Here is a 45,968-nt window from a genome sequence, read left to right as displayed (position 1 = left end):
TCCTCGGTGAGCGGATAGCCGTGGATCGAGATGGAGACGCCGAGCTGCAGCCCCTCGGTCGGCGGCGGCGCCGACCCGGCCGGGCAGGCCGACATCTGGATCGCGAAGCTCACCGTGACCGTCGACTCGGCGCCCACCGTTCCGCCGACGGGCGTCGTCGGGTGTTCGGATTCGGCGGTACAGGGCGCGGAGGCGTCGCTGCCCGGGGCCGAGATCGACAGGTCGGCCGTGTACTGCATCGCCGTATCAGCATGCGAGGTGACCGACACGTCGAGCGTCAGGACGTGCGTGGCCGAGTCGTAGTGCTTCGCCTGCTTCAGATTGCTGACGGCGTTGTCGCCCTGCTGCAGGCAGATCCGCTGCTGCATCTCGGCCTGAAACCCCTGGCCCGCCTCCGGATCCAGCGTGGCCTCGGCGATCCGCCCGCCGGAGGTCCTCGCCCGCACCTTCAGGGTCGCGATGGGCTGCACCGGTATGACGAATGACGGGTCGCTGTTCGCCGAGGGGTAGCCCAGGGCCGGATTCTGGGTGCAGTCCACCGTCACCACGCCGGCGACGATGCCGGTCTGGCCGGTCTTGAGCGTCGTCGCGCCGGTCGGCGCGAGGCTCGCGGTGCCGACCATTCCCGGTTCCGTCAGCATGGCGCCGAGCAGCACGATCGGCTGCGGACTCTGGTTGACCACCGGCACGTCGACCCGCTCCCGGACCTCGGCGTGCCAGCTCGCCGCCAAGGCCAGGTCCGCGAGGTCGGGGATCTGCGGCGGGTAGCCGGCTGAGGCGAGGCTGAACAGGTTCGCGATCCGGACGTCCGTCAGATGCCGGTGGTAGGCGGTCGTGAACGCCACGCCCGTACCGCCGAGGAACAGCGCCAGCGCGACGAGCGTGACCAGCAGCCGGTTCCGGGAGACGTGCGGCGGCAGCGTTCCAGGGTGCAGCCCGCCCTCGACGCGCTCGTCATCGAGCCACGCCGCGTCGCCGAGATCCTCGTCCTCGTCGAGGAATACGACCTCGTCCTCGTCATCCCCCATCAGGTCCACCTTTTCAAGAAAGCAAACCGCAGGCGGCGCGGACAAGCATGCCGAGATCGAAACTCTCCATCTGGAAGACCGCCGGAGTCCCTCGGTAGTACAGCAGCATCTCCAGTTCCACGTCGCCCCGCGCAGTCGTCACCAGCGTCGGGCAGGCCGAGACGTGAACGGTGAAACCGGCGACCATGTTCGCGCCGGGCTGGAGCGTCCCGGTGACCGGGCCGACGGGCGTCGGCGTCGACAGCGGAACGCTCGGCATCAGCGTCGGCGGGGTGGAGACGATCTCGACGACTTCGTAGCGCAGCGGCTGCGCGGCCAGCGACTGCGTGGAGACGGTCACGGTGAACGAGTGCGTCGCGGAGTTCACGGACTGCGGAAAGAAGCTCGTGGCCAGTCCATGGCCCTGCTCCACGCAGATCTCCTGGCGCACCGACTCGCCGCCGCCGTCCAGGCCCACCGAGGCCACGCCGACGGCCCCGCCCGTGGTGCGCGCCTGGACCAGCACGGCGTTGCCGCGGTCCGCGCCGGTGTTCGCCGCCCGGACCCCGCAGTCCACGGTGGCGACGCCGGTCAGCCGGCCGGTCTGCCCGGGCCGCAGCACCCCCGAGCCGCTCGGCCGCAGCGCGGCCGGCGCGGTCAGCCCCGGGCCGTACAGCGTGCTGCCGGACAGCAGGGTTATCGGGTCAGGGCTCTCATTCGTGACGTCCACGGCGACCGGCGCGCTCGGGTCGATCCGCCAGGCACCCGCGCCGCCGAGCGCTCCCGGGTCGAGCAGCGTGACCGGGTCGCCGACGTCCACCGCGTGCAGCATCAGCGTGTCCGCGGCAAGCTCGACCGCCTTGTCGTGCCGGTAGGTCGCCGCGCCGGCGTATCCGGTCGCGGCCAGCACGAGCGCGAAGACCAGCAGTGAGCCGAGGATCCGGCGCGCGGTGGTACGCGACGGCAGCCGCGCGCTCTCGTGCGACCGGACGTGCTCCTCGTCGTGCTCGCCCTGCTCGTCCAGCCAGGCGACGGAGTCCGGATCGTCGTGTGGGTCGATGAATTCGATCTGCGGCGGTTGATCCATTCGGCCTCATCCAATCGACCTGCCGCCAGGGAATCCGCGCCGGCGATGATCGTCGAGGCAGACTCTAGGCCGGGGCCGCTCCGCCGTCCAGAGTCGGCTTTACCGGATCGTGTCCGGGGGATCACCGGAAAATGCCGTGCAGGGGGTGACACGGCCCGGCGCCCATGACAGGATAATTCTCGCACCGGAAGCTTCGGGTTCCGGGCGGACGTGGGGAGCATCCGGTGGCGGATGCAGAAAGCAATCGGGGACTTTCCACGAAACCGCAGGTCAAAAATAGATTGCGGGCTTGGGGGAAAAGGTTCTAACCTCTGAGTCGCGCCGACGAACCAGGCCGGTGCCCCGCAGTTTGAACGAAGGCCGACAGGCCACCGCGCACGTCGATTCCGGCTCGCCCCCGGAACCGGCCGAGTACGAGAGGGAGGCGAGAGAAATCCAATGCTGACTCAGATCCAGATTGCCGAGCCGCAGGCTGCCGTTCTCGCCGCCTGCCCGCGCCCGCGCGCCGTGACCCCGGCTGTGCTTTCGAACCGCGTTCTTTCCCCGCTGATGCCGTCGTCCTCTCCCGCTTGGGTGGGCGTCGTGCGCCTCGGTGCGGTGTCCGAAGTGCGGCGCGGTCGGCTGATGGCCGAGCGTACGCGTGCCTTCGGCTTCGCCGCGGCCACCCGGCCGGCCGGCTATGCGGCCGCCGCGCGCGTCATCGGCGCCGGAGTCGTCGGCAGCGGCAGCGGAAGCAATGGCACGACCGGCAGCAAGAAGGACCAGCAGGACAAGCAGCACCTGACCGACCGTCGGGGACCCGTAACCTGGAGACCACCGCACTGACCGCCCGTCAGCGCGAGCAGCCTCCAGGCCGCGGAACCCGAGAACCGGGATCCGCGGCCTTATTCGTTCCCCGAAGCACCAGGGGGACGCGGCGGGCAGCGGGACCATCGATACGACAAGGACCGGAAAGACCGTGCAGATCGAAAGCCTCGATCAGGCCTCGACTTCTTCCACGACCAGCCCCGCCGTAGTCCCGAGCCCCCAGAAGGAGCCAGCGATGCAGCTGACCGTCTTCGAGCCCAACACCGTTCTTGACGACCTGCCCTGCCGCAGCGTCGAGCCCGAGCTCTTCTTCGCCGAGTCCCCGGCCGACGTCGAGCTCGCCAAGGCGGTGTGTACCGACTGCCCCATCCGCGAGGCCTGCCTGCAGGGCGCCCTGGAGCGCAAGGAGCCCTGGGGCGTCTGGGGTGGTGAGCTCTTCGTCCAGGGTGTCGTCGTCGCCCGCAAGCGGCCCCGGGGCCGTCCGCGCAAGACCGACGCCGCGCTCGTCGCCTGAATCAGTCCGTCCCCCGTCCCCACACACCGAGAAACCAGGAAAACCGATGTCCAAGACCCTGCTCAAGCCCGCCGGCGTCCGCGCCGAGTCCGGTAATCCGCACGCCTTCTTCGAGCTCGAACCCACCACCCAGAGGAGCAACACCACCATGTTCACCGCGAACTACGGCTACGCCCAGGAACTGCACAGGGAACGGTTACGACAAGCGGAGGCGCAACGCCTCCGACGCACCGCCTACCGCGCGCGGCGCGGTCTGGCGGCCCGGCTGCTCGGCAAGTAGCGGCCGGCCCGCCTAGCGGGCCGACGCGTCGGCAACCGAACACAGAGCAGTAGAGCACCAACACCCCCTGCCCGGTCAGGGCCCGGAAGCGTGAATCAGATCCCCGCGAGAGGGGTCACGCTTCCGGGCTCAGGCCGGGCAGGCAGGGTTCCAGCACCTCGCGCACGGCGATCGTCGAGCCGAGCTGGCAGAGGATGCCGAGGGTGCCCATGCTGACCCGGTGGATCAGCATGTACGCCGGCGGCAGGTTGAAGCGGCGGCCCACGGAGGCGGCCGGGTTGCCGCGACCGGAGAGATGCGAGCCCTGTTCGCGCAGCCAGGCGCGGCTGTAGGTGAAGATCTCGGCGCGCAGCGGGTCGAGCAGCGGGGCCAGGTAGTCCAGCGCCTCCTGCGGCTCCATCTTGATCCCCGGGCGCACGAAGCCCTCACCGCTCAGGATGCGCACGACCTCGTCGGCCTCGTCCTGCAGCGCGAATCTGATGGCGGTTCCGATCGCGGGCGGCATGCCCTCCGGCAGCCGGTTGACCGCGCCGAAGTCGAGCACGCCGAGCTGCCACGGTCCGTCCTCGTCCGCGCCGTCGACGGGCAGCAGCCGGAAGTTGCCAGGGTGCGGATCGGCGTGCAGCAGGCCGACCCTGCTCGGCCCGGAGAACAGGAAGCCGAGCAGCAGCCGGCCGGCCTCGTTGCGCTGCTCCGGCGTGCCCGAGGCGATGATCTTGGACAGCGGGATGCCGTCGATCCACTCGGTGACCAGCACCGTGCCCTGCTGCGCGACCACGGCCGGGACGTGGATGCCCGGGTCGTCCGCGTAGCCCTCTGCGTACGTGCTCTGGTTCTCCGCCTCGGCCGCGTAGTCCAGCTCCTCGGCGATCCGCTCCTTGAGCTCCGTCACCAGCGACTTGACGTCCATGCCGGGCACCAGGACGCCGAACAGCCGGGAGATCCGGCTGAGCTGGTTGAGGTCGGTGATCAGGGCCTTGCCCGCGCCCGGATACTGCACCTTGACCGCGACCCGGCGTCCGTCCGACCAGACGGCCCGGTGCACCTGGCCGATCGACGCGGCGGCCGCGGGGGAGTCGTCGAAGGATTCGAAGTGATCGCGCCACTCCGGGCCGAAGGACTGCGTCATCACCTTGTGCACGGACGAGGCGGGCAGCGCCGGCGCGTTCTCCTGAAGCTTGGTGAGCGCACCGCGATAGGGACCGGCGAGCTCCTCGGGCAGCGCGGCCTCGAAGACCGAGAGCGCCTGCCCGAACTTCATGGCCCCGCCCTTGAGCTCGCCGAGCACCTTGAACAGCTGCTCGGCGGTGCGGGTCTGCAGCTCGCTCGCGACGGCCGCGGCCGGCGCGCCGACCACCCGTTTGCCCAGGCCGATGGTGACCCGGCCGGCCAGTCCGAGCGGGAGCGTGGCCAGCTTGGCGGTTCGGGTCACCGCGTTACGCGGCAGATCACTCATACGGCCTATTCAAGCAGTTCGACTTGATGGAGGAAGCTGCGGGCACCGCAACCGCACGAGGGATGGGCGTCGATCTCGATCCGGAGCGGTGTGGCGTCCGGCGGGCGCAGGCTCGTCAGCGCGCCGAGCACCGTCGGTTCGCGGCCGTCCAGATGCGTCAGCGCGTACTGCACCGCGTACGCCGCGCCGAGCAGCATGAGCGAGGTGTCCGCGGGCGGCAGCTCGCCGGGACGAGCCGCGCCGAACTGCGCGAGGAACTGCGGCCAACTCGGGTCCAGCTCGCTCAGCCGCAGGTCGGCGCAGTGCACGCAGGCCGTGCGGCCGGGCAGCACGAGAGGGCCGACCAGTACCTCGTCCTCCGCCGGACGCACGAGCAGGTGCGGCACGCCATCCGCCATCAGGTTGCCGAGGAACTCCACCGGATATCGCTCGACCGGCGCAACGACGACGAGGTCGGGCCGGCGGGTCGAGTAGGCCGGGGCGATCCGGGTGGACGGCGTGTCGCGCTGGATCGCGCGGCAGGCGGCCTCCTGCCGCCGCTTGCCGACGTGCGCCGGATCGAGCGCGCCGGGTCCGGTGTCCCGATGGTCCGCGGGATTCGGGTCGACCGGCCGCACCACGCCCACCCCGGCCGCGGCCAGCTGCCGCGCGACCTGCGCGCCGATCGGGCCGAGCCCGTACACGGCCGTGTGCTGCTGCGCCCGCCGCTCCAGCGCCCGCGCCCCGGCGCCCGGCAGCCCGTTGCGCAGGCCGAGCGCGCTGACCACCGGCCCGAGCCGAGCCCGTTCCCCGACGCTGAGCCGGGCCAGTCCTGGAGTCGGCAGCGCCGCGTCGTCCAGCGAGCCCTCGAGGGCCAGCCGGTTCAGCAGGCCCAGCGAACGTTCACTCGTCAGGCCTAGTCGCGCGCCATAAGAAAGCAGCCCGTCGATATCCCGCGTGCCGTCCAGCGCCTCGAGAAGCACCCGTTCGGCGGAATCCAGCTGATGGATCCGGCGATGCGGCCCCCGGCCGAGTTGCAGGGTGTTCGGGTCCAGCCAGACGCGGCCCAATCCGGGCTTCAGGATCGGGCGCACCGGCGCGCGGCTCCTTCGGGTGAGGGGACGGAGAGGTCAGGCGGGGAAACACGGGGCGGGCCGGTATCCGGGAATTCGGATACCGGCCCGCCCGCGCCGGCGATTCCAGACCGCTGCCCGGCTCAGGCCTTGCCCAGAATCCGGTTGACCTTGGTGCCGCAGGTCGGGCACGTGCCCTGGGCCATGCGCCGGCCCGACTCGCTGACTTTGACCTCGCCGGTGAAGTGCCGCTTCTCCTTGCACTTCACGCAGTAGGCCTCACCCGTGTATGTCTCGGCCATGGTGGCCCTCCTGTGCTTCTCGCGGTTGGTTCGTCCGTTTGGCCGCGTTCGACCCCTGGACGAGAGTCACCATACGCGAGAGCGGAGCGTGTTCCCGCATCACGCACGCTCGGCGGGGCGCGCTCACACGCGTGTTGACGCGTTCGGGTGAGTTGTAGGACCGCCGGTCGGACGACCAGCGGATAGCCGCGGCGAAGGAGCGGGGATTCGCCCCGGAGATCACCGGGGCAATAGCAGTGCGGGGCCCCCAGGCGCACGTCCCGGTTCGCGCGGTGATCGCCCACCGCGGCCGCCGAGCTGTTTTCCGAAGGCCCCGCATTCAGGTGACGACGGTACGGCGGTGGGGCCCGGGTCGTCAATTGCGCCACGCGAACGGCTGTGGACAACCCTGGGGATAACCTGGTGACAATCCCGTCAAGTATGTGGATCGTTCCGGCATTTCATGTGGATAACCGGTGGACGAAACCGAGTTCCGGCCTTTCACCAGGCAGGATAAGAAATCTTTCGACGAAGTCCGTACGTCGGAGTGCGTGCCCGGGGAAGATTTCGCAACACTTGGGCCCGCGGGTGGCGCCAAAAGGGCTCCGAACCGCTACGTTGGGTTGCGTGTCAGCCGACCTGACCCCGCCGGACGCAGAGGACGCCGCGGGGTCGAAACGTGGTACGGCCGCCGGGGACGCCGTGGAGGTACGTCGTTCGGCGCGTCGACGGCGGACCGTGTCCGCGTACCGGCAGGGCGACCGGACCGTCGTGCTGATCCCGGCGCAGATGTCGGCGCGCGAGGAGGAGCGCTGGGTCAAGGCGATGGTAGCCCGCCTGGACTCGCGCGAGCGCCGCAGCCGGCCGGGCGAGGCCGAGCTGGCCGCCCGGGCCAAGGACCTCTCGGTCAGGTATCTCGGCGGCCGGGCCGTCCCGCTCTCGGTGCGCTGGGTGACGAACCAGGGCGCCCGCTGGGGCTCGTGCACCCCGATCGACGCGTCGATCCGGCTCTCCGACCGGCTGCGCGGCATGCCGGACTTCGTCATCGACTACGTGCTGCTGCACGAACTCGCCCACCTGATCGAGCCCAACCACGGCGCGGGCTTCTGGAGGCTGCTCGAGGGCTTTCCGAAGCTGGAGCGGGCCCGCGGCTTCCTCGACGGCTTCGCGGCCGCGAGCGCCGCCGCGGCGGGAGCGGACTCGGGCGCCGCCGAGGGCACCGACGTGGACGACGGCGACGTGGAGGACTGCGGCGAGCAGGACGGCGGCGAGCAGGACGGCGGCGAGCAGGAGATCTCAGCCTGAGCCGAGGCAGATGAAGGCGGGGGCCTCGGGGTGCTCCGCCTGCGCCTTCGCCAGGGCCTGCGCCGGGCGGACGTTCGCGCCGAGCTCGGTGTGCAGCGCCGTCATCAGGACCCTGGTGTACTCGTCGTCGACCGGGGCCACCGAGGCGATCAGGGTCTTGCTTCCCAATGCCAGCAGGGCGCTGGCCACGCCCATCAGCTCGTCGCCCGGGTGGATGCCGGACAGGGCCGAGTCGCAGGCCGAGAGGATCAGCAGCCGCGGCGCGCGGCCGAGGGATTCGAGGTCGTAGACGGTCAGCGGCCCGTCGGCCAGCTCCAGGTTCGAGAACAGCGGGTTGTCCTTGCGGAACTTGCCGTGCGCGGCCAGATGCGCGAGCCGGGCTCCGTCCCAGGACGCGGCGACCGCCTCGGCGGCGGCCCGCCCGCCCTGCAGGGGCTCGGCGTCCGGATAGAGCTTCGCGATCGCCGCGATCTCGTCCTCGGCGTGCGGCAGGCCGGGGCCGTGCGCCAGCGCCACCGGACCGGGACGCCGCGGGACCTGCTCGGCGGCCAGCCAGCTGCGCGCCGACGGGGCGACCGTCAGGATCCTGTTCTCCATCGACGGCAGCGCGGCCCACGCGAGCGCGTGCAGCGAACCCGTAGGCACCAGCACGAGTTCCTCGTCGTCGCCGAGCCGCTTGCGCAGCGGGCCGAGCAGCATCCCGTCCAGGTTCTTGCGCGCGTGCTGGTAGATCTGTCGCGCACCCTCGAGCATCCGCGACGAGCCGTGCTGCCTCGCGATGCGGCCCATCGCGAAGCGCAGCGACTCCAATTCCTTGAGCACCGCCTGGTACGAGCCGATCCGGTGCCGCGTGCACCGGCCGTCCGCCACGACGATCGCGTGCAGCTCGTCCTCAAGCCGCACGTACTCCACGAGCGTCCGGCCGTTCAGCGCGCCGTTCAGGGCCCTGAGATCGAGCGGGGACTCCGCGGACGACTGGGTCCCCGGCGTGTGCCGGGCCAGTTCCCTGATCTCCTCCTCGAGCTTGACGCGCTCGCGCTGCAGTGCGCGGATGTCCTTGCCCACCAGCGCGTCGTCGGACACCTGCGAGGTCACGTAGCGCAGCCTGGCCAACAGTTCCGCCAATTGCCCCGACTGCGCCGGGCGCACGGGTGCGCGCCGCAGCGAGGCCGCACGCCACTGCTCCGCGCGGACCAGCAGACTGCGCGCCGAACCGCCCTCCAGACTCAGCCGCAGCCCCGCCTTCGCCAGATCCGCGCCCAGCGCGGCGCTGCCGGCCCGCAGGTCCGTCGCGCCGAGCGTGCCGGCGAATTCGGCCAGCACCCTCAGGCCCTGGGTCACGGCACGTCCGGCGCCGCCGCGGTCCCCGGCGAGCAGCCTGCGCTCGCTCTCCGCCTCCCAGGCCAGGATCCGCAGCGAGGCCAGGCCGCCGCTGAACCGCGCCTCGCCGATCAGCCCGTAGAGCCGGGCGGCCTGCGCCCGGCGACCGAGCGCGGCGGCGGTACGCGCCGCGAGCAATCGCGCCTCCTGCGGCGAGAGCAGCCAGCCGGAGCGTTCGAGGGCGGTCGCGCAGCGGATCAGCTCCCGGAGAAGCTCGGTCGTGCGTTCGCCCTCGGCGTACCGCGCGGCGAGTTCGACCTGCCAGGCCCACGCCGACCAGGTGCGCCGCCGCTGCTCGGTGAAGTCCGCTCGCGCGTCAGCGGCCAGCGCCGACGCCCGTCCCACCTGGTTCGCCGCCAAGGCCGCCCGCGCGGCCATCAGCCGCGATTCGGCGGCGTCGAAGGCCCGCCCCCGTTCGAGCTGTCCGGCGACGGCGCGTTCGGCGTTCTCCAGCGCCTCCACCGCCAGACCCGCGGTGAGCAGCGCGTCGGCCCGGTCGGCATACGCGGCCTCCACCCGGTGTGAGCTCTGCTCTCCGGCCCGCAGCGAACGCGTGATCTCCTGCAGCGCCTCGGGAATGCGGCCGGCGCGCAGCAGCACGAAGCCGTAGTTGAGATGCAGGTTGAAACCGACGTCGGTCATGTCGGCGGACTCGGCGAGGGCGATCGAGCGACGCAGGTCGTCGGCGGCGATCTCATGCTTGCCCTGGTAGGCCAGCATCGTGCCACGCAGGCTGAGCATGATCACCTGCCAGCGGCGGTCGTCGTGCCGCAGCAGCACGGGTTCGGCGGCGGCGTAGGACTCCAGCGCCTCGGCATTGCGGCCCAGCCGTTGCAGGACCAGGCCCAGATTCACCCGCAGCCTGGCCAGGTCGAGCTGGGCATCAGGCCCCTGCAACGCCGCTTCGGCGAGTGCCGCCTCGCGCAGCGCTTCCCGGGTGCGGCCCAGGTGCGACAGCATGACGAGCAGCGAGGTGCGCGCCTGGGCCGCGCGCAGCGGCAGGCCGAGGCGCTCCGCGGTACCGACGGCCCGGCGCGTCTCGGCCACGGCGGCGGCGTCGTCGCGGTCCCTGAGTGCGAGGCCGAGCACCCGCAGCGCGACGGTCGCGGCCTCGTCCGCGTCGTGCTCCGCGAGCAGTTCCCGGGCACCCGCGCCCGCCGCGACGGCATCGCCTTCGGCTGCGGCGAGCAGCTCCAGTGCGCGGGCAAGGCGAAGCGAGCCGTCCGCGATAGGCACGCTGACGGCGTCGTGGGAACGGGTCATTCAGTTAGCTTCTCAGATGGCACCCCATTCAGTCACCACGCGTGTGCCGTCCGGTAGCTCGCAGCGCAGCCGCGTCGGACCGGCCGGCAGCTGCGGCAGCGAGAATCGTCCCAATTCGTCCACGTCTGTGGCGGCGCGCGCGCCGCCCGCGCTCTCCAACCACACCTCGCGCGGGCCCGCCGGCACCACCTGGCCGATCAGCTTCCGGCCGTCCGCCAGCTCCGTGGACTCCACCACGAAGGTCAGGTGTTCGGCCTCGAAGGTCAGCAGGCGCTGGTCGCCGGTGGCCCGCACGGCCCGCCCGGTCAGCGACTCCTCGTCCAGCAGCTTCGCCAGCTCGCTGTCGAAGTCCAGCCAGCCGAAGGCGCCGCGCGCGGCGGCCAGCACCGACTCGGGCACCGGATCGTCGTTCTGGTAGAGCGCGTTCAGTTCGGCCAGCAGGCGTACGTCGTCGTACCCGTTCCCGCCGTACTCTTCACGGGTCATGAGCTCGTCCCCCTAGGACTGACCGTCTCTCAACGGGTTCACGATGACTGCGTGTACTGAACACGCAGCCGCTCCAGGCAACGCGACCTGGTCGGGCCGATGGAGCCCACCGGCATGTCCAGGGCGGCGGCCACCTCGCTGTAGTTCGCCTCGTCGCTTGCCGCGATGACACGCAGCAGCTTGCGGCAGCGCTCCGGCAGCTTGGCCAGGGCGACGCGCAGCTGCGCGTACTCGTCGGCGACCAGGGCGTGCTCCTCCGGACCGTCCTTGCCCTGGTCCGACTGCTCGTCCTGGAGTTCGTCCGGGATCTCGAGGCTGCGCCGACGCAGCAGTTTGATCCCCTCGCGCCGGGTGGTGGTCGCGAGCCAGGAGCCGAGGCGTTCCGGCTCCTTGATCTGATCCATGTGCTCGACCAGCCGCAGCCAGACGGTCTGGCTGAGGTCGGCCACGTCCGAGGCGGGCAGTTCGAAGCTCTGGGCCACCGCCCAGACCAGCCGGCCGAACCTGTCCACCAGGCCGTTCCAGGCCTCGCCCTCCCCGCGCAGAGCGGCGGCCAGCAGCTCGGCGTTCCTCGGCCCCGCGGGCTCCGCGCTGTTCGACGGCATGACTCACGCTCCCACGCGCCCGACCCCGTGCCGGGCGCGTGAGAAACACTAGCGAGATCACGCGGTGGCGTCATACTGTCGGCTACCCGATCTCCACCCCGAAGTCGGGGTCGGTCTTCGGGCGGGCCGTGTCGAGCAGGATCTCGGCGGCCTCGCGAGCCGTGATGTCCTTGTCGCCGGACAGTCGCGCGATCGCTCCCGCGACGTAGGGGGCGGCGAACGAGGTGCCGCTCCACCGCGCGTAGCCGAGCTCGATCTCGCCGTCGGGGCGGCGCTGCGGGAACGGTCCCGCTACGTCGACACCCGGGGCGCTCGCGTCCACCCACCAGCCGCGATCCGAGAACGGCGTCTTGGATCCGACCGCGACGCAGTCCTTGAGCGCGGCCGGCCAGAACGGCCGCTCCGAGCCGTTGTTGCCCGCGGCGGTGACGATCACCGTGTGGCTGCCGAACTTGCGCAGCGAGTCGGCGACCAGCGGCGAGGGGTGGTCGGCGTTCGCGTAGCCGCCGAGCGAGATGTTGACCACGTCCACCCTGGTGCCGCTCGCCTGCTCCCGGCGCCGGATCCGGTCGAGGCTGTGCAGCAGCTCCAGCTCGTCGCAGATGCCGATGTCGTCGAGCAGGCGGTCGATCCACAGCCGCGCGTTCGGCGCCTTCTGCAGTACGACGCCCGCGACGAACGTGCCGTGCCCGGCCTGGGCGTCGAGCTCGTAGTCGCATTCCGTCGCCACCGGGTCGAGCTGTTCCGTGGTGACCTGCGGCCACCAGTCGGTGTTGGTGAACCAGGGGTGCGGGGTGATTCCGGTGTCCAGCACCGCCACGGTGACCTCGCGGCCCACGCCGTTGGCCACCGGAGCCGGCACCGGGGCGCACAGGGTCGGCACGCCGAACGGGCCGCCGCGGTAGTCGGGCTCGCCGCGCAGCAGGTGGTTCGGTGTCGCGCTGATGCCCTGCCCGCGCAGGTCGGCGGCGAATTCCGGCACGTCCACCCGGGCGGAGGCTCGCAGCCGCAGCCGATGCACGCCGATCTCGGGATACTCGTCCACCCGGTCGACGAAGTCGGCGCCGGCCTCGCGGGCGTGCTCCGACTGGTGCTCGGTGACAAGTACTTGATCCCGGCGGTGCAGCGCGCCGTCGGTGAATACCGCGTCCGGATGGCGGCTGAGCAGCCGCTCGAGACGCGCCTTGTGATTCGTGCGCACAAATCCTCCCTTGACTACGTCAGGCACTTTATCGGTGCGTTCCGACACTGCTCGCTGCTCGGCGTCTGTCGCCGGGGAAGCAGGCCGTACCCCCGTGCCGTCCTGGTCCCCAGGGAGGTGTGGAGGCGAAGCCGAAACCGTGGCAACCGCCCGGCGGCCGCCGAGATCCCCCTCGGATCCCCCCTCACGGCCGTCGGGCGGGCACGGTGCTCCCCCCACCTTGATCCCCCACCAGTACTCCATCGCCCGCCGGATCCCTCCCCGAGATCCGAAGGACGATGAAGCGGAGACCGGACCGGGCTCTCCCCTTCCCGATCCGGTCAATTACAAGAGCGCCGGGCCGAGGCCCCAGATACATCGAGACGAAAAAAGTTCTGAGAAATTTCTGCGGCAAATGTCCGTTTTCACCGTGCCGCACAGCGGAATTTCACCTCGGCGCCGCATCCCCGCCATGTCGATGGCGCACCCCTATAGGTTAGGCTCGCCTAAGTTTGGCGTCAGTCGGTCGCGGAGGAGCTCGCCCGCCCTATGTGGAACACAGCGTTTCCCAGTTTCCTGATCGGTCTCCGCGAGGGCTTGGAGGCCGGGCTCGTCGTCTCGATCCTCGTCGCCACGCTGGTGCGGGCCGAGGCCAAGGACCGGCTCGGCGCCGTGTGGACCGGCGTGGCCGCCGCGCTCGCGGTCAGCCTCTCCTTCGCCGCCGTGCTCACCTTCACCTCGGCCGCGCTGCCGGCGGGCGGCCAGGACGCCTTCGGCGGCCTGCTCTCGCTGCTCGCGGTCTGCTTCGTCACCACGATGGTGTTCTGGATGCGCCGCAATGCGAAGAGCCTGTCCGGCGACCTGAAGGCGCGGGTGAGCGAGGCGCTAGGCCGCGGGAACAAGGTGCTGGTGCTCACGGCGTTCCTCGCCGTCGCCCGGGAGGGCCTGGAGACCTCGCTTTTCCTGTGGACGACCGCGAAATCGGCCGGACAGGCGCGCGGCCCGATGCTCGGCGCGCTGGTCGGCATCCTGCTCGCGGTCGCGCTCTGCTGGGGCCTGTATCGCAGGGTGCTGAAGATCAACCTGACCCGGTTCTTCGGGTACACCGGCGGCGTGCTCATCGTGATCGCCGCGGGCGTGCTGGCGTACGGCCTCGGCGACCTGCAGGAGGCGAACGTGCTGCCGGGCTACGCGGCGCACGCCTTCAACCTGAGTATCGACGCCGGCTCGTGGTACGCGATGCTGATCGCGGGCACTCTCAACCTCACGCCGGTGATGACCTGGCTCCAGGTCGCGGGCTACGTGCTCTACCTGGCGACGACGATGACGCTGTTCGTGCACGGGGTGCGCGCGGCGGGCCGGGCACAGGCCGCGGCGGGCACACCCGGGGTGTCCCGGGCCGAGCGCGCCGCCGCCCGTAGGGCCGCCGAGGAGACCGCGCTCGCCGAGCAGCTGGCCGAGAAGGCGCGCGCCGCGCGGGAGCCCGAGCCGGGGGAGAGGCGCCGCAGGGCCCCGCGCTGGGCCGTGTACAGCTCGATCATCGCCGTCCCCGCGGTGGCCGCCGTGGCCACGATCTCGGTGATGGGCACCGCGTCCGCGAGCAGCACGATCCAGATCGGGATCACCGAGTCCTCCTGCGGCACCGGCTGGACCTCGCCGACCGCCGGGACGCTCAGCTTCAACATCACCGACAACGGCGCCAACACCGCCGAGGTCTACCTGATCAACCCGACGACCAACGCCGTCTACGGCGAGGACCCGGACGTCACGCCGGGCGCCAGCGAGGTCATGAACGTCTCGATCGGCGCCGGGGACTACGTCTTCCGCTGCTCGTTCGTCGACGGCACGGTGAAGAACTCGGCGACCTACCACGTGACCGGATCGAGCAGCGGGCTCGCCGCGGTGGTCCCGGTGACCGAGCAGGACATGCAGCAGCCGGTCTACGACTACCGCGCGTACGTGCAGACCTCGCTGCCCGGGCTGCTCACCGCGGCCGAGAAGCTGGACGCCGACCTGCGGGCCGGGAACCTCGCCCAGGCCGAGACCGACTGGCTGCCCGCGCACCTGGCCTACGAGCGGCTCGGCGCGGCGTACGGCACCTTCGACACCTTCGACAGCGAGATCAACGGCTCGGCCAGCGGACAGCCGCAGGGCACCGCGACCACCGGCTGGACCGGCTTCTTCCGCATCGAGTACGGGCTCTGGCACGGCCAGACCGCCGCCGAGCTCGCCCCGTACGGCGACAAGCTGGTTTCCGACATCAATGGTCTGATCAAGGCCTTCCCCCGGCAGGCCACCCCGGCGAGCGACCTGCCGCTGCGCACCCACGAGATCCTGGAGAACGCGCTGCAGTTCCAGCTCACCGGGATCCAGGACTACGGCAGCGGCACCACGCTGGACACGCTCTACGCGAACACCCAGGGCACCCAGGAGGTGCTCTCCACCATCAGTTCCCTGATCCAGCGCGGCGACCCCGGCCTGCTGACCCGGATCAACCAGGGCCTGGCCACCCTGCAGGCCGATCTGAAGTCCGTCGGCGCCGGACCGTGCACCGCCACCTGCGCCGGCCCGCCCACGGCCGTCGGCGCGCTGAGTACCGCGCAGCGGCAGCAGATCAACGGCGATCTCGGCCAGCTGCTGGAGACCCTTTCCCTCGTGCCCGACCTGCTGGAAGAACGGACCGCCGCCTGATGTCCGAGTCAGAGAACATCGACGCCGCGACCGCGCCGCCGGAGACTCCGGAGCCCACCCAGACCGCCGTGCCCGAAACGGGAAGCTGCCCCTTCTCCGGCGCCACCGCCGACGGCGCGGGCCTGGTCGACTCCGCCACGCTGCACGCCGCCCTGCGCCGCCGCTCCTTCCTGCGCGGCGCCGCGGTGGGTGCCGCCGGAGCGGTGGCCGTCGGCGCCGGAGTGGCCGGCGCGACGGTCGCCACGGCCGACGACGGTTCGAGCACCGGCTCGGGCCGCCTCATCCCGTTCCACGGCGCGAACCAGTCCGGCATCCTGACAAAGCCGCAGGCCTTCGCGACCTTCGTGTCCTTCAACGCCACCGCGAAGAGCCGCGCCGACCTGATCGACCTGTTCAAGACGATCACCACCCGCGCGCGCTTCCTGACGGCCGGCGGCACGCCCGCGGACCTCGGTCTCGCCTCGCCGCCCTCCGACAGCGAGACCCTCGGCCCGGTCGTGCCCGCGGACGGCCTGACCATAACGCTCGGCGTCGGCGCCTCGCTCTTCGACGACCGCTACGGCCTGTCCTCGCGCAAGCCGGCGCGGCTGTCGAAGATGCCGGTGTTCCCCAACGACGACATGGTCGACTCGACCGAGCTGCACGGCGACATCTCGCTGCAGATCTGCGCCGACCATCAGGACACGGTGATGCACGCGCTGCGCGACATCGCCAAGCACACGCGCGGCGCGATGCAGGGCAACTGGAAGATCGACGGGTTCCAGGCGGTGCCGCGGCCCAGCGGCACGCAGCGCAACCAACTCGGTTTCAAGGACGGCATCGCCAACCCGGACGTCAACGACGACAGCTCCACCAGCGCCCTGATCTGGGCGCACGGCGGCCTGCGCGGCGAGCAGCAGTGGGCCGGCGGCGGCTCGTACCAGGTGATCCGGATCATCCGGATGCTGGTGGAGTTCTGGGACCGGGTCTCGCTCAACGAGCAGGAGCTGATGATCGGCCGCCGCCGCGAGACCGGCGCCCCGCTCAGCGGTACCGGCGAGTTCGACACGCCCGAGTACACCAGCGACCCGATGGGCAACGTCATCCCGCTGGACGCGCACATCCGGCTGGCCAACCCGCGCACCAAGGCGTCGTACGACCAGCAGATCCTGCGCCGCGGCTACAACTACGACCGCGGCTTCGACGTGGACGGGAACCTCAACGTGGGCCTCGCCTTCTGCTGCTACCAGCAGGACGTGGTGCGCCAGTTCGAGGCCGTGCAGACCCGGCTGATCGACGAGCCGCTGGTCGACTACATCTCGCCCACCGGCGGCGGCTACTTCTTCGCGCTGCCGGGCGTGCGGAACTCCGCGGACTACTTCGGCTCCGGGATGTTCGCTTAAGCAGTCTGTCGAGCACGTCGCCCCCGTCACGGAATCCGTGACGGGGGCGACGCGCCTGGTCGGTCGGACGGTGACTAGTCCCGCAGGACCGCGCCGCTGGTCGGGCTCAGCAGCACCCGGCGCGAGGACGTCTTGTTGAAGTCGAACATCGAGCTGAGCGAGCCGGCGTACTGCGACAGCGAGCCGTCGATCGAACCGGTGCTCCAGTTCTGCTCGATGAAGGACAGCACCGAGGTCTGGTCGGTCACCGAGTGGTCGACGTAGTTGCTCTTGGCGTACGGGGAGATCACCAGCAGCGGCAGGCGCGCGCCGTAGCCGCAGCGGTCCTGCTCGCCGGCCAGCGGGGCGCGGGCCGTGCTGCCGCACTGGCCGGTGCCGTCGAGCGCGTCCACCGCCGGGTCGGAGGAGGAGTTCACGTTCGGCGGGGCCTGGTGGTCGTACCAGCCGTCGGAGTCGTCGTACGCGATGACGATCGCGGTGCTGCTCCAGTACTTGGAGGATTCGATCGCGTTGATGGTGTTGACGATTCCGGTCTGCTCGTCCGTCGGGTCGGAGTAGCCGCCATGGCCGTCCTGGTACGCGGCCTGCTTCACGTAGGAGACCGAGGGCAGGTTGCCGGCCTTGATGGACTGATAGAAGTACGACAGGTCGTACTGGTGGTTCGCCTGGCCGTTGTTGCCGACCTCGGACTCGGAGGCCGGGGCGAGGTGCTGCGGGTTGGCCGTCGACTTGTAGTACTCGAACGGCTCGTGGTGCGCGCTGTAGTCGTTGATCGTCGCGCCGCCCACGTTGGTGTGCGTGGAACCACAGACGGCCTTGCTGGTCGAGGTCGCCGGCGTCGTCGCGCCGAAGCCGCCCTGGAACCAGCCCCAGGTCACGTGCTTCTGGTTCAGCAGGTCGCCGACGTTGGTGCCGGTCATCTCGAGCCGGTTGGTGCCGGCGCCGCAGTCGTCGAAGTACGGGTCCATGTCGGCGATGTCGGTGCCGACGTTGCTCGAGTTCGGCGAGCCCACCACGGCGGTGTCGGACACGGGGGCGCCGGTGGTCGCGTTGACCACTTCGCCGCCGTAGGTCTGACCCGAGACCAGGTTGATCGCGCCCGGGGTGGACGGACCGTACGTGGTGTCGTACGAGTTGTCACTCATCGCGTAGTTCTGAGCGTAGTTCCACAGACCCGTGACGGTGTTGCCGTCGTAGTAGTCCATCACCAGGCCGGGCATGCCCTGGTCCGGCGAGGAGCAGGTGTCGACGCCCGTGTTCTGCGGGAATTTGTCCGCGAGGCCCATGTCGTAGGCCTTCTGCTCCGGGGTGTCGGAGTGACCCTGGTCGCAGGTCAGCGCCTGGGCAGGGGTCAGCCGCGTCGGGTTGGCCCCGTTCGGGTTGTTCTCCAGCAGGCTGGTCGTCAGGCCGTTGACGGTCGGCGTGTTCGACTTGGCCTTGAATGTCGTGCCGTCGGTGTTCGCCGCGTTCGGGTACGTGCCGAAGTAGTGGTCGAAGGAGACGTTCTCGTCGAAGAGCACGACCACGTGCTGGATCGGCGTCGTGGTGCCGGCGTGCGCGCCGGTGAGCACGATCGAGCCGCCCGAGGACTGCGGTGCGATCGCGCCTGGGTTCTCCGAGCCGAAGCTCGGCTGGGCGACCGCGAAGGACAGGCCGACGGCGACGGCGCCGGCCACGGCGGTGACCGCCGCGCGACGCTTGGTCTTGGCTTGCATCAGGGATTCCCCTCCGGATGGGGCAGGGCAGCGGATGGTACTGAGCCTACGAGTCCGTAGCCTCGACTCCGTGGGAATCCCCTCGGCGATCCCGAGCCAAAGCAGCGGTGAACTTCGGCTGTACTACTCATAAAGCACTCGGCCGTGAGTGTTCACACCGGGTGATCGGGTGACATCGTTTCCTTATTCACCCGATCAGCCCTCCCGCCTCGACCTCGTTCGGCCCAACCGGTCTGCGTGCCGGTCGCTGAGTGCCTGTCTCAGTCGGCCTTGCGCCGGCGCGTGCCGAACACGATCTCGTCCCAACTGGGCACGGTGGCCCGGCGGCCGGGTTTCACCCCGTCGTTGACCGCCTGCTGGTCGGTGTCCCCGCGCAGCCGCTCCTTGTGCGGGCCGACCGGGCCGAACAGCGCGTCCGAGTACGCCGTGCCCGCACCGGTGCCGCCCGCTGCCGCTGCCGTTGCCGCGGCCGGACGGCTGCCGTTGCCGTTGCCGCCCGCCGCCGGGGTGCCCGACGCGGCCGGGGTCTCGGCCACCTCGAGCTCGCCCTCGGTGTCCGAGGCCGCGGTCGTGGCGCTGGCGCCCGCCGCCGCGGTCCGGGAACCGTTGGGCCGCACCGGAAGCGCGGTCACAGAACCCTGGCCCGCGGCCGGACGGCCGTGCCAGGACTGCAGCGAGGTCACCTGCGCGGAACGCGAGCCGCCGGCCGGCGTGCCGCCGCCCACCGCGGAGCGCGCGGCGAAGGGGAACGCGGTGTCCGGTGCGGCGTCGCTGGACAGCAGCCGCGCCTCGTCGTCCACCGGGTGCACCAGGCGCCGCGGCGGGTCGAAGCTCCAGGTCGCCTCGTAGGGCAGACCGCCGATCCGGAAGGACATCCGGACCGTCCACACGCTCTCGTCCTTGCGCCAGGAATCCCATTGCACGGAATCGAGATCCGGGTCGCGCGCCGCCAGCCGCTCGCGTACCACGTCGCCCAGCTTCGGGCCGTGCGTCTCACCGGAACGGCGCACCTGGGTGTTCTGCGCCCGCTCGGCCATGAAGGCGCGCTCGGCGAGCACCGGGCCCTCGAAGCGGCGCACCCGCTCGAGCGGGATGCCGGCCGCGTCCGCCACCTGCTCGGCGGTCTGCCCGGCGCGGATCCTGGCCTGGATGTCGCGCGGACGCAGCTGCGCGTCCAGCTCTATCTCGATCTGGCCGAGCCTGGCCCGGTCCCCGCGCACAGCGGCGCGCAGCCGGTCGTCGATCGCGAGGAAGAATTCCTGGCCGTCGGGGGCACGCAGCACCAGACGGTCACCATCGCCGGTGACCGCCATAACTCGCAGTTCGGTCATGGGACCTCCTGTGTGCTGCCCCTGGCGGGTTGGGCCGAGCGCGCTCCTGTACCGAGTGTGGCGGCATTCCGCGGCCTCTGGGAAGAGACCACGCCCGTTCGGCGCAACGCCGTGACACTCGCGCTACCCGTTCGGGGGACGAGGCGGTCGCGAGGTCGGCCGAAGCCGGTAACGCGAGTCGCCATCTGTACCTATCCCCCAGGCGGATCCGGAAACCTCCGTCGGCACCCGGTCGGGCGCTGCCGTCCACGGTATCAGTGTGCGTCCCTTTCGCGGAGGCCCAACACCGTACATCCCGAAGCAAAGCCAGCGCGAGTGAGCCGGTCAACACACCTCGGACATTTGGTGTGCGGTGGTGTATCCGGCGATTCGCTTGCGATCATTGCGGTATGCACTCAGCCCCGGCACCGCACCTGCCGATCGTATTCGACCTGCTCGGCATCCTCACCGCGTCCTCCGCCGGTGCGCTGACCGGTTTGCGTAAGGGCCTTGATCTGGTGGGCGTTCTGGTGCTGGCGGCGGCGGCCGGACTCGGCGGCGGCGTCGTCCGGGACCTGATGATCGGCGCGGTTCCGGTGGCCATGCTGACGGACTGGCGATATCTGGCGACGGCCAGTTTCGCGGCCGCCTTCGTGCTGCTGGCCGAACACCCGCGGATTCTCGGCAGACCGCTGCCGGTGATCGACCGGGCGCGCGGCCGGATTCCTTTGTCCACCGCCTTTCTGGTGGCCGATTCAGCGACGTTGGGTTGTTTCGCGGTCTCCGGCACGGCGAAGTCTTTGGACTACGGACTCGCGGTGATTCCGGCTTCCTTGATGGGCGTGGTGACTGCGGTCGGCGGCGGCGTGATCCGCGACGTGCTGGTGAATGAGGTACCCCTCGTGCTCCGTCGCGAGCTCTATGCCGTGCCCGCCCTAGTCGGCGCGCTGATCGTCGCCGCCACCGGCCGCTACGACCCCGCCGCGACCCCGCTCGCCTTCCTCGCCGCCGCGGTCACCATGGGCCTGCGGATTCTGGCCGTACGCAAGGATTGGCACGCGCGGCTGCCCGGGGCGTAGGGGATCACACTGGTTCCCAGCGCAGGCCGTCTTTGTTCTCGCACATGATCGGGTCGCCGTTGGCGTCGATGCCGCTCTTGCCGGAGTCAGACTCGCGGCAGAACTCGCCGGGCTTGTAGCAGTTGCCGCCGTTGGTAAGCGGGTAGCAGCTTTGCTTCTGCGCCGTGGTCTGCACGGGCGGCGGCGCCTGCGTTGTGCGTACCGGGGCGGGCGGCGTGTAGGCCGGAGCAGCCGAAGTATGCACCGGGGCGGCCGCGGCGGTCGTCTTCGGCGGGGCGCTCGAAACGGAAGCACGAGACGTCGTCACCACAGGCGGCGGTACCGCGGGCTGGCTGGAGGCCGGCGCCTGCGACGACGAGGCTGTCGTCCCACCGACCGCCGTCGGGCTGAGAGCGGTCGTCGTGGCCGGCGGCTGGTTCGAGACCGCCGCGATGATCACGATGATGCCGACGACGGCCGTGATGATGCCGCGCCGCCGCACCGACCAGTCGGGCCGCATCCAGAGCAGGACTACGCCGACCGGGAAGAAGAAAATCAGTAAGAGCACTACGTAGACGGTGCGCCGGTACCAAGGCTGCGTTGAAAGCCGCGTTGACCGCGCCCGCGACGCCGCGGCGCGGTGCGGCGAGATGACGAACTCGTCGTCCGCGACCCACAACGGCCAGCCGGACGGCGGCCGCGGCCAGGACGGATCGGGCTCCCAGCCGGGCGGGGGAGACCAGCCCTCGGGCGGTTGAGGCCAGTTCGGCGGTGAATTGAATCTCATGAACGCCCCCTCGGCGACGACGGCAAGCCGTCGACGCCCTGTATACGGTTATTGGCATTGCGCAGGGGCACGAACGCTAGACCCCGGCGAGGGGCGGGAAATGGCAAACGCCATGCTTGTGATCCGAGCGCGACGCGCGCGAAGCCAGACCGTGACCGCGGGGTCGCCTAGCGTCCCACCGGCCTCATCCGCATCCAGGCCGCACCGTCAACCGAACGTGAGCTCCGTCGTCTCGCCGTCTTGGCGGTCGAAGACGGCGAGGCTCGGCTGGACGTAGTCGGCGCCGCGGGGGCCGTGGATGTGGATGCCGGTGAACAGGGCGATGTCGGCCGGGTACTTGTCGTCGCGCAGCACGTTCACGACGTCGGCGGTGCCCTCGTCGATCAGTTCGCGGGCGATGCCGGTGATCTCGAGCAGGTCCGCCTTCTCCTGATCCGAGACCCGCGGCGCGATCCGGTCGCGCAGCCGGGACTGCTCCGGGTCCTCAGGGTCCAGATACGGGTAGTCGGAGATGTGCACGTTGTCGCTGCGCAGCGCGTCGGCGACGGCCAGCAGGGCACCGCAGGCGTACGTCACGCCGGGCACCCCGGGCCGTTCGCACTCACCGATCGCGCCTGACGCGCCGACGCCGATGTGGGTGAGGCCGATGAGCACGAAGGTGCGGCGTCCCTCGATCAGCGGAGCGTGCCCACGCGCCGCGATGACACCCGTACGGCCCAATGTGAAAAGTCCGGCCAGGCCGGCCATGTTGAACGCCCCGCCCCAGGCCCGCTGCAGCTCGGCGGTCAGGCCGAAGGCGAGCTCGTCCCGGCAGGTCGCGATGAGCGGCAGCGCGCTGCCGCGGATCACGCCGAAGTCGACGAGTGTGTTCTGCGTGCCGATGACGAACTGGTTCGCCGGCACGGCGCCCGGAAAATCACGGGCCAGGGTCTCGGTGAAGGTCACGGCCGCGGCCTCCTGCTCGATTCGCTGCTCTTCGGTGATGCCCGGACGGACACCGTCTTCCATGATGATCGAGCGGCCTTGTTTCGGCCACGTGAGTTTCGCCTCGCGCCCGGGTTCGGAATCGCCCGGCGGATGGGGTATCTTGATGTCGAGATAAGTCGTAACGCCACACCACGTAACGCCACACCAGAGGAGACCCGCGGTGTCCACCAACAGCCTCGGAGCGCGCGCCGACCTGCGCGTCGGCGAAGAGACCTACGAGATCTTCCGGCTCGACGCCGTGCCCGGTGCCGAGCACCTGCCCTACTCGCTGAAGGTGCTGCTGGAGAACCTGCTGCGCACCGAGGACGGGGCGAACATCACCGAGGGGCACATCCGGGCGCTGGCCGGCTGGGACCCGCAGGCCGAGCCGGACACCGAGATCCAGTTCACCCCGGCCCGGGTGATCATGCAGGACTTCACCGGCGTGCCCTGTGTGGTGGACCTGGCCACCATGCGCGAGGCGGTGGTCGCCCTCGGCGGCGACGCGGCGAAGGTCAACCCGCTCGCCCCGGCCGAGCTGGTCATCGACCACTCCGTCATCGCGGACGTCTTCGGCACCCCGGACGCCTTCACCAAGAACGTGGACATCGAGTACCAGCGCAACCGGGAGCGCTACCGCTTTCTGCGCTGGGGCCAGACCGCCTTCGACGAGTTCAAGGTCGTCCCGCCCGGCACCGGCATCGTGCACCAGGTGAACATCGAGCACCTGGCCCGCGTCGTGATGTCCCGCGGCGGCCAGGCCTACCCGGACACCGTGGTCGGCACCGACTCGCACACCACCATGGTCAACGGCCTCGGCGTGCTCGGCTGGGGCGTCGGCGGCATCGAGGCCGAGGCGGCGCTGCTCGGCCAGCCCGTCAGCATGCTGATCCCGCGGGTGGTCGGCTTCAAGCTGACCGGCGAGCTGCCCGCCGGGGCCACCGCCACCGACCTGGTGCTCACCATCACCGAGATGCTGCGCAAGCACGGCGTGGTCGGCAAGTTCGTCGAGTTCTACGGCGAGGGCGTCACCTCCGTTCCGCTGGCCAACCGCGCCACCATCGGCAACATGTCGCCGGAGTTCGGCTCCACCTGCGCGATCTTCCCGATCGACCAGGAGACGGTGAACTACCTCAAGCTGACCGGCCGTACCGAGCAGCAGCTCGCGCTGGTCGAGGCCTACGCGAGGCAGCAGGGCCTGTGGCACGACCCGTCGCACGAGCCGAAGTACTCCGAGTACGTCGAGCTCGACCTCGGCACGGTCGTCCCCTCGATCGCCGGTCCGAAGCGCCCGCAGGACCGGGTCGTGCTGTCGGAGAGCAAGTCGCGTTTCCGCAGCGCCCTGCGCGACTACGTGTCCGCCTCGGACGAGTCCGGCATCGAGTCCTTCCCGGCCTCCGACGCCCCGGCCGTCTCGAACGGCTTCGCCAAGCCCACCAGGGTGACCGCGCCCGACGGCACCGAGTTCGAGATCGACCACGGCGCGGTGGTCATCGCGTCGATCACCTCGTGCACCAACACCTCGAACCCGTCCGTCATGCTCGGCGCCGCGCTGCTGGCCAAGAACGCGGTGGAGAAGGGCCTGACGGCCAAGCCGTGGGTCAAGACCACGCTGGCGCCCGGTTCGCAGGTCGTCACCGACTACTACGACCGCTCGGGCCTGACCCCGTACCTCAACAAGCTCGGCTTCAACCTGGTCGGCTACGGCTGCACCACCTGCATCGGCAACTCCGGCCCGCTGCCCGAGCACGTCTCTGCCGCGGTCAACGCCGCCGACCTGGCCGCCGTCGCGGTGCTGTCCGGCAACCGCAACTTCGAGGGCCGGATCAACCCGGACGTGAAGATGAACTACCTCGCCTCGCCGCCGCTGGTCATCGCGTACGCCATCGCGGGCACGATGAACTTCGACTTCGAGAACGACGCGCTGGGCCAGGACGCCGACGGCGACGACGTGTACCTCAAGGACATCTGGCCCGCCCCGGCCGAGATCCAGGAGGTCATCAACTCCTCGATCTCCGCGGAGATGTTCGCGAAGGGCTACGCGGACGTGTTCGGCGGCGACGAGCGTTGGCAGTCGCTGCCCACGCCGACCGGCAACGTCTTCGAGTGGGACGCCGACTCGACGTACGTGCGTAAGCCCCCGTACTTCGAGAACATGCCGGCCACCCCGACCCCGGTCGTCGACGTCGCCGGCGCCCGCGTGCTCGCCAAGCTCGGCGACTCCGTGACCACGGACCACATCTCGCCGGCCGGGTCCATCAAGGCCGACTCGCCCGCGGGCAGGTACCTGGCCGAGCACGGCGTGGAGCGCCGCGACTTCAACTCCTACGGTTCCCGTCGTGGCAACCACGAGGTGATGATCCGCGGCACCTTCGCCAACATCCGGCTGCGCAACCAGCTGCTGGACGGCGTCGAGGGCGGGTTCACCAAGAACCTGCTGACCGGCGAGCAGTCCACGATCTACGACGCCTCCGCGGCCTACGCCGAGGCGGGCGTGCCGCTGGTCGTGCTGGCCGGCAAGGAGTACGGCTCCGGCTCGTCCCGCGACTGGGCGGCCAAGGGCACCGCGCTGCTCGGCGTCAAGGCCGTCATCGCCGAGTCCTACGAGCGGATCCACCGCAGCAACCTGATCGGCATGGGCGTGCTGCCGCTGCAGTTCCCGGCGGGCAAGAGCGCCGCCTCGCTCGGCCTGACCGGCGAGGAGGAGTTCACCATCACCGGCGTCACGGCGCTCAACGAGGGCTCCACGCCGAAGACCGTGAAGGTCAAGGCGGGCGACATCGAGTTCGACGCGGTCGTGCGCATCGACACGCCCGGAGAGGCCGACTACTACCGCAACGGCGGGATCATGCAGTACGTGCTGCGCAACCTGCTGCGGGACGCGTAGTTCGTAGACAGTCGACGGGCCGCGGTGCGATCGCACCGCGGCCCATTCGCTTAGCGCCTCCTTATCCCCCCGCGCGTATCACTGAGTACGTGACGAGCAACGCTGACCGCTCACTGATAGCGCACCTGTTGCGGCGCACCGGATTCGGCGCCAGCGGGCCGGAGATCGACGCGGCGTACGCGGCGGGGTACGCGAGCACCGTGGACGGCCTGTTCGCGTCGAGTGACGACCCCGGCGTGGCCGCTACCCCCGCGCCGAGCCTGCCTGCCGCCATCGACAAGTCCGCCGACGCCGACCTCGTCGCCTGGTGGCTCGCGCGGATGACCGCCGCGCACAACCCGTGGCCGGAGAAGCGCACGTACTTCTGGCACGGCCACTTCGCCACCTCGCTCCAGAAGGTGCGCTATGCGCCGCTGATGCTCAAGCAGAACCAGACGATGCGCACGCTCGGCGGCGGCGACTTCCGCACCCTTTTCCGCACGATGCTGACCGACCCGGCGATGATGCTCTGGCTCGACGCCGAGGGCAGCACGGCCAAGGCGCCGAACGAGAACCTGGCGCGCGAGTCGATGGAGCTCTTCAGCCTCGGCGTAGGCCACTACGCCGAGACGGACGTGCGTCAGGCCGCGCTCGCGCTGACCGGCTGGCGCCTCGACCGGACCACCGGCGCCGCGACGTTCTCCACGAAGAACCACGCCCCGGGGCCGGAGACGATCCTCGGCAAGACCGGGTCCTTCGATGTCGACTCCTTCACCGATCTGCTGCTCGCGCAGCCCGCCAGTCCCGAATTCGTTGTGGCACGGCACTGGTTCCGGCTCGGCTCGGCCGCGGCGATTCCCGCGTCGACCCAGCGGAATCTGCTCGCCGCCTACGGGGCGAACGGTGCGAGCGGATCGAACGGTGCGAATAGTGTGAACCGCGCGCAGACCGATCTCGGCGCCCTGGCCCGAGCGCTGTTCACCGACGCGTCGTTCACCGGCTCGACCGCGCGCTACGCCCTGGTCAAGCAGCCCGTCGAGTACGTCGTCGGCGCACTCAGGGCCCTGAAGATCTCGCCGACGGCCAAGGACACGACGACCCTGCGGGCGGTGCTCACCGGCCTCGGCCAGCTCCCGTTCTATCCGCCGAACGTCGGCGGCTGGCCGTCGGGACAGCTGTGGCTCACCACGGCCGCCCTGCAGTCCCGCATCGCCTTCGCCCGCTGGGCCGCGACCGCCGGGGACCTGTCGACGGTCGCCGACGCGTCGACGGGCTCGCGGATCGACGCCGTCGGCTACCTGCTCGGCGTGGACGCCTTCTCCGCGCGGACCACGGCCGCCCTGTCCGACGTCGTCGGCAGCCCGCCGAGCCTGGTCGGGCTCGCCCTGCTCAGCCCCGAATACCAGGTCGACTAACGCCAGCCAAGGTCAACCGAGGGAGCTCATGTGGACACCGTGACCCGCCGCAAGTTCCTGCTCGCCTCCGGCGTCGTCGGCGCCGGCGCGCTGGCCGCCGGGGCCGGGGCACTGACCTGGTCCGACCTGCACCACGCCGCGCAGTCCGCGCCGCTGCAGCCGGGACAGGGCATCCTCGTGCTGCTGACGCTCTACGGCGGCAACGACGGCCTGAACACCGTGATCCCGGCCGCGGATCCGGTGTATCAGAGCGGGCGGCCCGGCCTGGCCTACTCCGAATCCGAGGTGCTCGATCTCGGCGACGGTCTCGGGCTCAACCCCGCGATGCAGGGCATGCACCAGCTCTGGCAGGACCGGAAGCTGGCCATCGTGCGCGGCGTCGGGTATCCGAGCCCGAACCACAGCCACTTCGTCTCGATGGACATCTGGCAGACCGCCTCGCCGTCCGATCCGCAGAACTCCGGCTGGCTCGGCCGCTGGCTCGACGCCCAGCCGGACGACGACCTACGGGCACTGCGAGCCGTATCCCTCGGTGGTACGCTGCCGCCGCTGCTCGCGGGCACTGAGACGGCGGGATCCTCCCTGCCACTCGGACAATTCCGGCTACCGAAGGGCGAATCGGGCACGGCGCTGCGCGCGCTCGGCGATCCTTCGAGCCAGGACTGCCCGTACGCCGCGTACTCGGCCAGGGACACCGGCGATCTGTTCACCGTCGCAGCGGCCTTCGAACCCGTCCTGCCCGCGCAGAAGGGCTCGGACAAGGGCGGCGCGCTCGCCCAGCAACTCGACATTGTTGCCTCGTGCATCGAATCCTCGGTGCCCACCCAGGTATATGCCGTCAGCCTGGGCGGATTCGACACGCACTCGGCCGAGAAGGGCACCCAGAGCACCCTCCTCGGCGAGCTGAGCTCCGCGGTCTCCGGCTTCCAGCAACGAATCTCGGCGGGAAAACGCGCGGGGGACGTCGTGCTCGTCGCGTACACCGAGTTCGGGCGGCGCGTCGCGGCCAATGCGAACGAGGGGACCGACCACGGCACCGCGGGACCGGTCTTCGTCCTCGGGGACTCGGTGGCCGGCGGCTTCGTCGGCGAGCAGCCCTCGCTCACCGACCTTGACCAGGGCGATCTGAAGTTCAGCACCGACTTCCGCTCGGTCTACGCGACCGTCCTGGCGGACGTGCTGCGGGCCGACCCGGGCCGGGCGCTCGGCGGCTCGTTCCCCCTGTTGCCCCTGCGGTGATGGGCCATTCGAGTACACTCGCTGTTTAACAGTTTGGTCACGACATTGTGCGGGTTCTGATCTTCATATCAAGATCGTCGATCTTGTCCTTAGGCGACCTAAATTGTTGCGCGACCCTACATGAATTCCGTGTTACGGCCGGTCACCGCGCTGTGGCGGCCTCCGCCCGCGCATCCCCCCTGTCCGAAACATGACAACGTTGCCATTCGACTAATCGTAGAAGTGGATCATCGATTCTTGATCATCGTTTCCGAGCCGTTATCCACGGGCTCCGACCCCGTCGAACGCCCCCTTCACAAAGTCTTGCGCACGCAATACGTTGCGGGTCACAACATTCCACGTCCCGCCACGGGGCGACCGCACCACATCCCCGCCTCCCGGCTCCACTCCGCACCGTCGCGTCGATCGCGCCGGTATCCGAGAAGGGAACAGCGCAATGATGCGCAAGCAAATCCTCGCCGCTGCGGTTGTCGTCACCGCGGCCGCCACCGCGTTGGCCGGCTGTTCGAGCTCCAAGAGCAGCACCACGTCCGGCAACTCAGCAGCGTCGTCGAACAACAAGGTCGGCATTCTGCTCCCGGACACCGCTTCCTCGCCGCGCTGGGTCTCCGCGGACCCGAAGGAACTGGAAGCCCAGTGCGCGCAGTACAAGCTCGACTGCAAGGTCTACAACGCCAACGGCTCCGCCTCCACGCAGGAGCAGCAGAACCAGCAGCTGATCAGCTGGGGCGCCGGCGTGATCATGCTGGTTGACCTGGACTCGGCCTCCGGCGCCTCGATCGAGAAGCTGGACAAGTCCAAGGGCGTCGTGCCGATCGACTACGACCGGCTGACCCAGGGCGGCGGCGCGTCGTACTACGTGTCCTTCGACAACGTCCAGGTCGGCGTGGACCAGGGCACCGCCCTGACCCAGTGCTCGCAGGTCGCCGGCAAGACCGGCATCGGCTACACCGAGATCGACGGCGCGGCCACGGACAACAACGCGACGCTGTTCGCGCAGGGCTACAACTCGGTGCTGAGCAAGCAGCCCGGTTGGACCAAGCTCGACGACGGCAACGGAAACTGGGACGCCGCCACCGCGCAGACCGTCTTCCAGAACCAGCTCGGCAAGAACGGCAGCAAGGTCAACGCCGTGATGGTCGCCAACGACACGATGGCCCAGTCGGTCATCAACGTTCTGCAGCAGCAGGGCCTCGCGGGCAAGGTCGCGGTCTCCGGACAGGACGCCTCCCCGGGCGGTCTGGACAACATCATGGCCGGCACCCAGTGCTTCAGCATCTACAAGCCCGTCGCCGGTGAGGCCGACGTCGCGGTGAAGCTGGCCTCGGAGATCCTGGCCGGCCAGAAGCCGACCGCCCCGGCCACCATCACCGACCCGTCGAACGGTGCGAAGGTCCCGTCCTTCCTGGCCAAGCCGACCGTCATCACCCAGGCGAACGTCGCCCTCCCGGTGAAGGACGGCTACGAGACCGCCGCGTCGGTCTGCAACACGAACGCGACCGCCAAGGCGAACTGCGCCAAGTTCGGCGTCAGCTGATCAGCTGGTACGCCAGCTGACCCCCGGTAAACACCGGATCTTCCCGTCCCCGGCAGGCTCCCGCCTGGGTCCGCCGGGGACGGGAACAGCCACGGACCCCAAGGAGTAAAAAGTGAGCGTGGACGCCGGTCCCCGCGGTGCGAGCGAGCCGATTCTGCGGCTGCGCGGCATTCAGAAGAGCTTCGGCCCGGTGAGCGTCCTCAAGGGCGTCAACTTCGAGGCCAGATCCGGAGAAGTGACCGCGCTGGTCGGCGACAACGGAGCCGGTAAGTCCACGCTGGTCAAGTGCATCGGTGGCACCTACACCATCGACGAGGGCGAATACCTGTACGACGGCAAGCCGGTGCACGTGCACAGCCCGCGCGCCGCCTCCGCCCTCGGCATCGAGATCGTGTACCAGGACCTCGCCCTGTGCGAGAACCTCGACATCGTCCAGAACATGTTCCTCGGCCGCGAGGAGGTCACCGGCGCCGCGCGCACCCTCGACGAAGCGAGGATGGAGCTGCTTGCCGGCCAGACCCTCGCCTCGCTGTCGGTGCGCACCGTGAAGTCGGTGCGGCAGAAGGTCTCCAGCCTCTCCGGCGGCCAGCGGCAGACCGTGGCCATCGCCAAGTCCGTGCTGTGGAACTCGAAGCTGGTCATCCTCGACGAGCCGACCGCCGCCCTCGGCGTGGCGCAGACCGCGCAGGTGCTCGACCTGGTGCGCCGGCTCGCCGACCAGGGCCTCGCCGTCGTGCTCATCTCGCACAACATGAACGACGTGCTGCAGGTCTCGGACAGCATCGCGGCGCTCTACCTGGGACAGATGGCGGCCCAGGTGCGCCGCTCCCAGGTGACGCACACTCAGATCGTCGAACTGATCACGGCCGGCCGCTCCGGCGATCTCGGCCTCACCTCCTCGGCCACGGCGGCCGTCGAGGGGAACGGAGCGCGAGCATGACCATCGGAAACGACGCGCTGAGCCAGCCGCTGCGCCAGGGCGAAGAACAGCCCTTCCTGGTGCGCTCGCTCGGTCCGCGCGAATACGCCCTCGACTACGTGCAGCGGCTGCGCGGCGGCGAGATGGGCGCGATTCCCGGCCTGCTCGGCCTGGTCGTGCTGGTGATCCTGTTCTCCTTCCTGCAGAGCGGATTCCTCTCCGCGTACAACGTGGAGAACATGGTCATCGACGGCGCGCCGACGATAATCATGGCGATGGGCCTGGTCTTCGTGCTGCTGCTGGGCGAGATCGACCTGTCCGCGGGCACCGCCTCGGGCGCCACCGCGGTGCTGGCCGCCGTGCTGCTGGTGCGGCACAACGTGAGCTGGATCGTGGCCGCCCTGGCGGCCGGACTGGTCGGCGCGATCATCGGCGCCTTCATCGGCTGGCTGCGCGCGAAGGTGGGCATCCCCTCCTTCGTCATCACCCTGGCGGCGTTCCTCTCGTTCCAGGGCGTGACCGTCATCCTGATCGGCGGCGGCGGCTCGATCCTGGTCACCGACCACACGCTGCTGGCCCTGGAGAGCGCGAGCATCTCCGACTACATGCCGCTCTGGGGCGGCTGGGTGCTGCTGGCGGTCCTCGTGCTCGGCTACGCGGCCGTGAAGTTCCGCACGCTGACCAAGCGGCGCTCCTCCGGTCTGGCCACCGAGCCGAACGAGGTCGCGCTGGTCAAGGTGGCCGCGCTGGCCGCGGGCGGCGCGCTGTTCGTGTACTACATGGGCATCAACCGCATCGTCACGCACACGTTCCTCACCGCGGGTCAGACCTCGGAGGGCGTGCCGTGGATCGTGCCGTTCCTGCTGATCCTGCTGTTCGCCTTGACCTTCCTGCTCGGCCGCACCCGCTACGGCCGGCACGTCTACGCCGTCGGCGGCAACGACGAGGCGGCACGACGCGCCGGTATCCGGGTGGACGTGGTGCGCGTCTCCGTGTTCGTCATCTGCTCCTTCCTGGCCGCTCTCGCCGGTCTGGTGCAGATGTCGGCGCAGGCGGGTGTGAACTCGGCGCAGGGCGGCGGCAACACCCTGCTGCTCGCCGTCGGCGCGGCCGTCATCGGCGGTACGAGCCTGTTCGGCGGTCGCGGCCGGGTGATCGACGCGGTCATCGGCGGCGCGGTCGTCGAGGTCATCTCCTACGGGATGAGCGACCTGATCTCGGGTTCGAACGGCCCGGGGTGGCAGCTGATCATCACCGGCATCGTGCTGCTGGTCGCGGCCGGCTTCGACGCGGTGTCCCGGAGGGCGGGCTCCAGGCAGTAGGCGGGAGCGCGCAGCGCAGGAGCGAGGAGCAGCCGAGCCGCCGCGGACGGGCGCCGACCGAGAAGGAACGGACAAGCACGATGACTGCTGCCGGCACGGCGGGGTCGACGCAGGACGAGGTTCGCAGGCACAACGTCTCCACGCTCTTGCGCTACGTCCATGTGCACGGCCCCACCTCGCGCACCGAGCTCACCAGCGTGATGCAACTCAACCGGTCGACGATCGGCGCGCTCACGGCGGACCTCACCCAGGCCGGCCTGGTCCGCGAGGAGGTCCCGGCCCGCGCCAGAGCGGCCGGGACCGGCGCGGGCAGGCCCTCGCTGGTGGTCTGCCCGAGGCCGGAGAAGGTCTATGTCTTCGCCTACGACATCGGCGTGGACTACCTGATCGCGGCCCGGGTGGGCCTCGGCGGCTCGATCCTCGACCGCAGGGAACTGCACCGGCTGCGCGGCGACTACGCCCTGGAGGACGTCACGTCCCACCTGGGCAGATTCACCGCCGAGATGCTCGGCCGCGCGGAGCCCGGATCGGTCTGCGTCGGCGTCGGCGTGGCCATCGCGGCACTCGTCCGCGAGGACGACGGCCAGGTCAGGTACGCCCCCAATCTCGGCTGGGTGGACGAGCCGCTCGGCACCGCACTGGCCGACATGCTCGGCGAATACGGAATCAAGGCACGCATAGCCGTCGGCAACGACGGTGATCTCGGCGCGCTGGCCGAGCACGTGCGGGGCGCGGCGGCGGGTTCGTCGGACGCGGTCTACCTGACCGGCGAGGTCGGCGTCGGCGCGGGCATCATCGTCGGCGGCGAACCGCTGCGCGGCTACGGCGGCTACGGCGGCGAGATAGGCCACACCGTCGTCAACCCGGCCGGCCGGCTGTGCCGCTGCGGCGCACGGGGTTGCTGGGAAACGGAAATCGGCGAGAAGGCGATCCTCGACGCGGCCGGCCACCCCGACGGCCCCCGCTCGACGGTGTCGGCAGTCGTCGCCGCGTCCGCCGAGGGCGACCCCCGCGCCCTGGCCGCCATGCGCCACGTCGGCGAATGGCTCGGCATCGGCGTCGGCAACGTCATCAACATATTCAACCCCGAAGTCGTCATCTTCGGCGGCCTGCTCCGCGACGTCTTCCCGGCGGTCGAGCAGCAGTTGCGCACCACCCTGCTGACCACCGGCCTCGCCGCCCCCCGCGAGCAGGTCCGCCTCGTCACCCCCGGCCTCGGCGCCGACTCAACCCTCGTCGGCGCCGCCGAGCGCGCCTTCGCCCCGCTGCTCTTCGACCCGATCGAGGTCATCAGCGGACTGACGGCAGTCGCGGTGGACTAGCAGAGTCCGAGCAGCTCGCCGAGCGAACTGATGGCGGGCACATCCACGTCGGCCTGATCCGCCTCGTCGTCGGAGCGGCGCATCCACCGGCCCTGATAGCCGAGCTGGATCGCGGCGGCGACGAGGTCCGGATCGTCGTCCACGAACAGGCACTCGCCGGGGTCGAGACCGAGAGCGTTCGATGCGTGGTGGTACATCCTCGGGTCGGGCTTGCGGCAGCCCAGCTCCGCGCTGATCGCGTAGGCCTCGAAGAAGTCGTGGATGCCGAGATCCGCGTGCAGGTGCGGGAGATTCGGCCAGGCGTCGGAGACGACGGCCATGCGCATGCCGCGCGATCGCAGCGCTTTGAGAGCCGGGGCGACATCGTCGAAGAGTTCGAGTACGACGTCGGCCGGGACCGGGCGGATGAGTTCGGCCAGCAGGTCGGGGGTCGGATCCACTCCGAGGCTCTCGAGCATCACCGCGTGGTAGCGGTCCAGGTCGGGTGTTGATTCGGCCGACGCCATGAACTGGTCGCCGAGATTGATCGCCGTGGCGAACTGGTCGGTGGTGATTTTTGGGTTCCGGCGCAGGACCGCGGGTTCGAAGTCGGCTCGGGGGTTCCAGCGGCCGCCGACCGGCCGCATCAGCACGCCGCCGGAGTCGAGGAGGACTGCGGACAGGGAAGAAGGCATCCGGCCATCGTGGCAGACGGCGGCCGTCAGCGACGTGCCGCCGTGTGCGCCCGCCCGTCTTCGTCAGCCCTGGACGTAGTCGATCAGGTTCTGCCGATCGAACTCGAGCTGGTCGATGGTGGTCTTGACCATGTCGCCGATGCTGACGATGCCGACGAGGTGGCCGGCGGCGTCGACGACGGGGAGGTGGCGGATGCGGCGCTGGGTCATCGTCCCGCTGAGCACGTCGACGGGGTCGTCGAGGGTGCAGGTGGAGACCTGCCAGCTGGCGATGTCCGCGACCGGGCCGTCGAGGACGGCGTCGCCGCGGTCGTTCAGGCGGCGGACGATGTCGCGTTCGGAGACGATGCCGCCGACGGTGACGCCGTCGCTCGAGACGACGACTGCACCGATGTTGTGCTCGGCGAGCAGCTCGAGCAGGGCGCGGCAGGTGGCGTCGGGGCGGACGGTGACGACCGCCGCTCCCTTGTTCTTGAGGACGTCTTTGACTCTCATGGCTGGCTTCCCTCGCCGTTGAAGGACAGCGTGCACCTTCCACCTTGACGGACAAACCGGGTGATCGCCAGCCGTGACGGCACCGGATCCGGCCAGGCCGCTCAGCGGTTGGCCTTGCTGAGCAGGTTGAACCCGAGAACGAGGCGGTAGATGCCGAAAAGTACCGGGCCGTAGGCGACGAAGTACACGCCGCCGTTCGCCGCCGCCTGGTAGGTCATGATCGTGATCACCAGGCCGGCGACGATCCAGACGACGCCGAAGCCGATGGAGCGCTTGCCCTTCGTCCGCCAGATCTGGCGCTGCTGGTCGGAGACGGTCTGATAGGGCGCGGGGCCGCTGGAGTAAGGGGTTTGTCGCGACACGGTGTGGCTCCTGTCTAGGCGATGGGACGGTTGTGGGAACGCGCGGAGTCGAGCAGGCGGTCGATGAACGGGTCCCGGCCGCCCCGCCGCGCCTCGCGGTTCAGCGGGATCGAGATCTTGCCGCCGCCGACGGCCTCGACCCGGTAGCCGAGCACCTTGCCGGCGCCGCTGCCCGTGCGGCGGTCGTGGACGGCGGCGACCCGGACGACGTCGGGCCACGCGAGCGCGCGGCAGTTCGACCGGCGGGCGTGCACGATCCCCTCGGCGTACAGGTAGTAGGACTGCCGGCCGGTGACGAGGGCACGGATGCCGATGCCCAGGCCGAGGACGATGCCGACGATCATGGCGCGGTACACGGCGTGCATGAGTCCGTACGAGGCCGAGAACGGATCCTCGTTGCTGACTGTCGGCCAGAGTGCGAGGTCGATCAGCAGGCAGGCCCCGGCGAGGCCCCAGCCGATGACGAGTGTCTGCCGCGTCGAGGAGCCGTGCCGGGTGTCGACGAGATTCCCGAGCCCGCGGGCCTCGGCCGCGCCGCGCACCTCGAGCGGCGTGTTGTCCGTGGTCAGCCCGGGTCCGCCGGTCCGATTCGCTTCGTGGAAGGTCATGCGCCGCAAGGTAGCGAGCCGGTGATGGGACCGGTCCCGCCCGCGGCGACGCGGCCTGCGTCTGATGTCGCATCAGATATCACTTGGGTAACAGACGGCCAACGGCGTCACACCGTTTACCGGTCCGAGAGTTCGCCTCATTTGTTGTGTGAGGCACGTAATACGGCGCGTACAAGGGCCTGATCGGAGCCCGAAGATCGCTAAGGATTGGTCTAGATCAACTCGCGTGGGGCCGCGAGGTTGATCACTGTCCGTATCTCAGGGCCTCTACCTGCGTCGCAGAATCGTTACCGCGCACAACAAATCCGGCCGGGGCTCATCTTTGCTTCTGCGGATCAAGGACATACGTTGCCTCCAACAACATTCCTTGGATTCGCCGAGCCCCGAAGACGGGCGCCGGCGCCTGAGAAAGGACCACGCGCAATGATGCGTAAGGCCGTCCTGAGTGCCGCCGTCGGCGCCGCAGCCCTCGCTTTGGGTGTCGCCGGGTGCTCTTCCTCCTCGAACTCCGCCGCTTCGAGCCCCTCGTCCAGCTCCGGCGCGGTACAGGTCGGGATCATCCTGCCGGACACCGTCTCCTCCGCTCGCTACGTGAACGCGGACGCCCCCGCGCTGACCCAGGAGTGCCAGGCGAAGGCGCTGAACTGCGACATCCAGAACGCGCAGGGCTCGACCGCCACCCAGCAGTCGCTCGCCGACAAGATGATCAACACCGAGCACGTCGAGGTGCTGATCCTCGACCCGCTGAACCCGACCGTGGGCGCGGCCATCGAGAAGCAGGCGCACGCCGCGGGCGTGAAGACCATCGACTACGACCGGCTCGACACCGGCGCGTCGCCCGACTACTACGTGTCCTACGACAACACCGAGGTCGGCACGCTGCAGGGCCAGGCCCTCGTCGCCGCGGTGAAGGCCAAGGGCATCACCAGCCCCGACGTCGCGGTGCTCGACGGCTCGACCACCGACCACAATGCGGTGCTGTTCAACCAGGGCTACATGTCGGTCATCAGCCCGCTGGTCAAGTCCGGCTCCTGGAAGGAGTCCGGCGAGCAGTGGGTCGCCAACTGGGACAACCCGACCGCCGGCACCGACTTCATGTCGATGTACAACAAGGACCACAACATCAACGTGGTCATGGTCGCCAACGACGGCATGGCGAACGCCGTCATCCAGGACCTGAAGAACCTGGGCCTGGCGGGCAAGGTCGTCGTCTCCGGCCAGGACGCCTCCGCCGAGGGTCTGCAGAACATCCTCGCCGGCTCGCAGTCCTTCTCGATCTACAAGGCCGCCAAGGGCGAGGCCGTCCCGTCCGTCGACCTCGCCACGCAGATCATCGCGGGCAAGGTGACCAGCACGTTCACCTCTGTCACCGACCCGACGAACAACCAGCGGGTCAAGTCGATCCTCGGCACGCCGGTCGTGATCACCAAGTCGAACATCGACCAGCCGATCAAGGGCGGCGACGACAAGCTGTCGGACGTGTGCACCTCGGCCTACGCCTCCGCCTGCTCGGCGGCGGGTCTCTCGTAAGCCTGCGGCCGACGAGCTTCGGAAGGTGAGAACGGAAATGAGCGGCGGATCTGTGATGACGAGCGACAACCCTGTCCTGAAACTGCGGGGGATCACCAAGTCCTTCGGGCCCGTCGAGGTCCTCAAGGGCGTCGACTTCGAGGCGCGCGCCGGCGAGGTCACCGCCCTGGTCGGCGACAACGGCGCGGGCAAGTCCACGCTGGTCAAGTGCATCGGCGGCAGCTACTCCGTCGACGGCGGCGAGTACCTGTTCGAGGGCGGTCCGGTCACGGTCAAGGGCCCGCGCGACGCGTCGGCGCTCGGCATCGAGATCGTGTATCAGGACCTTGCGCTCTGCGACAACCTGGACATCGTGCAGAACATGTTCCTGGGCCGCGAGTCGCTCAACCGCAGGACCCGCACGCTGGACGAGGCGGACATGGAGCACCAGGCCGGCCAGGCGCTGGCCGCGCTGTCGGTGCGCACCGTGAAGTCCGTGCGGCAGAAGGTCTCCAGCCTCTCCGGCGGCCAGCGGCAGACCGTCGCGATCGCCAAGACCGTGCTGTGGAACTCCAAGGTCGTCATCCTGGACGAGCCGACCGCGGCCCTCGGCGTGGCGCAGACCGCGCAGGTGCTCGACCTGGTGCGCCGGCTGGCCGACCAGGGCATGGCCGTCATCCTCATCTCGCACAACATGCTCGACGTGCTCAAGGTCTCGGACAGCGTCGCAGCCCTCTACCTCGGCAGGATGGCCGCGCAGGTCAGGACATCCGAGCTGAACCAGACCCAGATCGTCGAGCTGATCACCGCCGGCCGCTCCGGCTCGCTCGGCCTCATCCCGGAAGGAGCGGCGGCGTGAGCACCGATACGAATACGCGCGACGTGGTCGCCGAGCACGAGGCCGCCAACCCGGCCGCGAACGTCACGGCCCTGATTCCGCAGACCCTCGGCGGCACATTCCGCTCCTATCTGCGCAGCGTCCGCGGCGGCGAGACCGGCTCGGTGCCGGCCGTCGTCGGCGCGCTGATCCTGATGGTCATCTTCGGTGTGGCGCAGGGCAACTTCCTGTCCAGCAGCAACATCGTCGCGATCGTGCAGCAGTCCGCGCCGACCACGATCATGGCCATGGGCCTGGTCTTCGTGCTGCTGCTCGGCGAGATCGACCTGTCCGCGGGCGTCGTCGGCTCCACGGCCGCCGCGTTCGGCGCGGTGCTCTCGGTCAAGCACGGCATGCCCTGGTACGTCGCGATCCTCGGCTCCGCGGCCTTCGGCGGCGTGGTCGGCCTGTTCCTCGGCTGGCTGCGCGCCAAGCTCGCCATCCCGTCCTTCGTCGTCACGCTCTCCGCGTTCATCGCCTTCCAGGGCGTGCAGATCCTGGTCATCAACTCGAAGAGCAACGGCGTCCAGGTCAGCGACCAGATCCTGCACGACCTCTACTTCGGCCGCCTCGCCCCGGACGCCGGCTGGATCCTGCTGGTCGCCGGCGTCGCGCTGTACATGCTGGTCAAGCTGGTGCAGAACGCCGCGCGCCGACGCAAGGGGCTGGCCGCCGTGCCGCTCGCCGTGCTCGGCCTGCGCGCGCTGGCGATCGCGGTGTTCGGCGGCGTGTTCGTCTACCTGATGAACATCGACCAGTCCGTCGCCTGGCAGCAGCGCGCGGGCATCCACCAGCAGGGCGTGCCGTGGTCCTCGGTGATCATCCTGGGCCTGCTCGTGGTGCTCGGCTTCACGCTCACCAAGACCCGCTACGGCCGGCACGTGTTCGCGGTCGGCGGCAACGAGGAGGCGGCCCGCCGCGCGGGTATCAGGGTCATGTCGATCCGCACTTCGGTGTTCGTGCTCTGCTCCGCCCTCGCGGCGCTGTCCGGGCTGATCCTGGCCGGTCAGCTCGGCGGCGTGAGCACCGGTGACGGCGCCGGGAACACCCTGCTGCTCGCCGTCGCCGCGGCCGTCATCGGCGGCACCTCGCTGATGGGCGGGCGCGGCCGGGTGGTGGACGCGATCCTCGGCGGCGTGGTGCTCGCGATCCTGCAGAACGGCATCTCCGACCTGCTGCAGGGCAACAACGCCTCGGCCTACGAGCTGATCATCGAGGGCGCGGTGCTGCTGCTCGCGGCGGCCGTGGACTCCGTCTCGCGGCGGGCCCGCCGCTGACGGCCCCTGACATAATGTGATGGTCGACGCGGGCCCATGAGAAACGGCGTCAATCGGGTCGGGATTGCGAGGATTTCCATGGCTGCCGGACCGGGTGGTTCGACGCAGGACGAGGTGCGCAGGCACAACGTCTCGACCCTGCTGCGCTACGTCCACGTGCACGGCCCGACCTCGCGCGCGGAACTGACCAGCGCGATGCAGCTCAACCGCTCGACCATCGGCACGCTGACCGCCGACCTCGCCGGGGCCGGGCTGGTGCGCGAGGAGCTTCCCGCGCGCACGGCCGGGGCCGGGGCGGGGCGCCCCTCGCTCGTCGTCTGGCCGCGGCCCGAGCAGGTGTACGTGCTCGCCTTCGACATCGGCGTCGACTACCTGATCGCGGCGCGGGTCGGCCTCGGCGGCTCGATCCTGGACCGTCGCGAGCTCTACCGGCCGCGCGGCGACTACGGGATGGACGACGTGGTCGCGCACCTGTGCCGGTTCACCGCCGAGATGTCCGCGCGGTCCGAGCCGGGCTCCGTGTGCGTCGGGGTCGGCGCGGCGATCGCGGGCGTGGTGCGCGAGTCGGACGGCCTGGTCCGGTTCGCGCCCAACCTCGGCTGGGTGGACGAGCCGCTCGGCGCGGCGCTGGCGGCCGGTCTGGGCCGGCACGGCGTGCGCGGCCGGGTCGCCGTGGGCAACGACGCGGACCTCGGGGCGCTGGCCGAGCACGTGCGCGGCGCGGCGGCGGGTTCCTCGGACGCGGTCTACCTGACCGGCGAGGTCGGCGTCGGCGCGGGCATCATCGTCGGCGGCGAACCGCTGCGCGGGCACGGCGGCTACGGCGGTGAGCTCGGTCACATGGTGGTCAACCCGGCCGGCCGGCTGTGCCGCTGCGGCGCCCGCGGCTGCTGGGAGACCGAGATCGGCGAGAAGGCGATCCTGGACGCGGCCGGGCATCCGGACGGACCGCGCTCCACGGTGCCCGCGGTGGTCGCCGCGGCGGCCGGCGGCGACCCGCGGGCCCTGGCGGCGCTGCGGCACGTGGGGGAGTGGCTGGTCATCGGGGTCGGCAACCTGGTGAACATCTTCAATCCCGAGGTGGTCATCTTCGGCGGCCTGCTGCGCGACCTGTTCCCCGCGGTCGAGCAGCAGCTGAACGGCACGTTGCGCACGGTGGGCCTGTCCGCCCCGCGCGAGCAGGTCCGGCTCACCGCGCCCGGCCTCGGCGCCGACTCCACGCTGGTCGGAGCCGCCGAACGGGCGTTCGGGCCGCTGCTGTTCGACCCGCCCGGCACGCTCGCCATGCTGGTCTGAGTTAGCGCTCAATCACCCGGAACGTCCCCATTCGTTTACCGGGCACTTCGACGGTGAAGATGATGTGGAGGAGTACGCCCTGTGCCGGGGGGCATGACCGCTCGCCGCATAGACTCGAATCGCTCGCCGATCGCGTGGCGCCTCTGCCCTTGCGTACGGCCCGGGCGGGATATACCCCCGGTATGTAAGGGTCGGTGGTTGAGCCGGCCACGGGAACGGTGAAGGAGACTGCGTTGGCACGCTTGATGGATTCGGTAAGGCAGCCGCGCGACCTCGACCGGCTCAGCCGCGCCGAGCTGGACAGGCTGGCCGCGGAGATCCGCGAGTTCCTGATCGAGAACGTCTCGCGCACCGGCGGGCACCTCGGCCCGAACCTCGGCGTGGTCGAGCTCACCATCGCGCTGCACCGCGTGTTCGACTCCCCGCGCGACGCCCTGATCTGGGACGTCGGCCACCAGGCCTACGTGCACAAGCTGCTGACCGGTCGTCAGGACTTCGAGAAGCTGCGCTGCGTCGGCGGCATCTCCGGCTACCCCTCGCGGGCCGAGTCCGAGCACGACATCGTGGAGAACTCGCACGCCTCCACCGCGCTGAGCTACGCCGACGGCGTGGCCAAGGCCTTCCGGCTGCGGGGACTCACGGACCGCCGCGTCATCGGCGTCATCGGCGACGGCGCGCTGACCGGCGGCATGGCGTGGGAGGCGCTGAACAACATCGCGGGCGGCGACCTGCCGGTCGTCATCGTGGTCAACGACAACGAGCGCTCCTACGCGCCCACCATCGGCGGCCTCGCGAACCACCTCGGCACGCTGCGCACCACGCAGGGCTACGAGCGCTTCCTTGACTGGGGCAAGAACACCCTGGCCCGCACCCCGTACGTCGGCGGCGCGATCTACGAGACGCTGCACGGGATGAAGAAGGGCCTGAAGGACATCGTCGCCCCGCAGGGGATGTTCGAGGACCTGGGCCTGAAGTACATCGGCCCGATCGACGGGCACGACGTGGACGCGGTGGAGTCGGCGCTGCGCCGCGCCAAGGCCTTCGGCGGCCCGGTGATCGTGCACGTGCTCACCCGCAAGGGCGAGGGCTACGAGCCGGCCCGCGCCGACGAGGTGCACCAGCTGCACCAGGTCAACCCGCAGACCAACCCGGAGACCGGCCTTCCGTTCCAGGTCAAGGGCACCTCGTGGACCGACGTGTTCGCCGAGGAGATGCTCAAGATCGGCAACGACCGGCCCGATGTGGTCGGCATCACCGCCGCGATGCTCATCCCGGTCGGCCTGCACAAGTTCGCCCAGCAGTACCCGGACCGCATCTACGACGTGGGCATCGCCGAGCAGCACGCCGCGACCTGCGCGGCCGGCCTGGCCTTCGGTGGCCTGCACCCGGTCGTGGCGGTCTACGCGACCTTCCTGAACCGGGCCTTCGACCAGGTCCTGATGGACTGCTCGCTGCACAAGGCGGGCGTCACCTTCGTGCTCGACCGCGCCGGGATCACCGGCCCGGACGGGGCCAGCCACCACGGCGTGTGGGACCTGTCCATCCTCCAGGTGGTCCCCGGCATCCGGGTGGCCGTGCCGCGCGACGCCGCCCAGGTGCGCGCCCTGGTGCGGGAGGCGACCGACATCGACGACGGACCGACCGTGGTGCGCTACTCCAAGGGCTCGGTCGGCCCGGAGATCGAGGCGGTCGACCGGGTGGACGGCGTGGACGTGCTGCGCCGTGCCGCGAAGCCGGTGCACGAGGCCGACCTGCTGATCATCGCCATGGGTCCGCTGGCCGGCGCCGCCCTCTCCGCGGCCGAGGAACTGGCCGCCGAGGGAATCGAGGCGACCGTCGTGGACCCGCGCTGGGTCAAGCCGGTCAACCCGGCCCTGGTGGACATGGCACGCACGCACCGGGCCGTGGTCACGGTCGAGGACAACGGCCGGGTCGGCGGCGTGGGCGCGGCGATCAGCCAGGCCATGCAGGACGCGGGCGTGCTGCGGCCGACGAAGGTGCTGGGCGTGCCGACGGAGTTCCAGGCGCACGACGAGCGCCCGGCGATCCTGGCCAGGCTCGGCCTGGACGCACCGGGCATCGCGGCGGCCGGACGCGCCGTGCACGCGCTCGCCGTCGAACCGGCCGAACTGAGCTGAAGCGGGCTGACCAGGCCTAAGCTGATCCGACCTCAGTAACAGTTCTGCAACAGCCTGACTCGGATCGGCGCCGCCGTGCGGCGGCCCGATCCCGTAGATTGCGCTGCTGTGGAAACCGCGCACCCTGAGACGGACGGCGCCGGCACGGTCATCATCGGCGCCGGGCCCGCGGGCCTGACGGCCGCCTACGACCTGACCAGGCACGGGTACTCCGCGCGGGTCTTCGAGTCGGAGAGCGTCGTGGGCGGGATCTCGCAGACGGCGGAGCGCGGCGGCTGGCGCTTCGACATAGGCGGGCACCGGTTCTTCATCAAGGTGAAGCAGGTGGACGACCTGTGGCACGAGATCCTGCCCGCGGAGGACTTCCTGCTGCGGCCGCGGATGTCGCGGATCCACTACCAGGGCAAGCTGTTCGACTACCCGCTCAAGGCGGGCAACGCGCTCAGCGGCCTCGGCGACGTCGAGGCGGCGAAGTGCATCGGCTCGTACGCGTGGCCCAGGATCCGTCCGCCGAAGAACCAGGACTCCTTCGACGGCTGGGCCACCGCGCGCTTCGGCAGGCGGCTGTTCCGGATCTTCTTCAAGACGTACACGGAGAAGGTCTGGGGCATGGACACCGGCGAACCGCCCGCGGACTGGGCCGCGCAGCGCATCAAGAACCTTTCGCTGTTCGGGGCGATCGTGAACGCGCTCGACCCGCGCAAGGGTTCGAAGAGGATCACCTCGTTGATCGACGAGTTCCACTACCCGAAGTACGGCCCGGGCATGATGTGGGAGACCTGCGCGGACGGCACCGAGCACGAGCGGATCGTGCCCGCGTCCGACGTGATCTCCTCGACCCCGCTCTCCGCGCTGGTGCTCTCGATGGACCCGCCGGCGTCCCCGGAGGCGATCGAGGCCGCGAAGGATCTGCGCTATCGGGACTCCCTGACGGTCGCGCTCGTGGTGCCGGAGGAGCACGGTTTCCCGGACAACTGGATCTACATCCACACCCCGGGCGTGCGGGTCGGCCGCATCCAGAACTTCGGTTCCTGGTCCCCGTACCTGGTCAAGGAGGGTCGCACCTGCCTGGGCCTGGAGTTCTTCGTCAACGAGGGCGACGAGCTGTGGACCATGGACGACGACGACCTCGTCAAGCTCGGAACCGCCGAACTGGAAGAACTCGCGCTGATAACCCCCGGCTCGGTCGAAGTCGGCTACGTGGTGCGGATGCCGAAGGCCTACCCGGTCTACGACGACGGCTACGCGGCCAACCTCGAGGTGCTCAAGGCCTGGCTGCGCGAGCACACCCCGAACGTCCACCCGGTCGGCCGCAACGGCGTGCACCGCTACAACAACGCCGACCACTCCATGCTCACCGCGCTGCTGAGCAGCGAAAACATCCGCACAGGCAGTAAGCACGACGTGTGGAGCGTGAACGTCGAAGAGGAATATCACGAGGAGTCCGCGGACAAGGCCGAGGGCCGGCCGGTCACGCCGAAGGGCACCGGCCGCGACGCGCCGGTCACGCCCCGTCGTCGCGCTGAGGACAAGGTCACGGCCCTGCGTTGAGCTGAGAGCTTCGTGGTCCGGTTTTCTTGGCAGAACGTCGGACCGATAGGATCGATCGACGCGGCTCGTCCGCCGATCCATATGGTGTTCAGGAGGACCATGACCGAGTCGGCGCAGCAGGTGGAGGAACCCGTGGCTCGGGAGGAGGACGGTCCGCCACCACGGCGTCCGCTGCACGCCCGACTGCGTCCGGTGGGCGCGATGGTGCTCGTCACGGCGGCTTTCTTCGCCCTCTGTCTGGCCCAGTCGTGGCGGCAGGTGTGGAACGCGGACACCGCGAACGTGACCCTGCAGGGCTGGGACTTGATCCACGGTCAGGTGCTGCTGCACGGCTGGTGGTCCACGGACGTCAACTTCTACACCTTCGACCTGCCGGTATACGCCCTGTCCGTGCTCGTGTTCGGGCTCGGCAGCACCGCTCCGCACGTGGCCGGCGCGGTGCTCTACACGCTCACCTTCCTGGCGGCCTGCTGGCTCGCCAAGGGCCGCTCGCAGGGCGTCGCGTCCTGGCTCCGGGTCGCGATGGTGGCGATGTTCATGACGACCGCGCTGTGGGTCGGCGCGGGCGTCGTCACGGTGATGATCGTGCCGGACCACAGCGCCACGATCTGCTTCTTCCTCGTCGCCTACGTCCTCTACGACCGCTTCGCCGACCGCCGCTGGGCGCCGTGGGCGATGCTCGTCGTGCTGACGCTCGGTCAGATAAGCGACTTGAGCACCCGGTACGTGCTCGTGCCCTCGCTGCTCGTCGTCTGGGCCATCGAGCACCTGCGCGCGCGTCGCCTGCGTACGCCCGAGACCCGGCTCGCGATCGCCGCGGTCCTCTCCGTAGGCGTGTCCTACGGCCTGCGCACGGCGATGATTCACCTGGGCGCGTACTACCTCGCCAAGGCGAACACCGGCCTGGCGCCGATCTCGACCTGGCACTGGCACTTCACCGGCACGTGGGAATCGCTGTTCACCCTCTTCGGCGTGGACGTGACCAACTTCCCCGGGGGCACCGCGTTCCGTACGTCGATCACGTTCATCGGCGGATTCGCGCTGGTGTGCGGAGTGCTGAGCGTGCTGCACACGCTGATTCGCTGGAGGCGGGTCGAGAACGCGGACCGGCTGCTGACCACCGCCGTCATCATCTACCTGGCCGCGTACGAGTTCTCCACCGTCGGCGTGCCCGGTGGCGGAGGCGGATACGAGTTCGTCGGCGTCATCGCGATGTCCGCGGTGCTCAGCGCGCGTACGTTCGCTTCACTGAGGCCGCTGCGTCTGCCCGTGTACCGCGTCGCCGGCACCGCCGTCGCCGCGCTCGCCGCCCTCGTCTTCCTGGTGAGCGGTACGGGGCTGTTCCAGGGCACGGTGCCCAGTCAGCTCAAGCCGCTCGGCGCGTGGCTCGAACAGCACAACCTCACCTACGGCCTCGCCGAGTACTGGAATGCCTCGCCGGTGACCGTCTACACCGGCGGCAGGGTCGCGGTGCGCCCGATCCTCACGGAACCGGGCGGCTTCATCCCGCGGACCTGGAACGCCCGGTCGCAGTGGTTCGACGCGACGAAGAACGACGCCACCTTCGTCATCGCCGGGCCGGAGCAGGGCGCCAATCTGACGGTGGCTCAGGCCGAAGGCTCCTTCGGCAAGCCCGCCGCCGTGTACAACGTCGACGGCTTCGCGATCATGGTCTACGACTACAACCTGCTCACCAAGGGGAGCCCGGCGATCCTCGGACCGGGCGACTGAGGCTGGACAACGGCTGGAAAGCACAGCGCCCGCTCCTCGTACGAGGAGCGGGCACTTTAGTTTCGCGAGCTGGCGATTTACAGTGTGCCGTTGTTGACGGCGTCGGTGATCCAGGGGATGACTTCGTCGAGCATGGTTTCGAGGGTGGTGGTGGCTTCGAAGTCGAGGACGTGTTTGGCTTTGTCGGTGGCTGGGACGCGGCGTTGGACGTCGTATTC

Annotated in this window: 38 protein-coding genes and 1 pseudogene; 21 read left to right on the top strand and 18 right to left on the bottom strand. The window is 70.0% G+C overall.

Going from position 1 to position 45,968, the window contains the following annotated elements:
• On the bottom strand, positions 1–1,028 hold a 1,028-nt coding region (locus VG296_RS11405), incomplete at its 3' end, for a hypothetical protein (protein WP_325565625.1).
• 13 nt (positions 1,029–1,041) lie between these two features.
• Positions 1,042–2,094, bottom strand: a complete 1,053-nt coding sequence (locus VG296_RS11400; RefSeq protein WP_325565624.1) for a hypothetical protein — start codon at positions 2,092–2,094, stop codon at positions 1,042–1,044.
• 438 nt (positions 2,095–2,532) lie between these two features.
• On the opposite strand from VG296_RS11400, the gene VG296_RS11395 reads away from it, so the two are divergent.
• The 3 genes from VG296_RS11395 to VG296_RS11385 all read left to right on the top strand — a co-directional run bounded on the left by VG296_RS11395 (position 2,533) and on the right by VG296_RS11385 (position 3,695).
• Positions 2,533–2,919: a hypothetical protein gene (locus VG296_RS11395; RefSeq protein WP_325565623.1), complete on the top strand. Its 387-nt coding sequence runs from the start codon at positions 2,533–2,535 to the stop codon at positions 2,917–2,919.
• 133 nt (positions 2,920–3,052) lie between these two features.
• A complete protein-coding gene (locus tag VG296_RS11390) occupies positions 3,053–3,415 on the top strand; it encodes a WhiB family transcriptional regulator (protein WP_414641085.1) in 363 nt (120 codons plus the stop codon).
• 46 nt (positions 3,416–3,461) lie between these two features.
• Entirely contained in the window at positions 3,462–3,695 is a 234-nt protein-coding gene (locus tag VG296_RS11385) for a hypothetical protein (RefSeq protein WP_325565621.1), read from the top strand.
• Positions 3,696–3,810: 115 nt separating this feature from the next.
• Here VG296_RS11385 and VG296_RS11380 read toward each other — a convergent pair whose 3' ends face one another.
• From VG296_RS11380 to VG296_RS11370, 3 genes are all read right to left on the bottom strand, one after another.
• On the bottom strand, positions 3,811–5,151 hold the full coding sequence (locus VG296_RS11380; protein WP_325565620.1) for an AarF/ABC1/UbiB kinase family protein: 1,341 nt from the start codon (positions 5,149–5,151) through the stop codon (positions 3,811–3,813).
• Between the two features lie 5 nt (positions 5,152–5,156).
• Positions 5,157–6,224: a TOMM precursor leader peptide-binding protein gene (locus VG296_RS11375; protein ID WP_325565619.1), complete on the bottom strand. Its 1,068-nt coding sequence runs from the start codon at positions 6,222–6,224 to the stop codon at positions 5,157–5,159.
• Between the two features lie 122 nt (positions 6,225–6,346).
• Positions 6,347–6,505, bottom strand: a complete 159-nt coding sequence (locus tag VG296_RS11370) for a DUF5679 domain-containing protein (protein WP_169739932.1) — start codon at positions 6,503–6,505, stop codon at positions 6,347–6,349.
• Positions 6,506–7,111: 606 nt separating this feature from the next.
• Between VG296_RS11370 and VG296_RS11365 the strand changes: the two genes are divergently transcribed.
• Positions 7,112–7,789: a M48 family metallopeptidase gene (locus VG296_RS11365; protein ID WP_325565618.1), complete on the top strand. Its 678-nt coding sequence runs from the start codon at positions 7,112–7,114 to the stop codon at positions 7,787–7,789.
• On the opposite strand, the gene VG296_RS11360 is transcribed toward VG296_RS11365, so the two are convergent.
• From VG296_RS11360 to VG296_RS11345, 4 genes are all read right to left on the bottom strand, one after another.
• Positions 7,781–10,432, bottom strand: a complete 2,652-nt coding sequence (locus VG296_RS11360) for a CHAT domain-containing tetratricopeptide repeat protein (protein WP_325565617.1) — start codon at positions 10,430–10,432, stop codon at positions 7,781–7,783. The two genes, VG296_RS11365 and VG296_RS11360, sit on opposite strands and share 9 nt — an antisense overlap.
• A gap of 12 nt (positions 10,433–10,444) precedes the next feature.
• Positions 10,445–10,918: a hypothetical protein gene (locus VG296_RS11355; protein ID WP_325565616.1), complete on the bottom strand. Its 474-nt coding sequence runs from the start codon at positions 10,916–10,918 to the stop codon at positions 10,445–10,447.
• Positions 10,919–10,956: 38 nt separating this feature from the next.
• Positions 10,957–11,523 carry a sigma-70 family RNA polymerase sigma factor gene (locus VG296_RS11350; protein WP_325565615.1) on the bottom strand — a complete coding sequence of 189 codons (567 nt, stop codon included), beginning with the start codon at positions 11,521–11,523 and terminating at the stop codon, positions 10,957–10,959.
• 82 nt (positions 11,524–11,605) lie between these two features.
• Positions 11,606–12,724 carry a S8/S53 family peptidase gene (locus VG296_RS11345; RefSeq protein WP_325565614.1) on the bottom strand — a complete coding sequence of 373 codons (1,119 nt, stop codon included), beginning with the start codon at positions 12,722–12,724 and terminating at the stop codon, positions 11,606–11,608.
• A 528-nt stretch (positions 12,725–13,252) separates the two neighbouring features.
• On the opposite strand from VG296_RS11345, the gene efeU reads away from it, so the two are divergent.
• Together efeU and VG296_RS11335 are read left to right on the top strand one after the other, a co-directional pair.
• Positions 13,253–15,394 carry an iron uptake transporter permease EfeU gene (gene efeU, locus VG296_RS11340; RefSeq protein ID WP_325565613.1) on the top strand — a complete coding sequence of 714 codons (2,142 nt, stop codon included), beginning with the start codon at positions 13,253–13,255 and terminating at the stop codon, positions 15,392–15,394.
• Positions 15,394–16,776 (top strand): Dyp-type peroxidase, encoded by a 1,383-nt coding sequence (locus VG296_RS11335; protein ID WP_325565612.1) that lies wholly within the window; start codon positions 15,394–15,396, stop codon positions 16,774–16,776. The genes efeU and VG296_RS11335 overlap by 1 nt, the downstream gene beginning before the upstream one ends.
• Before the next feature lie 74 nt (positions 16,777–16,850).
• On the opposite strand, the gene VG296_RS11330 is transcribed toward VG296_RS11335, so the two are convergent.
• Both VG296_RS11330 and sepH read right to left on the bottom strand, forming a co-directional pair.
• Positions 16,851–18,491, bottom strand: coding sequence for an alkaline phosphatase family protein (locus tag VG296_RS11330; RefSeq protein WP_325565611.1), 1,641 nt, complete (start codon positions 18,489–18,491; stop codon positions 16,851–16,853).
• 260 nt (positions 18,492–18,751) lie between these two features.
• Positions 18,752–19,822: a septation protein SepH gene (gene sepH / locus VG296_RS11325; RefSeq protein ID WP_325565610.1), complete on the bottom strand. Its 1,071-nt coding sequence runs from the start codon at positions 19,820–19,822 to the stop codon at positions 18,752–18,754.
• Positions 19,823–20,211: 389 nt separating this feature from the next.
• Here sepH and VG296_RS11320 point away from each other — a divergent pair, with 389 nt between their 5' ends.
• Positions 20,212–20,880: a trimeric intracellular cation channel family protein gene (locus tag VG296_RS11320; protein WP_325565609.1), complete on the top strand. Its 669-nt coding sequence runs from the start codon at positions 20,212–20,214 to the stop codon at positions 20,878–20,880.
• Between the two features lie 4 nt (positions 20,881–20,884).
• Here the strand turns inward: VG296_RS11320 and VG296_RS11315 are convergent, their stop codons facing one another.
• Together VG296_RS11315 and VG296_RS11310 are read right to left on the bottom strand one after the other, a co-directional pair.
• The gene (locus VG296_RS11315) at positions 20,885–21,646 is read right to left on the bottom strand and encodes a hypothetical protein (protein WP_325565608.1); all 762 of its coding nucleotides are present in this window, start codon (positions 21,644–21,646) and stop codon (positions 20,885–20,887) included.
• 207 nt (positions 21,647–21,853) lie between these two features.
• Positions 21,854–22,654 (bottom strand): hypothetical protein, encoded by an 801-nt coding sequence (locus tag VG296_RS11310; protein ID WP_325565607.1) that lies wholly within the window; start codon positions 22,652–22,654, stop codon positions 21,854–21,856.
• 139 nt (positions 22,655–22,793) lie between these two features.
• Between VG296_RS11310 and acnA the strand changes: the two genes are divergently transcribed.
• From acnA to VG296_RS11275, 7 genes are all read left to right on the top strand, one after another.
• Positions 22,794–25,499: an aconitate hydratase AcnA gene (gene acnA, locus VG296_RS11305; RefSeq protein ID WP_325565606.1), complete on the top strand. Its 2,706-nt coding sequence runs from the start codon at positions 22,794–22,796 to the stop codon at positions 25,497–25,499.
• Positions 25,500–25,588: 89 nt separating this feature from the next.
• Positions 25,589–26,893 carry a DUF1800 domain-containing protein gene (locus VG296_RS11300; protein ID WP_325565605.1) on the top strand — a complete coding sequence of 435 codons (1,305 nt, stop codon included), beginning with the start codon at positions 25,589–25,591 and terminating at the stop codon, positions 26,891–26,893.
• 30 nt (positions 26,894–26,923) lie between these two features.
• Positions 26,924–28,132, top strand: coding sequence for a DUF1501 domain-containing protein (locus tag VG296_RS11295; RefSeq protein ID WP_325565604.1), 1,209 nt, complete (start codon positions 26,924–26,926; stop codon positions 28,130–28,132).
• A 436-nt stretch (positions 28,133–28,568) separates the two neighbouring features.
• On the top strand, positions 28,569–29,669 hold the full coding sequence (locus tag VG296_RS11290; RefSeq protein ID WP_325565603.1) for a sugar ABC transporter substrate-binding protein: 1,101 nt from the start codon (positions 28,569–28,571) through the stop codon (positions 29,667–29,669).
• Positions 29,670–29,787: 118 nt separating this feature from the next.
• Positions 29,788–30,609, top strand: a complete 822-nt coding sequence (locus tag VG296_RS11285) for an ATP-binding cassette domain-containing protein (RefSeq protein WP_349259525.1) — start codon at positions 29,788–29,790, stop codon at positions 30,607–30,609.
• On the top strand, positions 30,606–31,910 hold the full coding sequence (locus VG296_RS11280; RefSeq protein ID WP_325565601.1) for a sugar ABC transporter permease: 1,305 nt from the start codon (positions 30,606–30,608) through the stop codon (positions 31,908–31,910). The genes VG296_RS11285 and VG296_RS11280 overlap by 4 nt, the downstream gene beginning before the upstream one ends.
• Positions 31,911–31,990: 80 nt before the next feature.
• On the top strand, positions 31,991–33,232 hold the full coding sequence (locus VG296_RS11275) for an ROK family protein (RefSeq protein ID WP_325565600.1): 1,242 nt from the start codon (positions 31,991–31,993) through the stop codon (positions 33,230–33,232).
• On the opposite strand, the gene VG296_RS11270 is transcribed toward VG296_RS11275, so the two are convergent.
• The 4 genes from VG296_RS11270 to VG296_RS11255 all read right to left on the bottom strand — a co-directional run bounded on the left by VG296_RS11270 (position 33,229) and on the right by VG296_RS11255 (position 35,371).
• The gene (locus VG296_RS11270; protein WP_325565599.1) at positions 33,229–33,906 is read right to left on the bottom strand and encodes an HAD-IA family hydrolase; all 678 of its coding nucleotides are present in this window, start codon (positions 33,904–33,906) and stop codon (positions 33,229–33,231) included. The genes VG296_RS11275 and VG296_RS11270 overlap by 4 nt on opposite strands.
• Before the next feature lie 63 nt (positions 33,907–33,969).
• Positions 33,970–34,401, bottom strand: coding sequence for a CBS domain-containing protein (locus tag VG296_RS11265; protein ID WP_325565598.1), 432 nt, complete (start codon positions 34,399–34,401; stop codon positions 33,970–33,972).
• Positions 34,402–34,502: 101 nt separating this feature from the next.
• A complete protein-coding gene (locus VG296_RS11260; protein WP_325565597.1) occupies positions 34,503–34,763 on the bottom strand; it encodes a hypothetical protein in 261 nt (86 codons plus the stop codon).
• A 14-nt stretch (positions 34,764–34,777) separates the two neighbouring features.
• Positions 34,778–35,371 (bottom strand): hypothetical protein, encoded by a 594-nt coding sequence (locus VG296_RS11255; RefSeq protein WP_325565596.1) that lies wholly within the window; start codon positions 35,369–35,371, stop codon positions 34,778–34,780.
• Positions 35,372–35,794: 423 nt separating this feature from the next.
• Between VG296_RS11255 and VG296_RS11250 the strand changes: the two genes are divergently transcribed.
• The 7 genes from VG296_RS11250 (at position 35,795) to VG296_RS11220 (ending at position 45,750) form a co-directional block, all read left to right on the top strand.
• A complete protein-coding gene (locus VG296_RS11250; protein ID WP_325565595.1) occupies positions 35,795–36,901 on the top strand; it encodes a sugar ABC transporter substrate-binding protein in 1,107 nt (368 codons plus the stop codon).
• 37 nt (positions 36,902–36,938) lie between these two features.
• Positions 36,939–37,739 (top strand): ATP-binding cassette domain-containing protein, encoded by an 801-nt coding sequence (locus VG296_RS11245; RefSeq protein WP_325565594.1) that lies wholly within the window; start codon positions 36,939–36,941, stop codon positions 37,737–37,739.
• Entirely contained in the window at positions 37,736–39,034 is a 1,299-nt protein-coding gene (locus VG296_RS11240) for a sugar ABC transporter permease (RefSeq protein WP_325565593.1), read from the top strand. The genes VG296_RS11245 and VG296_RS11240 overlap by 4 nt, the downstream gene beginning before the upstream one ends.
• A 78-nt stretch (positions 39,035–39,112) precedes the next feature.
• Positions 39,113–40,330 carry an ROK family protein gene (locus VG296_RS11235; RefSeq protein WP_325565592.1) on the top strand — a complete coding sequence of 406 codons (1,218 nt, stop codon included), beginning with the start codon at positions 39,113–39,115 and terminating at the stop codon, positions 40,328–40,330.
• A 245-nt stretch (positions 40,331–40,575) separates the two neighbouring features.
• Positions 40,576–42,468, top strand: a complete 1,893-nt coding sequence (gene dxs, locus VG296_RS11230; RefSeq protein WP_349259524.1) for a 1-deoxy-D-xylulose-5-phosphate synthase — start codon at positions 40,576–40,578, stop codon at positions 42,466–42,468.
• Between the two features lie 108 nt (positions 42,469–42,576).
• Positions 42,577–44,019 carry an NAD(P)/FAD-dependent oxidoreductase gene (locus tag VG296_RS11225; protein WP_325565590.1) on the top strand — a complete coding sequence of 481 codons (1,443 nt, stop codon included), beginning with the start codon at positions 42,577–42,579 and terminating at the stop codon, positions 44,017–44,019.
• A 99-nt stretch (positions 44,020–44,118) separates the two neighbouring features.
• Positions 44,119–45,750 (top strand): hypothetical protein, encoded by a 1,632-nt coding sequence (locus tag VG296_RS11220; protein WP_325565589.1) that lies wholly within the window; start codon positions 44,119–44,121, stop codon positions 45,748–45,750.
• A gap of 77 nt (positions 45,751–45,827) precedes the next feature.
• Here VG296_RS11220 and VG296_RS32785 read toward each other — a convergent pair.
• A pseudogene (locus tag VG296_RS32785) lies at positions 45,828–45,968 on the bottom strand (NAD(P)-dependent oxidoreductase); the annotation flags it as partial.

Source organism: Actinospica sp. (assembly GCF_035552695.1).
Lineage (GTDB): Bacteria > Actinomycetota > Actinomycetes > Streptomycetales > Catenulisporaceae > Actinospica.
This window is presented reverse-complemented; position numbering and strand designations above follow the sequence as displayed.

Bases quoted from the DNA above. Each gene is read 5' to 3' on its own strand.
- efeU (WP_325565613.1), top strand. From the start codon at position 13,253: ATGTGGAACACAGCGTTTCCCAGTTTCCTGATCGGTCTCCGCGAGGGC.
- VG296_RS11335 (WP_325565612.1), top strand. From the start codon at position 15,394: ATGTCCGAGTCAGAGAACATCGACGCCGCGACCGCGCCGCCGGAGACT.
- VG296_RS11275 (WP_325565600.1), top strand. From the start codon at position 31,991: ATGACTGCTGCCGGCACGGCGGGGTCGACGCAGGACGAGGTTCGCAGG.
- VG296_RS11250 (WP_325565595.1), top strand. From the start codon at position 35,795: ATGATGCGTAAGGCCGTCCTGAGTGCCGCCGTCGGCGCCGCAGCCCTC.
- VG296_RS11310 (WP_325565607.1), bottom strand. From the start codon at position 22,654: ATGGAAGACGGTGTCCGTCCGGGCATCACCGAAGAGCAGCGAATCGAG.
- VG296_RS11315 (WP_325565608.1), bottom strand. From the start codon at position 21,646: ATGAGATTCAATTCACCGCCGAACTGGCCTCAACCGCCCGAGGGCTGG.
- VG296_RS11290 (WP_325565603.1), top strand. From the start codon at position 28,569: ATGATGCGCAAGCAAATCCTCGCCGCTGCGGTTGTCGTCACCGCGGCC.
- VG296_RS11220 (WP_325565589.1), top strand. From the start codon at position 44,119: ATGACCGAGTCGGCGCAGCAGGTGGAGGAACCCGTGGCTCGGGAGGAG.
- sepH (WP_325565610.1), bottom strand. From the start codon at position 19,822: ATGACCGAACTGCGAGTTATGGCGGTCACCGGCGATGGTGACCGTCTG.
- VG296_RS11280 (WP_325565601.1), top strand. From the start codon at position 30,606: ATGACCATCGGAAACGACGCGCTGAGCCAGCCGCTGCGCCAGGGCGAA.
- VG296_RS11265 (WP_325565598.1), bottom strand. From the start codon at position 34,401: ATGAGAGTCAAAGACGTCCTCAAGAACAAGGGAGCGGCGGTCGTCACC.
- VG296_RS11400 (WP_325565624.1), bottom strand. From the start codon at position 2,094: ATGGATCAACCGCCGCAGATCGAATTCATCGACCCACACGACGATCCG.
- VG296_RS11370 (WP_169739932.1), bottom strand. From the start codon at position 6,505: ATGGCCGAGACATACACGGGTGAGGCCTACTGCGTGAAGTGCAAGGAG.
- dxs (WP_349259524.1), top strand. From the start codon at position 40,576: ATGGATTCGGTAAGGCAGCCGCGCGACCTCGACCGGCTCAGCCGCGCC.
- VG296_RS11330 (WP_325565611.1), bottom strand. From the start codon at position 18,491: ATGCAAGCCAAGACCAAGCGTCGCGCGGCGGTCACCGCCGTGGCCGGC.
- VG296_RS11380 (WP_325565620.1), bottom strand. From the start codon at position 5,151: ATGAGTGATCTGCCGCGTAACGCGGTGACCCGAACCGCCAAGCTGGCC.
- VG296_RS11385 (WP_325565621.1), top strand. From the start codon at position 3,462: ATGTCCAAGACCCTGCTCAAGCCCGCCGGCGTCCGCGCCGAGTCCGGT.
- VG296_RS11355 (WP_325565616.1), bottom strand. From the start codon at position 10,918: ATGACCCGTGAAGAGTACGGCGGGAACGGGTACGACGACGTACGCCTG.
- VG296_RS11360 (WP_325565617.1), bottom strand. From the start codon at position 10,432: ATGACCCGTTCCCACGACGCCGTCAGCGTGCCTATCGCGGACGGCTCG.
- VG296_RS11320 (WP_325565609.1), top strand. From the start codon at position 20,212: ATGCACTCAGCCCCGGCACCGCACCTGCCGATCGTATTCGACCTGCTC.
- VG296_RS11395 (WP_325565623.1), top strand. From the start codon at position 2,533: ATGCTGACTCAGATCCAGATTGCCGAGCCGCAGGCTGCCGTTCTCGCC.
- VG296_RS11245 (WP_325565594.1), top strand. From the start codon at position 36,939: ATGAGCGGCGGATCTGTGATGACGAGCGACAACCCTGTCCTGAAACTG.
- VG296_RS11235 (WP_325565592.1), top strand. From the start codon at position 39,113: ATGGCTGCCGGACCGGGTGGTTCGACGCAGGACGAGGTGCGCAGGCAC.
- VG296_RS11255 (WP_325565596.1), bottom strand. From the start codon at position 35,371: ATGACCTTCCACGAAGCGAATCGGACCGGCGGACCCGGGCTGACCACG.
- VG296_RS11270 (WP_325565599.1), bottom strand. From the start codon at position 33,906: ATGCCTTCTTCCCTGTCCGCAGTCCTCCTCGACTCCGGCGGCGTGCTG.
- VG296_RS11350 (WP_325565615.1), bottom strand. From the start codon at position 11,523: ATGCCGTCGAACAGCGCGGAGCCCGCGGGGCCGAGGAACGCCGAGCTG.